Below are 56,037 nucleotides of genomic sequence, written 5' to 3' on the forward strand. Positions count from 1 at the left end.
CGGCTCTGGACCTCTCCGAATGCTTCGAGATATGGGATTACGGTTTCCGCTTCGGCCTGACGTACGGCAACCGCAAAAACCCGTTCGCGGGCGGCGGGCGCCTGGTCCTCACGCGTCAGGACGTCCTGAACGGCACCCATGATGATCTGCGCGGCAATAAACAGCAGAGCAAGCGTCAGGAACGCCAGAAAGATACCGACAAGACTCTGCCGTAGAAATCGCATCAAACAGTTACCCCGGTTGCACCAAGCTGCCGTCCACAACATGTAGCCGGATCACGAATTATGCCAAGCCACAAAGCGGTTATACGGAATTGAACGTACGACCAGTCTACTTCCGTCGCAGATGTTCGTCCAATCTGGGCATTATTTCCACAAAATTGCAGGGGCGATGCCGGTAATCGAACTGTTTTTCCAATATCCAATCCCACGCATCCTTGCAGGCCCCCGGGCTGCCGGGCAATGCAAAAAGGTATGTTCCCCCCGCAACCCCCCCGGTTGCACGGGACTGCACCGCCGAAGTGCCGATTTTCTCCATCGAAATCATGGTAAAGACAGTACCGAATGCGTCGATCTCTTTTTCGTACACGTCCCGATGCGCCTCGACCGTCACGTCCCGCCCGGTCAGACCCGTTCCACCGGTCGAGATCACGACATCGATCTGCTCATCCGCCACCCATGCCCGCAACTGGTCGGCGATCTGGTCGCGCTCATCCCGGATGATCTGGCGATCCGCAACCACATGGCCCGCTTTTTCGATCCGGTCCACCAATGTCTGCCCCGAGCGATCTTCGTCCAACGATCGGGTGTCCGAAACGGTCAGAACGGCAATTCTGACGGGGATGAACTGCTTGGTTTCGTCAATGCGCGACATCTTGCGTCAGGCCCTTTCCATCATGACAAGCCGGATCGCGAGGGCGGAAAAAATACCCCCTGTGACCCAACCAATAATACGCGAGGCGCGCGGGTTGCCGATCAGCACCTTGCCTGCCCCGCCGGCAAAAATTCCGACCAGCCCGTTCACCAAGAACCCGCCAAACGCGATGATCAGCCCAAAGATCAGAAACTGCACCAGAACCGATCCCGCGGTCGGGTCGACGAATTGCGGTATGAACGCCAGCACGAACAGAATGACCTTGGGATTGGTCAGGTTGACCAACATCCCATCCCGAAAGGCCATGCGCGTCGACCGCATAGGCGCATCCCCTGTCGAAGCGCCGTTCCGGACCGCTCCCCAAGCCAGATACATCAGGTAAGCGGCACCCATCCAGCGGATCACTTCGAAAAGCCAGGGCAGCGCCGACACCGCAGCGCCCAGCCCAAGCCCTGCCAGCAGCACGTGAATCATCGAACCCACGGACACGCCGGCGCTTGCCGATACCGAAGGCCACGCCCCGGATCGCAGCCCTTGGCCAAAGCAGAACATCATATCAGCACCGGGCGTCAGGTTCAGTGCCAGTGCCGCTGGAACAAAGACCAGCAAAGTCTGGAATTCGATCACGCATCCACCTCAAACCAACTTGGCATCGGGCCCAGATTGGCCAAATGCGTTCGCCCCAAGGACCCGCGATAGCCCCAGCTTTCATGCACATGACCGAAGAACGCAAATCCCGGCTGAAGGCGTTCCACCGCATCCCGTATGGCAGTCGATCCGACCGAAAGGCCTTGCGATGTCTGATCCCCATACCCTTTGGGCGGAGAATGAACGATCAGGAGATCAGCCGTTTCACACCGGTCGAGCATCTCGGTCGCCTCACCTTCCGTGAGGTCACAGGACCAGTCTCCGAACGGAGTAGGTGGTACGCCGTAGCCAAGACCAAACAAGCGCAAGCCGTCTATGGTCATGCCAGACCCATGCAGGACATGAACACCGTCCGGGGCCGCATTGCCCAGCTCTTCTGCACTTTCCGCGTTTCCCGGGATCAGGACCAGCGGGGCCGAAATGCCGGACAGCATCTGCATCGCCTCGTCCAGCCCCTGACGCGAATTGCAATAATCACCGGCACCGATGACAAGATCAGCCTCGGTGCTGGCGGCAACAAGATCGGCTGCCCGGTTGCGCGCCATGTGCAGATCAGAGAATGCCAGAACTTTCATGTTGCACCTCGCAGCCGCGCTTTCAGTTCCAGCAGATCCGCCCAGGCCTGCCGTTTCATCTGCGGTTGTCGCAGCAGGTAAGCCGGGTGGAACATCGGGATCACCGGCAGATCCATTGCCTGATCCCATTTGCCGCGCAGGCGGGTGATGCCGCGTTTGCCCAGCACCGCCTGACAGCTGATATTGCCCATCACAACCAGAACCTCGGGTCTGGCCAGGGCCACATGGCGTTCCAGAAACGGCTTCATCATCCCGATCTCTTCGGGTTTGGGGTCGCGGTTCTGCGGGGGGCGCCATGGCAGCACATTGGTGATATAGACGTTCTCGCGACGATCCAGATCAATTGCCGCCAGCATCCGGTCCAGCAACTGACCCGCTCGGCCGACAAAGGGTTTGCCCTCGCGGTCCTCATCGCGACCCGGCGCCTCGCCGATGATCATCACGCGCGCGCCGGGGGTCCCGTCGGCAAAGACCAACTGCCGCGCTCCGCGCTTGAGCTCGCAATGCTCGAACGCGTCCATCGCTGCGCGCAGCTGATCCAGCGATCCCGCGCCCAGTGCTGCGGATCCTGCGATTGCTACCGGGTCCAAATCGCTGGGCTTAGCCGGGGCGGCGGGGGGCGTTTCCGGTTTCCTGGGTTTGGCCGTGGTGTCGGGCAACGCGTACCGGTCAACCGGCGCATCACCGATTGCCTCGGTCACACCCAGTTCGATCTGCCATTCCAGCAGCGCCCGCGCAGAGTAATAGTCCAAGCCCGATTCCATAGGGATAACTTACCCGCCTGAGGGCTGAGGGAAAGCGAATAGGGCTTGATCGGTCGCTCTGTCGCGCCGACCATCGGCATGCGATGCTCAGATTTCTGCGATTCCTCATCATTGGATTAGTGCTGGTTGTCACCGATGATCCGGCATGGGCCACATTTCATGACAAACACGGGCAGTGCCGTGCGGGTCAGTTCAAATGTGGCAGCACATGTTGTTCAGGCGGGCAAAGATGCAGTTTTGATGGCCATTGCATTCCACTGGGCGGCACCTATTGCGGCGGCGGGCGCAGTTGCGGTCCGTTCGAACGCTGCGTTGCCGGTGGACTCAGATGTGCGCCCGCAGGCCTGAACAAATGCGCATCACGGCTGGATTGTCCGGGCGACAGTTTCTGCAATGGCCGTGGCGAGTGTGAACGAAGCGCACCGGAACTGGATACGACGCCACCGACCACATGCGCTGATGGCAGAACCTGCGCGCGCGGTTCGGCCTGCCTGCCCGGCGGGGGCTGCTCGCGTCCGGGGTGGTTCCTGTGCGAGGAAACCGGATCACAATGCCGCCCCGGTTTCAAATGCTCGGCGCATCAAGGCTGCGTACCGATCAAGGCCATCGACTGCGGTTATGGCAAATGGTGCAAGCCGGGCGAGCAATGCCTGCCCGACGGCGGCTGCGAAAAACTGCCTGAGGGTACGGAACCTTAGGTTGCCTTGCGCCGCCCGGCTTCCTATAAGCGGCGCGATTGTCAGACAGGAGCCCGCCCATGCGTTTCGCCCATCGTCACCTTCTTGGCATCGAGCATCTGTCGCAATCCGATATCACCGACATTCTGGATCTGGCCGAGACCTATGTCGACATGAACCGCCAGTCGACCAAGCATTCCGACGTTCTGTCGGGGCTGACCCAGATCAACATGTTCTTCGAAAACTCGACCCGCACGCAGGCCAGTTTCGAACTGGCGGGCAAGCGTCTGGGTGCGGATGTGATGAACATGGCGATGCAGGCCAGCTCGATCAAAAAGGGCGAGACCCTGATCGACACCGCGATGACGCTGAACGCGATGCACCCGGATCTTCTGGTGGTGCGGCACCCGCATTCCGGCGCAGTCGATCTGCTGGCGCAAAAGGTCAATTGCGCCGTTCTGAACGCCGGTGACGGCAAGCATGAACACCCCACGCAAGCCCTGCTGGACGCCCTGACCATCCGTCGCGCCAAGGGCCGCCTGCACCGGCTGAACATTGCCATTTGCGGCGATGTCGCCCATTCCCGCGTCGCGCGATCGAACCTGATCCTGCTGGGCAAGATGGAAAACCGCATCCGCCTGATTGGCCCGCCGACGCTGGTGCCCGCGCAATTCGCCGAGTTCGGGGCCGAGATCTATGACGACATGAACGAGGGCCTCAAGGACGTTGACGTCGTCATGATGCTGCGCCTTCAGAAAGAGAGGATGGATGGCGGGTTCATCCCCTCGGAACGCGAATATTACCACCGCTACGGGCTGGACGCCGCAAAGCTGGCGCAGGCCAAGTCGGACGCGATCGTGATGCATCCCGGCCCGATGAACCGCGGGGTCGAGATCGACGGCACGTTGGCGGACGACATCAACCGATCCGTCATTCAGGAACAGGTGGAAATGGGCGTCGCCGTCCGCATGGCCGCGATGGATCTGCTGGCCCGCAACCTGCGCGAGGCCGTATGAGCGATCTGACCGTCGCCCCCCACGAACGCGGCGTTCTGCGCCTGTTCACGCTGGACATGCGCCCGGAAGAGGCGAAGTTCCTGCGCGAACCGGGTGCCGCCGATCAGGTGCTTGGGGTCGACGGGCTGGACCCCAGCCATATCGATATTTTCCCGGTCTCCGACCTCGAAGAGCTCGGCCTGTACGGCTACCTGACCGAGGGCTGCGGCGTGTCTTCGGATCAGCTGGACCGGAACGCTTTGGCCTCTGTCGACGGTTGGGTCATGGTCCTGCGCAGCGCGGCTTTCAACGGACACCCGGCGACGCTGAACCCCGATCCGCGCCTGCGCCTGATCGGCCTGTTCACGGAAGAGGCCACGAACTGGACTGGGGGGATCATCGAAACCAAAAGCGCCAAACCCTTTTCCGCCCCGCAAACCGTCACAGCGGGTGACACCCCCCGCCGCGTCGGATCGGCCATTCTGGCACTGGTCGCGCTTTTGGTCATCGGAGGCATCTTATGGTTGATCCTGTGATCTTCGCCCCGGACAAAGGGGCCTATATCCGCACAAATGCATGGCTGGCTGCTGTTGCCATGGCCGGTGCAATGGCCGTGCTGTGGCTGATCGGCAATCCTTACGTCTGGACCGGAGCCCCAGCTGGCCTGGCCGCCATCGGCATACGCGCGTGGTATCTGGCCTCGGAAGAACTGGACTCGAATTGGCAATTGTCAGACACCGCGCTGACCGGTCCCGGCGGACGCAGCGTGCCGCTGAACCAGATCACCGCCGTGAATATCATGGGCAGCTTCGTCCAGGTCGTCACCAAAAGCGGCGACAAGCATCTGATCAAATACCAGTCGGACCCGGCCGCCACCAAAGCCGCGATTGAAAGGGCCATTCCATGACCACCCTGATCTTCACCAACGCCCTCCTGATCGACCCTGAAACCGGCACGGACAGTCCCGGCTGGTTGCACATTGCCGACGGCCTCATTCACGGCAAGGGCAACGGCGACGCGCCCGTTGCTGACGCCCAGGTCATCGACTGCGGGGGCAAGTGCCTCGCCCCAGGCATCGTCGATATCGGCGTCAAGGTGTGTGAGCCGGGCGAACGGCACAAGGAAAGCTACAAATCCGCAGGCCTCGCTGCCGCAGCCGGTGGTGTCACCACCATTGTCACCCGCCCGGATACACTGCCCGCGGTCGATACGCCAGAAACGCTGGAATTCGCGACCCGGCGCGCGCAGGCGGATGCGCCGGTCAACGTGCTGCCGATGGCCGCGCTGACCAAGGGGCGCGAAGGGCGTGAGATGACGGAAATCGGATTCTTGCAGGACGCAGGCGCCGTGGCCTTTACCGATTGCGATCACGTCATCACCAATACCAAGGTGTTTTCCCGCGCACTGACCTATGCAAAATCCTGCGGCGCGCTGGTGATTGCCCACCCGCAAGATCCGGGCCTGAGCCATGGCGCCGCGGCCACCAGCGGCAAATTCGCCGCCCTGCGCGGATTGTCTGCGGTCTCGCCCATGGCCGAGCGCATGGGGCTGGACCGTGACATCGCGCTGTTGGAAATGACGGGCGCGGCCTATCACGCCGACCAGATCACCACCGCCCGCGCCCTGCCCGCGCTGGAACGGGCCAAGCGCAACGGGCTGGACATCACTGCCGGCACCTCGATCCATCATCTGACGTTGAACGAGTTGGACGTGGCCGACTATCGCACCTTTTTCAAGGTCAAGCCTCCGCTGCGGTCCGAAGATGACCGGCAGACGGTGATCGAGGCGGTGCGCACCGGCCTGATCGACACGATCAGTTCGATGCACACGCCGCAGGACGAAGAAAGCAAACGCCTGCCGTTTGAAGAGGCCGCCTCGGGCGCGGTGGCGCTGGAAACGCTCTTGCCGGCGGCATTGCGCCTGTATCATGCCGACCAGTTGGACCTGCCGACCCTGTTCCGGGCGATGGCATTGAACCCGGCCAAACGGCTTGGTCTGGAAAGCGGCCGATTGTCGGAAGGCGCACCGGCGGATCTGGTTCTGTTCGACCCGGATGTGCCTTTTGTGCTTGATCGCTTTGCCTTAAAATCCAAATCTCAGAACACGCCATTTGACGGCCAGCGGATGCAAGGTAAGGTCATTTCGACCTATGTTGCAGGTAAAGAAGTGTTCCGGAGTTCCTGATGCCCCCGATCGACAACTCGACCAGCGAACTGCTCCAATGGGCGGTGGTTGGATATCTCTTGGGCTCCATTCCCTTCGGCCTGCTGCTTGCAAAGGTCATGGGGCTGGGAAATCTGCGCGAAATCGGATCCGGAAATATCGGCGCAACCAATGTCCTGCGCACCGGCAACAAAGCCGCCGCGGCGCTGACCTTGCTGTTCGACGCGGCCAAGGGCGCGGCGGCGGTTCTGATTGCCCGTGCTTATGCCGGAGAAGACGCCGCGCAGATCGCAGCCCTTTTTGCCTTTCTGGGTCATTGCTTTCCCATCTGGCTGGGTTTCAAGGGCGGAAAAGGCGTGGCGACCTTTCTGGGACTCTGGCTGGCGCTGGACTGGCGCGTCGGAGTTGCGTGCTGTCTCAGCTGGCTGGTGGCGGCGGCGATCTGGCGGATATCCTCGGTCGGCGCACTGGCCGCGGCCGCGCTTTCAACGACCTGGGTGCTGGTTCTGACAAACGGACAATCCTTTATCCTTGGGATTATCCTGACCCTTCTGATCTATTGGCGTCACAGCACCAACGTCGCACGGATCAAGGCCGGGACTGAACCGAAAATCGGAAAATCGTGACACCGCCGGACGCTTTCGTTTCCGCGTTTTTCGCACTGCCCGAGGGCAGGTTTGCCGGTACATCGCGGGAACCGGCGCTATGTCGTCGTGCGCCAACAGTTGGCAGAGGGGAAATCCCACAAGCTGGTTGCGCACGAACTGGGCGGCACCGACTATATCAGCATGAACCTGTATCAAACACGCATCAGCGGCGCGCTGCTGAGACCTTGTGAAATGGCGGCCAGCAAAGTCATCGCGTTTGTTCTGGATTTTGAACCGGACGCGTAATGTCAGGCCTGCATTTTTGAACAGACGTTCCTCTCTGACGCACAATCACGATTCATTGTTTTGAACGTGATCCGCCTGCTTCCCAGATCGCTGTCGTGACGGTCAATTACGGGCCACACAGGACAACAATCCGGGGCCTTCGATCCGCACACAGACGAGGCTCCTTTCACGAAAGGTGGAACAATGAACAAGTTTAAATCTCTGATCGGTGGCGTCGCTCTGTCCGTTGCACTGGCAACATCCGCTCTGGCCGCTGGAGTGGACATCAACGCAAGCTCGACCGGTCTGGCCATGCAGGGTTATGACCCGGTTGCCTATTTCACCGTCGGTGAAGCGACCAAAGGCGACTATCGCATCACCGCGCTGCACGACGATGCGCTGTACCGTTTCTCGTCCGAGGAAAACAAAGCCGCCTTTGAAGCCAACCCGGAAGCTTACCTGCCTGCCTATGGCGGCTATTGTGCCTTTGGTACAGCCATGGGCTTCAAGTTCGACGGTGACCCGAACCACTGGAAAATCGTCGACAACAAACTGTACCTGAACTTGTCGGAAGACATCCAGGAACGCTGGGAAGGCGACATCCCGGGCTTTATCGAAAGCGCAAGTGCAAACTGGGAAAACATCGCGGACAAGACCCCTGCTGAATTGCAAAAGCAATAATCCGCCTAAATCTTCAGATGTGTCGGCGGCGGAATGTTCCGCCGCCGCATATCGTTTGAAGACCTCTCATCTCTACCTATCTCATCCGTATCAGAAGTGCCCGATTTCAAAGGCCCCCGGCGTGTCTTTTCACGTTTCAGAGGTGAAATTCGGGCAGCGGTTCGTAGGTATCACTGATCCGATGACGTTGGCGGATCGTAATCGTCTGCATAGGTGAACAGAATTTCACTGGAGCAGAGTGACAATCGAAAGGAAATGAGATGACTTTGAAATTGGCTCTCATCACTACTGTCGCAACCGTGGTCGCGGGATCGGCAATGGCACAATCCTCGGGCAACTGGACCGGGTTTTATGGCGGTCTGCAACTGGGTTATGCCGATGTAGACACCAGCCTGTCCGGTGTCGATGGCGATGGCGTGATCGGTGGTATCATCCTGGGCTACGACTATGATCTGGGCGACTGGGTCGTTGGCGGCGGATTTGACTATGACTGGACTGACGTGGGCCTGTCCGGCGCCGCAACTGTCGAAGATGTCTGGCGGCTGAAAGCGCGCGCCGGCTACAAGGTAAACCCGCAAGGTCTGCTGTACGGCACGGCAGGCTACGCCGAAGCGGGCACCGACACCCTAGGCAGTGATGACGGGTGGTTCATCGGCGCAGGCTATGAACAGATCGTGGCCCCAAATGTCAGCATTGGCGGAGAGCTGCTGTACCACGAATTCAATAACTTCAACGGAAGCAATGTGGATGTCGACGCAACCACATTGCAGGTTCGTGTCTCTTACCGCTTCTGAACGGCACTCAGGATCAAGTTTGACCCGGCCTGACAGGCCGGGTTTCGCGTCAAAGGTCCAGAATCGTACTGCCGGTCGTCTGCCGCGCTTCCAACGCGCCATGTGCGTCGGCCACCTGATCCAGCGCAAAGCGCTGATCGATGTGGATCTTGACCTCTCTGCCCTCGACCTTGCCGAACAAGCGGCGCGCCATTGCCTGACAGACGGAGTGGTCCGCAATATGGGTGAACAAAGTGGGGCGGGTGATCTTGAGCGATCCTTTCTGGCCCAGAACAGCGATATCGAATGGCGGCACCGGCCCTGAGGCGTTGCCGAAGGAAATCATCATTCCCAAGGGTTTCAGGCAGTTCAACGATCCTTCGAACGTGTCCGCCCCCACGGAATCCATGACCACATCCACACCCTTGCCTTTGGTGATCTCGGCCACCCGTTCGGCGAAATTCTCAGAGCGGTAGTTGATGCAATGCGCGGCCCCGTTGAACCGGGCGAGGCTGCATTTCTCGTCGGTTCCCGCCGTGCCAATCAGAGTGATCCCTTCTGACTTCGCCCATTGGCAGGCGATCAGTCCGACCCCACCCGCCGCTGCGTGGAACAGCACCGTATCCCCGCGTTTCAGCGGAGTGGTTCGGTGAAACAGGTATTCAACCGTCAAACCCTTCAACATCATTGCCGCAGCAGCTTCGAAAGAGATGCCATCCGGCAAAGGGCACACCTGTGCCGCAGGCATTACTCGGGCCTCGCAATACGCGCCGGGTGGGGCTGCGGCATACGCGGCCCGTTGACCGGGTTTCAGGTGCGTTACCCCTTCCCCGACGGCCTCGACGACACCCGCCGCTTCCATCCCCAAAGCATGAGGGAGCTCCAGGGGGTACAATCCAGTGCGTTGATAAACATCGATAAAGTTTAGACCGCAGGCATGATGACGGATACGTATTTCACCCGGTCCGGGGTCGCCCAATGGCCTGTCTTCGATCCGCAGAACCTCGGGCCCGCCGAATTCGTGCAATACCACCGTTTTCGCTGTTGTCTGCATCCTGACCTCCTCTTGCCTGACATCAAGCTAACATGACTGCGATGCGGAGCAATCGTCAGATATCAGAGTGTTGATCAGGATTCCGCCAAACTGTGCTATACTGCGATCAGGCGTTGTCGGCTGGTCCGGCCACGGACAACTTAATGCCGGATCCATTCCGCGGCGCAAATCTCGCCAGGAAAGGGGATGAAAATGGCTAAAACAATCGGAAATCCGATCAGTTGGGCAGCCCAGAATCTGGGGGCGGCCAGTGATCATGTCTCGGACAGCGTTTCAAAACTCGGAAGCGCAGATACCACGCATTTGCCGATGGTGCAGACATTGACGATGCAAGATCTGCGCGCCTGTCTGAAGGCGGGGTATCACGACTTTGTCGAAACACGGGCGGATGCCATATTCATTGTGCTGATCTACCCGATTGCGGGGCTTTTGATGTTCGGCTTTGCCCTGAACGTCAACATGGTGCCACTTCTGGCGCCTCTGGTCGCCGGTTTTGCCTTGATCGGTCCAGTCGCAGCTGTGGGGCTGTATGAGATCAGCCGCAAACGAGAACAAGGCAGCACGGTGCATTGGTTGGATGCGTTCGGTGTATTCCGCTCTCCGGCTTTCGGCGCAATTCTGGTTTTGGGCTTCTATCTGGTGATGCTTCTGCTGATCTGGCTGATGGTGGCGCAGAGCATTTACACGCATACAATGGGGCCAGAAGCCCCCGCGTCACTTGGCACTTTTGCCAAGCAGGCCGTCACTACGGTTGCCGGCTGGACCATGATGGTAGTCGGACTCGCCGTTGGGTTCGTGTTCGCTCTTTGCGCTCTGGCGATCAGCGTTGTCAGCTTTCCGTTGCTTCTGGACCGGCAAGTCGGATTGCCGGTGGCGGTCGTGACATCGTTTCGCGTGTTGCGTCACAACCCCGGCGTCATCTTGACCTGGGGGTTCATCGTGGCGGCCCTTCTGTTTCTGGGCGCCCTGCCGATGCTGTTGGGCCTGATCATAGTGATGCCGGTTCTGGGCCATGCCACATGGCACCTGTACCGCCGCGCGGTTGCGTGAACGCGCGGGTCTGCCCCGCGCGCGCGGAGTTCAGCCCGCCACGTTCAGGACGATCTTGCCAATATGGCCCGAGCTTTCCATGCGTGCATGGGCGGCCGCAGCCTCGGCCAGATCAAATTCGCTGTCCATGACAGGCGCAACCTTGCCAGCCTCAAGCAGAGGCCAGACAGCTTCGCGCAGGTCCTGTGCAATCCGGGCCTTGGCCAGATCGCTTTGCGGGCGCAGGGTGCTGCCGGTCAGGGTCAGGCGCTTGACCATCATCAGGGCAAAGTTCAGCTCGACCACCGGGCCTTGCAGAAACGCGATCTGGACCAGCCGCCCATCCTCGGCCAGAGCTTTGACGTTGCGCGGGATATAGTCGCCTCCGACCATGTCGAGGATCAGGTTTGCCCCGCCTTCGGCCCGTATGACGGCCACAAAATCCTCATCGCGGTAGTTGATCGCCCTTTCCGCACCCAGCTTGACGCAAGCCTGACATTTTTCATCCGACCCTGCGGTGGCAAAAACGCGGGCGCCAAAGGCATTGGCCAACTGGATGGCCGTCGTGCCAATCCCGCTCGAGCCGCCATGGACCAGAAATCGTTCACCGGCCTTCAGCCCGCCCCGCGTAAATACATTGGACCACACGGTGAAAAAGGTCTCGGGCAGGCAGGCCGCCTCTTTCATTCCCATGCCGGCAGGAACCGGTAGGCAATGGGCCGCAGGGGTGGCGACATATTCGGCATAGCCGCCGCCCGGCAGCAACGCGCAGACCTGATCCCCAACGGACAGTCCTTCGACCCCGGCCCCGACCGAGACCACTTCGCCCGAAGCCTCAAGCCCCGGCAGGTCGCTGGCACCGGGCGGCGGATCGTAAGCGCCCGCACGCTGCAACGCGTCCGGCCGGTTCACCCCGGCATAGGCCACTTTCAGAACGACCTGCCCCGCACCCGGTTCAGGAATCGGTCGCTCGGTCAGTTGCAAAACATCGGGACCACCCGGTTCGGTGATCTCAACAGCGCGCATCATCTGGGTCATAGGCACCTCCTTTGCCCAATGCCTAGCAGGCATCAGGGCCAAGGCCCAGCATCAAGACGCGCTACTTTCGGGGGTTCAGCATTCCCGGAAGATCGGCCCGCATTTTGACCGGAGCCTTCACCTGACCCGCCAGCCAGTTCGGAACCGCCAGAAACGGTTTCAACACCGGGTTGTCGCGCAACTGCGCCTTGAGCTTTTCAAACTCCATGACATTTGCGATCCGGCGATCCAGAAACTCCCACGTGTTCTGATGATCCGGGCTGTCATCACCCAGCCAGAACAGCAGGGTCGAGGAATAGACACCCGACAAAGTGGCCCGCTTCGTGTACCAGTTCACATCATCCGAGCTGTCGCCCAGCGCATCCCAGATCAGATCGCAGGTCTGCCAAACCGCCTTGGCACCGTCGGCCGCATGGGTTGGCAGGGAAAACAGCGTCATGCCCCGGCGCACCAGTTCTTTGTCCTCGACGGCCTGCAACCGGAACCGAACCGCTGCGGCAATCCTGTCGCGGAATTTCAGTTCGCTCAGGTCCTCGGACCTGATGCGGTCCAGCATCGCCTGATCCCCGCGCGCGTGGTAGGCCAGCGCCAAATCCACCGCGCCGCGCGGACAAATCGCGCGCGCCAGACCGTCATCCAGACCACAGTCGGAAATGGAGGCGCGGAAACTGGATTCCGACCACCCATCGAAGGGAACATGGATCAGCATCGCATCCAAAAGCTGCTGTTTTGCATCTTCATATGTGGTCGTCATGGCGGTTCTCCGGTTGTCGGACCCAGTACTAGACAAGTTAGAGCGGCTTTGCTATACGGCCAACTCCTGCAATTTCCTTGCAACTCTATCTAGAAAGGTGGTGACAACCACATGCAGGTTAGTGTTCGCGACAACAACGTCGATCAGGCGCTTCGTGCCCTGAAGAAAAAGCTGCAGCGCGAAGGCGTGTTCCGTGAAATGAAGCTGAAGCAACATTTCGAGAAACCGTCCGAGAAGAAAGCGCGCGAGAAGGCTGAAGCGATCCGTCGTGCCCGTAAACTGGCACGTAAGAAAGCACAGCGCGAAGGTCTGCTCTAAGACTTTCCTCGTCCAGCTTTGGATGACACTATTTGACGACCCCCGAGGCATCGCCCGGGGGTTTGTCGTTTCGGCGATCGGTTTCAATCCGCCGACTCGTGGTGCCGGCTGTGCGACAAGCCGCCATTTCCTCACCAGCAACATTTTGCCCGGCATTTTGCAGCGCAGCGAATCCCGCATCGGTAGCATCGCGTTGCCAAAACTCGCCTGAAGTGAACCGCCCCCTACCACCGTCGATATCCCGACCTCTAAGTGAGCCCGTCCGGAAGGGCACAAACACAAACGGAGGCAAAAATGTCGACTGCAAGTACATTCGAACGCGAGATGCTGGAGCTGATCAACCAGGAACGCACATCCCGCGGGCTCAACCCGCTTCAGCTTGAGACGCAGCTGAACGATTCATCCGAAGATCACAGCACCTGGATGCTGGATACAGACACGTTCAGCCACACCGGCTCGGGCGGTTCCAGTGCCACCCAGCGGATGCAAAACGCCGGGTTCGATCTTGAGGGCAACTGGCGGACCGGCGAAAACATCGCATGGCAGTCCGAACGCGGGCAGCCCGGCATCAGCGATGACGTGGCTCAGTTGCACCAGAACCTGATGAACAGCCCGGGCCACCGCGCCAATATTCTGAACCCGGATTTCAAATATATCGGAATCGGGATCGAAACCGGCGATATGCAGGGTTTTGATGCGGTGATGGTCACCCAGAACTTTGCCGCAACCGACGCGGCAGTCATGCTGGACAACGGCAATACGAACACACCGCCCGTTCCGCCAACCACGCCGGACGAAGTTGCTGTTCCGGAAGAGCCGGAGCCCGAAACACCGGATACTGACGTCACCGAGACCGAGGAACCGGAACCCGAAACGCCCGACACCGACGTCACCGAGACCGAGGAACCAGAACCCGAAGCACCCGATACCGACGTCACCGAAACCGAAGAACCAGAACCCGAAACACCTGACACCGACGTCACCGAAACCGAAGAGCCGGAACCCGAAACACCCGACACCGACGTCACCGAAACCGAAGAGCCGGAACCCGAAACGCCCGATACCGACGTCACCGAGACCGAGGAACCGGAACCCGAAACGCCGGACGTGGACGTGGTTGACGGGGGTGAGGCCGAGACGTTCTGCTTTGACGTTCAGGCCTTCCTGGATGAAATCGCCAGTTTCCTCGAAAACCTGCAAGCGCAGTTTGACGAGTTCAACTGGGGTGACGATATGAACGGCGACACGGACGTGGCAGACACCGATGATATCGACATGATGCCGACCGCCGACGTCACGCCGGAAACGGAATCCGAGCCTGCGGGCACCGAAACAGCCGACGTCGATGACTGTGACATCACAATGGTCAACTTCTTCCACTTTGACTGCATGATGGATGCAGCCTGATCATTTGACCCTGTGCGAGGCCGGCCGTGTCGGCCTCGCATAATCCGGCTCAGAGCCTGGTTTTGCTTCAATAGATCTTTGGTACGTAAAGCTCATCCGGCAAAACGCGGCGTTCATATTCCGGGTTGTACTTGCGGTCGGGCAGATTGACCTTTTCCTGAGGCACGTCCTCGTAGGGGATTTTTGTCAAAAGATGCTCGATACAGTTTAGCCTTTCGCGTTTTTTGTCATTGCCTTCGACGATGTACCACGGGGCCTCGGGGATATTCGTTCGGAAAAGCATATCCTCTTTGGCCTTTGTGTAGGATTCCCAGCGGATGCGGGATTCAAGATCCATCGGTGACAGCTTCCATTGCTTCATCGGATCGTGAATACGCATGAGGAATCGCAACTGCTGTTCCTCGTCCGTGATCGAGAACCAGTATTTCAGCAGAATGATCCCTGACCGCACTAGCATCCGTTCGAACTCCGGAACGTCCTGAAAGAATTGTTCAACCTGGTCCTCGGACGCAAAACCCATCACCCGCTCGACTCCGGCCCGGTTGTACCAGGAGCGGTCGAACAGAACGATTTCACCCGCCGCCGGCAGATGCGGTACGTAGCGCTGGAAATACCACTGGCTTTGCTCTCGGCGGCTGGGTGCCGGCAATGCCACCACGCGCGCGACACGCGGGTTCAGACGCTGGGTGATCCGCTTGATCACGCCCCCTTTACCGGCACTGTCACGGCCTTCAAACAGGATACAGACCTTGGCCCCGGTATGCTGTACCCAGTCCTGAACCTTGATCAGTTCGGCTTGCAAGCGCAGCAGGTTGCGGAAGTAAACCTTGCGATCCAACATATCCGGATGCTGTTCCCGATAGATTTTTCGGACTTCCATCGACAGCATCGGCTCACTGAATTCTATCTCGAAATCTTCGTCCAGCGTGTCCTCCAGCTCGGCTTCCAGCCAGTCTTTGGGGGCGCCAGTGTTTTCATTGTCCAAGGTCAGCTCCTTCTCGGTCTTCGGGTTCGGACCATATCGAGCCCGTGTAACAACCTGATGCCACCAGATAAATTGATGCTAGGGTCACGAGTCCTGCGGCCGTTGTCGTGCCTGCAAATCAGGTCCAGCGCGAGAATATGATCTTTCACCTGAATTTGTACATCTGTCCCGCGGGATACAAGCGTCTGAATTGACGCAATGCGTTGCGCTTGGCCACGGATGCTTGCATTGCCTCGTTTTGGTGCGGCATCACGGTGCGCATGACAAAGACGAGGCGATTGTGACATTCCTTCTTTCCGTGATGCCCATTATCTGGCCCTGGCTTGTTCTGATATCAGCGCAATTGATGGTGCTGGCCCGGCGGACAGGCATCGGCTTGTCGTTGCTGGTTTTGTTCATCAGCATTGCCTCGGCGACAGGATTGATGTCACCCATGGCGATCGCCGCGGTGGCCATTGGTCTGGTCGGAGCTTCGTTGCTGCCCCATCTGAAAGGATGGCCTGCTGTCGCCGGACACCTGTTGTTGATCCTGTGGTGTCTGGTGATGGGTGCACATCTGCTGCCGGGATTCGAAAATTTGAAAATTCTGGATCAGGTACAGGCGGGTACGGGAAGCGCCAGTTTCACCCTGCATCTGAACCTGGACAAACCGATGGTCTTCTTTGCCGTTCTTCTGGCCTGGCCCCGGATGCTGCGCGGCAAAACGCAGATCAAACGCACGGCTTTGCTGGCAGGGTTGCTGCTCCTGCCGGGGCTGTTTCTGTTGGGGCTTTCCTTCGGCGCGGTACAGCCGGAATTTACTGTCCCGCCTTGGTGGCTGGTATTTGCCCTGTCCAACCTGTTTCTGACCTGCCTGACGGAAGAAGCCTTCTTTCGAGGCTATCTGCAATCGGCCATCGCCCCGCGCCTGGGGGACGTTGGCAGTGTAATAGCAGCCAGTCTGCTGTTCGGGCTGGCCCATGTCGCCGGGGGTCCGGCGCTGGTGGTTTTTGCTTCCATTCTCGGGCTGGCCTGCGGATTGGGATACTATGCAACCAGACGCCTGTGGGTGCCTGTGATGATGCATTTTGGGTTCAACCTGACCCACCTTTTTCTGTTCACCTATCCCGGACCTTTATGACAATTAGACGGGCAAGGCTGTGGTCTTGAACACGGTACGCAAGGCAAACGAGCTTTGCATTTGCGCCACCCCGGGCAGGCGCGACAGGTATTGCCGATGGATGCGGGCGAAATCTTCGGTGTTTTCCGCCACAACTTTCAGAATGTAATCCGCCGTACCGGCCATCAGATGGCATTCCAGCACATCCGGTATCCGGGCCACCGCCTTTTCAAACGCATCCAGAACCTCTTCGGCCTGACCCTGTAGCGTGATTTCGACAAAGACCGTTGTCGGCACGTTCATCTTCCGCGCATCCAGCAGCGCCACGTAGTTGCGAATGTAGCCTTCAACCTCCAGCCGCTGAACACGCCGGTGGCAAGCCGACGGAGACAAGTTGACCTGTTCAGACAATTCCGAATTCGACATCCTACCGTTTTTTTGCAATGCCGCCAGAATCTTGCGATCAGTCGTATCCAAGCTCATTTATGCAATTCCTTTGCAAGGTTTTTGTATATTACGCGATATTCTTCCAAAGAAAAATGTACTGACACGTTTTCTTTCACAGAAATTGCACTGCGAAATGCACATAATTTAAGCAGTTTATGTACGGAGAACCCCATGAAAATCGGTTGCCCCAAGGAAATCAAACCCCAGGAATTCCGCGTCGGGATGACGCCCAATGCTGCTCAGGAAGCAGTTGCACGTGGTCACGAAGTTCTGATCGAATCCGGCGCAGGCATCGGCGCTGGATTTGACAACGACGCCTATGTCGCGGCTGGCGCACGTATCATCGACACTGCGGAAGAGGTGTTTGCTACCGCCGACATGATCGTCAAGGTCAAGGAACCCCAGGCCGTGGAACGCAAGATGCTGCGTGAAGGGCAGTTGCTGTTCACCTATCTGCACCTGGCTCCGGACCCGGACCAGACGCATGACCTGCTGGAATCGGGTTGCACCGCAATCGCCTATGAGACTGTGACCGATGCGAACGGCGGCCTGCCCCTGCTGGCACCGATGTCCGAAGTCGCCGGTCGTCTGGCCCCTCAGGTCGGGTCGTGGACGCTGCAAAAGGCCAATGGCGGGCGCGGCGTTCTGATGGGTGGCGTACCCGGTGTCGGCCCTGCCAAAGTGGTCGTAATTGGCGGCGGCGTCGTTGGGACCCATGCGGCGAAGATCGCTGCCGGAATGGGCGCGGATGTCACCGTTCTGGATCGCTCCTTGCCGCGGCTGCGTTATCTGGACGACGTCTTTGGCGGAACCTTCAAAAACCAGTATTCGACGGCGGGTGCCACGGCCGAGCTGATCCAGGATGCCGATATGGTCATCGGTGCCGTTCTGATCCCCGGCGCTGCGGCCCCAAAACTTGTCTCGCGCGCCCAGTTGTCGACGATGAAACCCGGTGCCGTACTTGTCGATGTTGCCATCGATCAGGGCGGGTGCTTCGAGACGTCGAAAGCCACCACCCATGCCGACCCGATCTACGACGTCGACGGCATCATGCATTACTGCGTTGCCAACATGCCGGGCGCAGTGGCGCGCACCTCGACCATCGCCCTGGGCAACGCCACGATGCCGTTCATGCTGTCTCTGGCGGACAAAGGCTGGAAACAGGCGTGTCAGGACGATCCGCATCTGCTGGAAGGTCTGAACATCCACGCTGGCAAGCTGACCTACTATGCGGTCGGCAAGGCCCTTGGTATCGACGTCGTCTCGCCCAACGTGATCGTCAAGTCGTAACCGCTCCCGCCCCTGAAATCGCTTTTGAAAAGCGATCTCCAGCGTTGGGCATAGCGCCACGCCACAGGCGTGGCGCGGTCGGACCCAAAGCGATGGTTTGAACAAAGAAAAGGGCACCGCGCCCTTGCGCGGTACCCGGCCTAACGGGAGGAGGGCATTTTCGAATGCCCGATCGACGGGCGGGAGCCGTCACCCCTGTTTCTGGATTTCCACCGAATGAGGGTAAGGGATCGAAATACCCTTGTCGTCAAAGGCTTCCTTGATCGTTTTCGTCAGCTCGAATTTGACATCCCAATAGTCTGGCGCCGAGCACCACAGCCGTGCCGTCAGATCCACCGAGCTGTCACCCAGGTTCGTAACCCGAACCCAGGGTTCCGGGTCGCTGTGAATGCGACTATCCGCTTTGGCCACATCCAGAATGATCTGCATGGCTTTGTCCGCGCTGTCACCATAGTCGATTCCGAATACCAGATCGACACGACGCGTGTCATGGGCAGAGTAGTTCGTGATGATCGAGCCCCATGCCTGACCGTTCGGAACGATGATCTGCACGTTGTCCGGCGTCACCAGTTCGGTGGTGAACAGGTTCAGGTCCTTTACGGTGCCTGACGTGCCGCCGATATCAACGAATTGACCCAGCTTGTAAGGCCGGAAGACAACCAGCATCACACCGGCCGCCAGATCGCTGAGCGTGCCTTGAAGCGCCAGGCCGATAGCCAGAGACGCGGCACCCAGAATGGCGACGATGCTGGTGGCTTCAATTCCGAAGATGCCCAGAACGGCAACCAGAACCATGGCGAGAATGGCCCATTTGACCAGGCTTGCCGAAAAGTTCCCAAGCGTCGGATCAATATGCGGCGTCGAATTGATCCGGCGGCGCACCATGCCCCCGATTGCACCAGCCACGATCCAGCCCAGGATCAGAACGACAAGCGCCTTGACGGCACTCATGATCAGCGGGGCAAATGCGCCCACCTGTGTTACGACCTCATCCACGCCCATCTCCTTTCAACAGCAAGAAACCCGCGAGGTTTTCGCGGGGGTCACCAGATTGTGAGCCAAGTTTGGCCTCCGGTCTAGGTGCGAGTTTCGTTTGATTTCCCCTTTGTTCGCCAGAAAACACGGCCTGACCGGAAATGCACATCGCCAAGGGCTTATATAAATCAGGCGTGGCCCCTAGCTTTTACAGGGACAGCCAAACAGGAGCCCCCAATGCTGGACAACAAACCTCATCCGATCATGGCGCGCTGGCCCGCGCAATCCCCGGACAAGATTCAACTGTATTCCTATCCGACTCCAAACGGCGTAAAGGCATCGATTATGCTGGAGGAAACCAGCCTGCCCTATGAGCCCCATCTGGTGACGCTATCGGATGCGGATGTCAAAAGCCCCGAGTTTCTGTCGCTGAACCCAAACAACAAAATCCCAGCCATCATCGATCCCAACGGGCCGGACGACAAGCCGCTGGCCCTGTTCGAAAGCGGGGCAATCCTGCTGTATCTGGCCGAGAAATCAGGCAAGTTGCTGGGACAAAGCGCAGCAGACAAGCATCGCATTACACAATGGCTGATGTTCCAAATGGGGGGCGTAGGGCCGATGTTCGGCCAGCTTGGCTTCTTCTACAAATTCGCGGGCAGCGAAATCGAAGACCCCCGACCGCGCGAACGCTATGTCAACGAGGCCAAACGCCTTTTGAACGTGGTCAACACGCAACTGGAAGGGAAAGACTGGATCGCCGGCGATTACTCCATCGCGGATATCGCGCTTGCCCCCTGGTTGAATGCTTTGGACTTCTACGGCGCGAAAGAGGTTGTTGGCTGGGACGGCTACGCCAATGTCGTCGCCTATGTCGACCGTTTCATGCAACGCCCGGCGGTGCAGCGCGGCAAGGCCATACCCGCACGCGCTTGATCTGTTTCGCGATTGACAGGGTGCCGAAACCGGCACCCGCATTGAAAAACTCAGCCCGGCAGTGCACCCGTCAGCACATACCGCAGGATTTCGACAACCTGCGCGGGCTTTTCCGCCACGGCCAGCGCGGCTGCATCCACTTCTTTCAACGCGTGCTGATGCTCGGGGCCGTGCAACACGATGATGGATTTGCCCAGCGCTGCGGCATAGCCCGCATCAAAAGCCGCGTTCCACTGTTTGTACTTGTCGCCAAACCGGACAACCACAACGTCAGCATCCGAAATGCCCTTGCGGGTCCGGATCGCGTTGACCATCGCACCCTTATGGTCATGCCAGTACTTGTTCGGCTCTTCCCCCAGAATGGCAACGCCGCAATCGTCGCTTGCCGCGTGGTCCGTCACCGGGCTGTTGAATGTGATGTCCAACCCCTGCGCGCCGTCGATGATCTGTTCGCGCCAATCGGTGTGGATTTCGCCAGAGAGGTACACGTTCAGCATCTTTCGTCCTCCGTAAACACGGAAAGGGCGCCACCGCCCCTTCATCTTTTCTGAAATACTCCCGCCAGAGGCGGCCCTGCATCAGCCCCGCAGAACACCGCCGGTCGCCTTGGAGACTTTGGCGATGATCTTTTCGGCCACCGCTTCGATGTCCTTTTCCTTCAGCGTCTGCTCTGTTGGCTGCAAACGTACCGTTATGGCCAACGATTTTTTACCTTCACCCAGGCTGCCACCGATGAATTCGTCAAAGACACGCACATCTTCGATCAGCGCTTTGTCGGCACCTGCCGCCGCGTTCACCAATGTCAGCGCCTCGACGTTTTCATCAACGACAAAGGCAAAGTCACGTTCAACCGCTTGCAAGTCACGCAATTCCAATGCGGCACGTGTGGCACCGGACTTGCGGGGCAAGGGAACCTCGTCGGGCCAGATCGTAAAGGCCATTGCCGGACCCTTGATATCCATCACCTGCAACACGCGCGGGTGCAGCTCACCAAAAACACCCAGCACCTTTTTGGGACCCAGACAAATCTTGCCGTGACGACCCGGATGCCACCAGGCATCGCCGTCGCGCAGAACCTGTACCTTGGCCGGTGCTCCGATCGCCGCAAGAACGGCCTCGGCATCCGCCTTGGCATCAAAGACATCCACCGGGCGCGAGGCCCCGTGCACATCTTTGGGGCCGTTGCGGCCAACCAGCAGGCCGGCGATCTGGGTTTTCTGGTCGCCGGGTTCGCCATCGTGGAAAACAGGGCCAACTTCGAACAGGGCGACGTCGGCATATCCGCGTGCCTGATTGCGCGCCGCGGCTTGCAACAACCCGGGCAGCAGATCCGGGCGCATGTGGCTCATCTCGGACGAGATCGGATTTTCAAGCATGGTCGCGTCATCCCCGCCACCGAACAAAGCAGCCGAAGCCTGATCGATGAACGTATAGGTGACGCATTCGTTGTAACCCAGCGCGGCGCAGGTGCGGCGCGCCATGGACTGGCGGCGCTGAGTCGGTGTCATCACCGGCTTGGGAATACCATCGGTGACACGCGGCAAGGGCTTGCCCTGCAACTTGGTCAACGAGGCGATCCGTGCGACCTCTTCCACCAGATCGGCCTCACCCATGATATCGGGGCGCCAGCTTGGCACGTGGGCCATTTCGCCTTCCAGACGGAAACCCAGACGGGTCAGCGTCTGACGCTGCTCGCTTTCGGGAATGTCCATCCCGACCAGAGACTGCACCCGTTCGGCATCCAGCTTGTACGCACGCGCGTGGTTCGGCGCTTTGCCCGCCTCGACCACTTTGGACGCTTCGCCGCCGCAGATGTCCAGAATCAACTGGGTTGCGTGCTCGAGCCCTTCCAGCGTGTATTCAGGGTCCACGCCGCGTTCGAACCGGTACCGCGCGTCTGAATTGATTTTCAGCGCCCGACCCGTCAGCGCGATCTGCACATGATCCCAGAACGCGCTTTCCAGGAACACATTCACCGTATCCTCGGTGCAGCCGGTTTCCTGACCGCCCATGATGCCTGCGATGGATTCCGGGCCTTTGTCATCTGAAATAACCATCATGCCGGGCTGAATGGTGTATTCCTTCTCGTCCAGCGCCACCAGGGTTTCACCGCCTTTGGCGCGATGAACGCGAAGGTTGCCCTGCACCTTGTCCGCGTCAAACACATGCAGCGGGCGGTTATGGTCAAAGGTCATATAGTTGGTGATATCCACCAGCGCCGAAATCGGACGCAGCCCGATCGCCTTCAACTGATCCTGCAACCACTGCGGGCTGGGGCCGTTCTTGACGCCCTTGATAAGGCGGCCCGTGAAATGCGGGCAGCCATCCAGCGTGTCCTCGTCAATCGATACTTTGATCGGGCTTTCGAAATCACCGGGCACCGGCACGTAGTCGCGCTGTTTCAGAGTGCCGATCCCACGCGCCGCCAGATCACGCGCGATGCCTTCCACGCCCAGCGCATCGGGCCGGTTCGGAGTGATCGCGATCTCGATCACGGGATCGACTTTCGATGGGTCATTCTCGGCAAGCCAATCAACGAACCTGTCACCGACCTCGCCCGAGGGCAATTCGATGATGCCGTCATGTTCGTCCGACAATTCCAGCTCGCGCTCGGACGCCATCATGCCAAAGCTTTCGACGCCGCGGATCTTGCCGACGCTGATCGTCAGGTCCAGACCGGGGATATACATGCCCGGCTTGCAGACGACGACAGTGATCCCTTCGCGGGCGTTGGGCGCGCCGCAGATGATCTGCAACTCGCCTTCATCCGTGTCCACCTTGCAGACACGCAGCTTGTCGGCGTCAGGGTGTTTTTCCGCGTGTTTCACATAGCCCAGCGTAAAGTCCTTGAGCTTGTCAGCCGGGTTGATGACCTCCTCGACCTCAAGGCCAAGGTCGGTCAGCGCCTCAGTGATCTCATCAACCGACGCATCGGTGTCGAGGTGGTCTTTCAGCCAGGACAGAGTGAATTTCATTGCTCGGGGCCTTTTTTGGCAAACATCCAGTCGGCACAGGCAATGACAAAGAATGCGCCAAGGTGCAAGCGCTGCAGGTCACGGATAAGTGGGGGTGCGGCCCAAAAGCTCGTCCAATTGCCACCCGATCCAGCCATGCGGGATGAAATGCCCGCCCGGATGGGTGTCCAGCACCACCTGCCCCTGCGCACAATCGGCCCATTCCACCCGGCTGAGCGTCAGGAACGGTCTCACGCTCCAATCCGCGCGCGGGGTGGCACCGTTGCAGTTGTATTTCTCGCGCCACAGCGCCACCGGATAGGTCGTGTCGCCGCCCGGCCCAAAGGGGAAATCCATCACCGTGTCGTCCAGCCCGTGCACATGGCGCACCTCGCGCGGGGCTTCGGGGCAATCTTCGGTCTGGCGGATGCTGCCCGCAACGGCCAGCAGGGCGGCAATGTCATTGCCCGACTGGCAGACATAGCGCCACGCCATCGCGCCGCCGAAGGAATATCCCGAGACATAGATGCGGTCCGGATCAACCGGATAGCGCTTGGCGACGTCTTCCAGCACCGCATCGGCAAAGGGCACATCGCCGGTCTCGGACGTCCAGAAATCCCAGCTTTTGCCCAGCCCGTTCGGCGCCACCAGCAACACACCCCGCAGCTTGGTCGCGCCCGCGATACGCTCATGGTTCACCACCACGTCGCCCTGCCGCGCCCAGCCGTGGAAATGCAGCAACACAGGCAGAGGCGTTTCGCCGTCCCATCCATCGGGTTCCAGCACATGGTACGAGCGGTCGCCGACCTCACAGGCAATATCACCGTGGCATATGTCCACGGCAGCGGCTTGGGTAGCGGTCAGCAGCAGAAGGCAGAGCAGTCGATACATCATGCGCCCGACCCTAACGAGACTTTCCCCGCTGTCACATAACATATCGGTGTAGGCCAAGCGTAGGCCGGGCTTCAGCCCGGCACTCATCCGTCACGCAAGGCGGGTTGAAACCCGCCCTACGCCCTACATCCAACCAAACCCCCAAGCCGCGCCATCGCAAGACCGCATCGGAACCTTATTGGAAACTCTGGGCTTTAGAAGGCACCGCCTATCCGAGGTCAAGCTTTACACCGTAGTGACCTTCGCTGATGCCGTCGTCCCACCCGCCTACAATTACAGCATCCAGTTCCACTTCTGGCAAGTAGCCCAGCCTTTTCTTTAGCATTCGTCGCCAAGAAACCGCGTCATCGCGCGATAAGTGACCTACTTTTTTGCCATTAATCGTAACAGCAACCGCGTTTTCATCATGCGGATTGTCGGATTCGCAGATTAGGACAGCGACACAAAGAAACTCTTTTTCATCCTCAGCCTTAGGTCCCGCGATCTGCTCCAGGGCGCTCTGATAAAATGACTCGCCCACGATCTCTTGGCTGTATGAACCGTCGCCATCTAGCTTTATTCGGCGCGTCGATTGCCGACCACCATCGCCTTTTTTCCCAAACAGCCAGCCAAGCATCTACTGACTAAGTCCCCCATGCAGGTTCGGCATATCCAGCGCCGCAAACCCGTAGTGCCTCAACCACCGCAGATCGCTGTCAAAGAAGGCCCGCAGATCGGGAATGCCGTATTTCAGCATCGCCAGACGGTCGATACCGATGCCGAAGGCAAAGCCCTGATAGACCTCGGGGTCGATGCCACCGGCGGCGATCACCTTGGGGTGGACCATGCCCGAGCCCAGAATCTCCATCCAGTCGTCGCCCTCACCGATCTTCAGCTGACCGTTATCCCACGAACAGCGGATATCGACCTCGGCCGACGGCTCGGTGAAGGGGAAGTGCGAGGCGCGGAAGCGCAGTTCGACATCGTCGACCTCAAAGAACGCCTTCACGAACTCTTCCAGAACCCATTTCAGGTTCGCCATCGAGATGTCCTTGTCGATGGCCAGCCCTTCGACCTGATGGAACATCGGCGTGTGCGTCTGATCATAGTCGGCGCGATAGACGCCGCCCGGACAGATCACGCGGATCGGCGCGCCCTGTTTCTCCATCGAGCGGATCTGCACCGGAGACGTATGGGTCCGCAGCACATGCGGCGGACGGTTATCGCCCTCGGCGCGGTGCATATAGAACGTGTCCATCTCGGCCCGCGCTGGGTGGTGGCCGGGGATGTTCAGCGCGTCGAAATTGTACCAGTCATCCTCGATCCGCGGCCCTTCGGCCACCGAAAAGCCCAGTTCGGCAAAGATCGCGGTCAGTTCCTCGGTCGCCTGGCTGACCGGGTGGATCGAGCCCTGACGGCGCGGGCGGGTCGGCAGGGTGACGTCCAGCCATTCGGTGCGCAGACGCTCATCCAGCGCGGCGTCGGCCAAAGCGGCCTTTTTGGCGGACAGGGCCGCGTTGATCTCATCCTTCAGGGCATTCAGCGCTGGGCCTGCCACCTGGCGTTCCTCGGGCGTCATTTTACCCAACTCGCGCATCTTCAGCGCGACCTCGCCTTTTTTGCCCACGGCGGCGACACGGATCGCCTCAAGCGCGTTCTCGTCGCCTGCCTCGGCGATTTGGCCCAGATATTTTGCCTTAAGATCGTCCATGACGCCCTCTGAATTTGGTCGCCAACCTGCTATCGGGCCAGCCCCGCGAATGCAAGCGGGACCGGGCGGATCAATAGCTGTATTCGGGGAAAATCCGGGTCAGATCACCGTTCCAGTCGCCGTTGTAGTGTTCCAGCAACTCATCCGCAGGCACTTTCCCGCTTTGGATGCTGTCCTTGAGCGCGTTGAGGAAATGGGTCTCGTCCGGCACCAGGCCACCGGCACCGGGATAGGCGCGGGCTTTCAAGCCGGCTTCGGAGATCGCCACAACCTCACGCGCCAGATCGTGCATGTTGATGGTGCCGACTTTCGCTTGCAGACCGTCTTTGGCAGCCGCGACACGCAGCGCCTCGCGGGTCTCGGTGTCCCAGCCTTTGACCAGATCCCAGGCCGCGTCCAGGGCCGGCTGATCGTAAGTCAGGCCAACCCAGAAGGCGGGCAAGGCACACAGGCGCCGCCATGGGCCGCCATCGGCCCCGCGCATTTCCATGAATTTCTTGATCCGCGCCTCGGGGAAGGCGGTGGTCAGGTGGTCGGCCCAATCGCTGAGCGTGGGCGTTTCCCCCGGCAGGGCGGGCAGTTCGCCTTTCAGGAAGTCGCGGAAAGACATGCCCAGCGCATTGATATACTGGCCGTCGCGATAGACAAAATACATCGGCACATCGAGCGCATATTGCACATAGCGCTCGAACCCAAAGCCGTCTTCGAACACGAAAGGCAGCATGCCCGTACGCGCATCGTCCAGATGCCGCCAGATGTAACTGCGCCAGCTTTTCTGGCCATTTACCTTGCCTTCGAAAAAGGGCGAGTTCGCAAACAACGCCGTTGCCACCGGCTGCAAGGCCAGCGCCACGCGCAGTTTCTGCACCATGTCGGCCTCGGACCCGAAATCAATGTTGACCTGAACCGTGCAGGTCCGCCGCATCATGGCGCGGCCCATGGTGCCGACCTTTTCCATATAGTCGTTCATCAGCCGGTAACGCCCCTTGGGCATCAACGGCATTTCCTCATGTGTCCAGGTCGGTGCCGCGCCCAGACCGATGAAACCCACGCCGATCTCATCTGCGATGTCCTTCACCTCACGCAGGTGGGTGTTCACCTCATCGCAGGTTTCGTGGATGGTCTCGAGCGGAGCACCCGACAGCTCCAGCGCGCCGCCCGGCTCCAGGCTGACATTGGCGCCGTCCTTTTCCAGACCAATCAGATGACCCGCTTCGCGGACTTCGGCCCAACCGTGCCGGTCACGCAGGCCCTCCAACACCGCCACAATCGAACGGGTGCCCTCGAAGGGCAACGGTTTCAGCGTGTCCTTGCAGTAGCCGAATTTCTCATGCTCGGTGCCGATGCGCCAGTCTGCCTTGGGCTTGCAGCCCGACTCCAGATATTCGGCCAATTGCTCGTGGCGTTCGATTGGTCCGCCGCCGGACTGGGGGATGGACATGAGACCCGTGCTCCGATCCTGATGTGTCTGTCTTTTGGCCAGTCGTGGGGGCAAACCGCGCCGGTGTCAATGCAGCCGAAGGTGTGGAGGGCGCGAGGGCGTACGCTCCCAAATCACGACCGGATGGGCCGATCCACCGTTCAGTTCGGCCAGCATATGCTCGGTTTTCAGGCCCGGAAGCGCCGAGAAGACATCGAACAGCGCCTCGGCCCCTTCCGCATTCACAGGAATGTGAAGCACCGCCTGACCCGGTTGTTCCAACACCCAATGCGCCGGCGTCGAGGTCGGATCGAGCGCCAGCCGCTCAATCTCGCGCGTGGCGATGATGCCGCCATCCAGTGGGCCGAAATAGGTGATCTGACCTTCATCGACGGTCACGACACCCTGTCCGCCAGTGCCGGTTCTGAACCGCGCGCGCTGCACCCCGATCACCGCTAGGGCTATTGCGACAGCGACAAGCAGCCAGCCGATCCACCCCAGCAGACCACCGGGCCCGTTGATCCAGCTGAGACCGAGGATCAGGACAAACCCGGCTACCAGCACTTCGCGCCAGCGCCACAGGGCGAGTTTGGCCTCGGGTCGGATGAAACTCATGACAGCACCTTTTGTGGTGTTTGCAACAGGGCGATCCGATACCAGCCGATCTGCTGGAACCCCATCGTCTCATAGGCTCGCGCGGCAGGTGGATTGTTGGCGAACAGGATGGCCGTGTTCGCGCCCTCGGTCCTCGCCTTTTGCAGCACAGCCGTTGTGACCTTGCGCCCGAGTCCACAGTTTCTGTTCTCGCGCGGCACAAATACACCGCCGACCTGAACCTGATCCCGGACTGATGCATTGATGGCGGCCATGGCTACGGGGGCGTCGTCTTCCAGCATGACAATCGCCCTGCCTGATTGAATATCGGTGGTGATCCGATCGGAGGCCATTTCACGTGCCTCGTGCCCTTTGGCCTGGTCGGTATCCTCGAAGTAATCCGCAAACCAACGCGTCAGTAACGGCCGGTCTGCTTCGGACAGGGCGCGAAATGGAATCAGTGCCTCTGGGATTTCGCCCAGATCCAGGCGGTACAGGGGTTCATCATGATGCAGGCGATAACCGGTCTGTCCAAGCCCTAGCGCGTCCAATATCATCTCAACCTGTTGTGCAGCCCCTGTCATGCCCAGTACGGTCTGACCTGCGATCCGGCCCGCAAATGCCTGAGCGGCCTCTGGCGAACAATCGGGCAGTTGCGCCATCAGGTAGCCCTTTTTGGTCAGGCCGAATACGCCTTGGATGCGATCCTGCCCCCAAATGAAGAACCGGGTAGAGTGGTCATCGTCTCCAAATCCAATCCCGTGCGCCAACAGGTTGCTGCGCAGAAACATGGAAGTATCGGGATGTTTGGCCAAAAACGCCTCAATGGCCGGGGCATCAGACGGCGAGGCTTCTTGGATCACGCCCAATCCCCCAGCGTCTGCTGCCACATGGTCAATGCAGCCACCGCTGCCGTGTCGGCCCGCAGGATACGAGGGCCAAGGCTGACCACATGCGCGAATGGCAACCCTGTCAGACGCGCGCGTTCCTGGTCCGAAAACCCGCCTTCCGGGCCGATGAGAATCGCCCAGGGCCGTCCTTTTTCATTGGCGGCCAGTCGCAGGGCCGATCCAACCTCGGCTTCGTTGCAGAACATCAGTTGACGATCTTCAGGCCATGCATCCAGCAGCCGATCCAACCGCTGCAAATCGGCAACCTCGGGCACGAAGGTTCCGCCGCACTGCTCGGTCGCCTCGACCGCATGGGCCTGCAGGCGGTCCTGACGAATGCGTTCGGAATTGGTGAACTCGGTCTGAACAGGAAGGATACGCGCCGCGCCCATTTCGGCGGCTTTTTCCACGATGAAATCGGTGCGGGCCTTTTTTATGGGCGCGAACAGGAACCACAGATCCGGTGGCAACTGCAACGGTTTCGTCTGTTCGATACAGGTCAGCTTCCCGCCGCGTTTTCCCGCCTCGGAGACTTCGGCCAACCACTCTCCGTCCCGCCCGTTGAACAGGGCGACCTGCCCTTTGACCGCAAGGCGCATGACACCAAAGAGGTAGTGCGCCTGGTCGCGCGTCAAAGGAACCGATTGCCCCTGACCCAAGGGCTGCTCTACATACAGTCTGATCTTCGCACTCATGAGACCCTACATATGCAAGGCAATGCCCCAACACCAGATGGTCAAGTCGCCGATGCCGTCAGCGGCAACTGGGTCGACACCCGTGCCCCGGCCTTTGCCCGCCCCTATCTGCGCCTCAGCCGCGCGGACCGACCCATCGGGACATGGCTGCTGCTGATTCCCTGTTGGTGGGGGCTGGCTCTGGCGATCCTGCATGATGGGCAGCCGCGTTGGGAAGATCTGTGGATCGCCATGGGATGCGCATTTGGGGCCTTCCTGATGCGGGGCGCCGGTTGCACGTGGAATGACATTACGGATCGGGAATTCGACGGGCAGGTCGAACGCACACGCTCGCGCCCGATTCCTTCGGGTCAGGTCAGTGTCCGGCAGGCCGCGGTCTGGATGGTCCTGCAATGCATTCTGGCGCTTGGCATCCTTCTCAGCTTCAATCAGGCGGCGATCGCAATGGGTGTTCTGTCCCTGCTGCCCGTGACGATCTATCCGTTTGCCAAACGGTTTACCTGGTGGCCTCAGGTGTTTCTGGGGCTGGCCTTCAACTGGGGCGCCCTTCTGGCCTGGGCGGCGCATAGCGGTTCCGTGGGATGGCCTGCGGTGACGCTTTACCTGTCTGGAATCGCGTGGACCCTGTTCTACGATACAATCTATGCGCATCAGGATGCCGAGGATGACGAACTGATCGGCATCAAATCAACCGCTCGTCTGTTCGGAGCTGATACAGCGCGGTGGCTGAAGTACTTTTTGGTGGCGACCGTGTCGCTGATGGGGCTGGCCATCGTCGATGCAGGGGTGCCGGATGCCTCGATGCTGGCATTGGGCGTTGCGCTCTGTGGGCCTTGGGCAATGGGCTGGCACATGATGTGGCAACTCCGCGCGCTGGACATCGAAGACAATGCCAGGCTGTTGCAATTGTTCAGGCTCAACCGCGACACTGGCTTGATTCCGCTGATCTTCCTCTGCGTCGCCCTGTTGCTCTGATTGCACCTGCTGAACGCGGCCTGTAAAGATCGGCCCAACCGCCTGAGGAGTGTCAAACCCAAACATGCGTCTGCCGTATTTTATCGTTGTTTCCCTGATCTTTCTTGTGTCAGCCGGGCTGTCGCTTTTGGCAGCCAGCTATGCCGTCACAAAGATCGAAGAAACATCGGAATTCGCCGTGCGCCGGGCGCTTGATCTCAAAGGACACGACTGGGCCGAGGTCGAGTCAGACGGCTTGCGCGTGGTCCTGACCGGGATTGCACCCGATGAGGCGACACGATTCAACGCACTGACCGCAGCCGGAACCGAGGTCGATGCGTCCCGTGTAATCGATGAAATGGAGGTCGAAGCGACCTCTGCCCTGGCGCCGCCGCGCTTTTCGGCGGAAATTCTGCGCAACGATCGCGGCATATCTATCATCGGCTTGATCCCCGCCAGCGAAGACAGAGATGACCTGATCAGAAGGCTGGGCAACCTCGACCCCAACATCGCGGTTTCGGACCTGATGGAAACCGCGGATTACCCCAAGCCCGATGGTTGGGATGCCGCGATATCATATGCCATCGAGGCGCTGGCGAGCCTGCCGCGTGCCAAAATTTCCGCAAACGCCGATTTGGTCAAAATCACCGCCATTGCGGACAGCCAACAGGAAAAACAACGTCTCGAACGCGATCTGACCCGCGCCGCGCCGCCCAGCCTGCGGATCGGGCTGGCGATCTCGGCACCTCGTCCCGTCATAACGCCCTTTACGCTGCGTTTTCTGATCAACGAAGACGGTGGGCAATTTGACGCCTGTTCGGCACAGGATGCAAAGGCACGCGACCGGATCGTGACCGCTGCGCGCGATGCCGGCTTGTCGGGAACATATTCCTGCACCATCGGTCTGGGCGAGCCCTCGCCACGCTGGCCCGAAGCCGCCGAGAAGAGCATTCAGGCACTGGCCAGAATCGGCAAAGGCTCGGTCACGATGTCGGATGCGGACATCACCCTGGTTGCGGCGCAAGGCACGGATCCAGCCTTGTTCGACCGGGTTGTAGGTGAACTTGAAACAGCGTTGCCTCAGGTCTTTGCCCTGCATGCTGTGCTGCCGGAACCTGAAACCAGCGAACAGACCGGACCCGTCGAGTTCTCGGCGACCCGCAGCCCCGAAGGGCTTGTGCAACTGCGAGGGCGCCTGGGGGATGAAACGTTGCGGGACATGGTCGACAGCTATGCCCGCGCGGCCTTCGGCTCGGATCAGGTCTATACCGCGACCCGCATCGCGCCGGGGCTTCCGGCAGATTGGCCGGTGCGTGTTCTGGCCGGCCTCGAGGCGTTGGCCCAGCTTCACAACGGGGCCTTGACCGTAACACCAGGCTCGGTCGAACTGACCGGCCTCAGCCATGAAGAGGATGCCAAAGCCCGTATCGCAGGTCAGTTGTCGGACAAGCTGGGCGAAGGGCAGGAATTCACTCTGACGATCACCTATCAGCCTCCGCCAGAGCCCGAAGACGCGCTGCCCGATCCTGAAGTCTGCGAAGCGCAGATCGCCGAAATTCAATCCGTCAGCAAAATTGCGTTCGAACCCGGATCAGCGACGATCGCATCCGACTCGCGCGATACGGTGAACCAGATCGCCGACATCCTGCGTGACTGCGGGCCGATCCGGCTGGAGATCCAGGGCCATACGGACAGCCAGGGCCGCGAAGAGATGAACCAGCAGCTCAGCCAGGCACGGGCGCAATCGATTCTGAACGAGCTGCGCGGGCGGCGCATTCCCACCAGCAGCTACACTGCCGTTGGATACGGTGAAACACAGCCTATCGCGGACAACGACACCGAAGAAGGCCGCGAAGCAAACCGGCGGATCGAGTTCCGGCTGATTCGTCCCGAGCCGGTCGAAGCCTCCGAAACAGGCCTCGAAGCGCTCGAGGGTGAGGCCGAGGTTGGGGCTGAGGCCGACGCGCCTGAAACGGATCAGACCGAATCGACCGCACCAGACACGGACGCAGAGGACCAGTAAGTTGAACAGAACCGAATTCATCATCGCCACAGCCGTCATTCTGTTTGCGGCCTTCTGCATGGGCTGGTTTGCCAACTGGCTGGCACACCGCCTGTCCCGCGTCCGCCAAAGCGACGTTGCCGATCTGGATCGCATGAGCCAGGAACTGCACGAAGCGGAAGAAACCCGCGATCAGGCCATAACCTATCTTCAGCAACGTGAAGCCGAGTTGACCAATCAGCTGACCCAGACAGAGGCAGAGCTGGCCGCAGCCATGGACGGTCTGCGCGCCGCGCGGCAAGAGGCCGAGGAAATGCGCGGTAGGATCAACAACGCCGACTGAGAAACCGCCTTCCCGGACGGCTTACAAGACCTGCGCCAAGTCTGCGATCAGGTCTTCGGGGTCTTCCAGACCAACCGACAGCCTGAACACGCCGTCGCCTGCGAAATCCCGGTAACTTGCCAATTGCGCCCCTTCCAATCGGAAGGACGATTGCATCAAAGCTTCGGTTCCCATCCAGAATATCAGACTGCGATGGTGGCCAAGCGACACGGCATAGTGAACGATCCGGAGTTTATCGATCATCTGCTGGGCCAGTGCCTCGCCTGTTGCATGATCACCCACCTGAAAAGCGATCATGCCGGATGTGTTGCGCATCTGCTGTTGGGCCAGCTCATATTGGGGATGCGACTTCAGCCCCGGATAGATCACTCTGGTCACACGCGCGCGTGTCTCAAGCCAATCGGCAACGACGGTGGCACCCGCCTGATGCGCTGTCATCCGCAGCGGCAGAGTGGCCATGCCCCGCGCGATCATCCACGCGTTGAAGGGGGACATGATGCTGCCGTGGTGGATCGCGGATTCGGTGCGGATTTTCGCGATCAGGTCCTTTCGCCCGGCCACCGCACCACCGATGGCATCACCGTGCCCGCCGATATACTTGGTCACCGAATGCATGATCAGATCAACGCCCAGCTCTTTGCTTGGCTGACCAAGCGGAGACGCAAAAGTCGCATCGCAGGACAGCAACGCCCCCGCGCTTTTGGCAATTGTTGAAACCGATGCTAGGTCGGTCAGTCGACCGATCGGGTTCACGGGTGTTTCCGTGTGGATGAGACGCGTGTTCGGCCTGATGGCTGCTGATACCGCCGAAAGATCGGACATGTTGACCGTGCTGACATGGATCCCCAGACGCGGCAGCGTGTCCCGCGCCAGCTCTGCCACACCCGCGTAAGAGACGTCGGAAACGATCACATGATCCCCGGCAGACAGGAACGTCAGGAAGATAGCGGTGGCCGCCGCCATACCGGACGCCAGACACAGGCAATCTTCGGTGCCTTCCAACATGCTGATCTTGGCTTCCAGCGTCCTGACGTTGGGATTGGCCCAGCGCCCGTAAAGATAAGGGGCTTCTTCCTCCAGATCGTGGGCCGAAAACCCCGCCACCTGATCCGTGACGAATGTCGAAGACATATGCAGGGCCGGCGCAGACGCACCGCTGGTTGCGTCCGGGGCTTCGCCCGCATGGATTGCCCGTGTCGCTAAGCCCTTGTTTCTCAGCCCGTCATGCATGCCGCCATCCTCTTGATCCTCTTGCGCAGATTTAGCGCAGGCTCGTGAACCGGCGTCCAGAGAAGAATTGAAACCGCTCGGATTCCAGAACCCCGGGGTGGTCGCGCGACGCTACCAGCGGGTCAGAGCATCTTCGTCCTGATCTTTGGCCGCAACCCATTCGGCGCCGGAACGGGTAATTTCCTTTTTCCAGAATGGCGCGCGGGATTTCAGGTAATCCATCAGATACTCGGCCGCCTCGAACGCGTCCTTGCGATGCGGGGCCGCCGTGGCCACCATCATGATGCGATCCCCCGGAACCAAGCGTCCAAAACGGTGTATGACCAGCACGTCACCCAATGCCCAACGCGCCTGCGCCTCTTCGGCGATCTTGGTCAGGGCGCGTTCGGTCATACCGGGATAGTGCTCGATCTCCATCACATCCAGATCACCGCTCGACAGGTCACGCACAACGCCGGTGAAGGTGACGATGGCGCCGTTGGAATCATCCCCGGCGGCAAAGGCATTGGCCTCGGCCCCCAGATCAAATGCCTCTTCCTGAACCGCGATCCGCATCGGTCAACCACCCGTCATCGGCGGGAAAAACGCAACTTCCCGAACACCTGCCAGCGGAGCATCGAAATCCGACAGCTCCTGATCCAACGCAACGCGCAGCGCGGACAGATCGGCAAATGCCGCGGCATAGCGCTCTTCCCGAGCGCTCAGTTCAGTCACCAATTCGCTGACCGTGGCCGCTTGCGTTTCGACCTTTTCCTTTGGCAAGCCGATGCGTTCGCGCACCCAGGCGAAATACAGAACATCCATCGGTTAGCTCTCCTTCAGATGAGGCATGGCTTTACGTAGGTAGTCATAGCCGGTGATCAATGTAAGCGTTGCCGCAATCCACAACAGCCACAGCCCGACCTGACCCGCCCAATACATGCCATCGACATTCAGGCGCAGGTGGTTCACGTCGTCGACCTGACCCGCAATGATCTGCTCGACCAGCTCGGCATCCATGCCAAAACTCGCCATCACGGCATAGTGCTCGAAGATACCCTGCGAAAACAGAACCGCGATGGCGACCATCTGGGCCGTGGTCTTCCATTTGGCCAGTTTGGTGACTTTGAGCGTTCCGGCCACATCGCCCAGATATTCCCGCAGGCCCGAGACAAAAACTTCGCGAAACAGGATCACGGTTGCGGGAAGGACTAGCCACGGCGTCCAGTGCTCGGTCGAATAGCCCACAAGGATCATAAGCGCGATCACCACCATGGCCTTGTCGGCGATCGGATCCAGCATCGCTCCGATCTTGGTCTCCTGCTTCCATGCGCGGGCCAGATACCCATCGAACCAATCGGTAATCGCCGCCGACAGGAACAGGATCAGTGCAAACCAGTCCGCATAGGGACGGGTGAAATACAGAAACATGACTGCCAGCCCAGGCGCGGCCAGCAGGCGCAGGACGGTCAGGAGATTAGGCAAATTCCACTTCATGGCTTGGACCCTATATCGCCGGTCCGGGACAGAAAAGCCAATCAGACAAAAAACTGTATCATTCAAAAGCGCTTGGTCAAAGCGCCGCAGGCCCGACGTCTCAGAACAGTACCTCTTGGCCTTTCCCGGCTTTACGGTCAGATTGCCGCGCAAGCCCAGCCGGAAAGAACCAGATGACAGCGCATATTCAAACCGACACACGGTCAAACATGATCGGCAGCCTCTGGATGGTCGCCGCAATGGCCGGTTTTGCGCTGGAGGATGCGATGCTGAAGGCAGCTTCAGCCGCGCTGCCGATCTGGCAGGTCCTGGTTCTTTTCGGCGCGGGCGGGTCGGTGATTTTCGCTGCGGTGGCCCGGGCCCGTGGGCAGCGGCTGTTGCAACCTGACGTTCTGTCCCTCCCGATGAAAATTCGGGTGCTGTTCGAGGTCTTTGGTCGGTTGTTCTATGTTCTGGCCATCGCACTGACGCCGTTGTCCTCGGCCACGGTGATCCTGCAAGCCACGCCTCTGGTCGTTGTTGCAGGCGCCGCGTTGTTCTTTGGCGAGACAGTCGGTTGGCGGCGTTGGAGCGCTATCTTTGTCGGCATGATCGGCGTTGTCGTCATCCTGCAACCCACCGGAGACAGCTTTTCGTTGCTGTCGATACTGGCGGTGCTGGGAATGCTGGGATTTGCCGGACGTGATCTGGCCAGCCGCGCAGCACCTGCCACGCTTGGAACCGAAGTCCTGGGGTTTTACGGCTTCCTCAGCATCATCGTGGCCGGGGTGGCCTATCGGTTCTGGGAGGGCGCGCCGATTGCACCGGTTGGCCTTCACACCAGCCTGCATCTGATCGGTGCGGTGCTGATGGGCGTAATGGCCTATGCGTCGCTGATGAAGGCGATGCGCACCGGCGAAGTGTCCGCCGTGACCCCGTTCAGATACACCCGGCTGTTGTTCGGCATTGGGCTTGGCGTAGCCATGTTTGGTGAGAGGCTGGATCCCAACATGTGGATCGGCAGCGCGCTGATCGTCGCGTCGGGCCTATATATCCTGTGGCGGGGCCGGCAAGCCTAGCCCTTGTCGTGAAAGAAATCGTAAACCTTCTGCGCCAACCCGGCCGAAATCCCTTCGACCGCTTTCAAATCGGCCAGATTGGCCCGGCTGACGGCTTTGGCGCTGCCGAAATGGGTCAACAGAGCACGCTTGCGCGCAGCCCCTACCCCTGGGATTTCATCCAACGGCGTTGCACCCACGGCTTTGGCGCGTTTTGCACGATGGGTGCCGATGGCGAACCGGTGCGCTTCGTCTCTGAGGCGTTGAATGAAATACAACACAGGGTCGTTGCGTTTCAGCGCAAAGGGGCGCTGGCCGATCCGGTGAAACTCTTCCTTGCCGTGGTCGCGGTCGACCCCCTTGGCGACGCCGACCATGGGAATGTCTTCGACCCCATGTTCGACCATGATCTGATGCACCGCGCTTACCTGCCCGGCACCGCCATCGATCAGCAACAGATCGGGCCACAGCCCTTTGTCGCGGTCCGGGTCTTCCTTTTGCAGTCTGGTGAAGCGGCGGTTCAGCACCTCTTTCATCATGCCGAAATCGTCACCCGGTGTCAGGTCATCACCGCGAATGTTGAACTTGCGGTAAGCGTTCTTCATGAACCCCTCGGGGCCGGCCACGATCATGCCGCCGACAGCATTGGTGCCCTGAATATGAGAGTTGTCATAGACTTCGATCCGTCCCGGCGGACCATCCAGATCGAACGCCTCGGCCAGCCCGCGCAGCAACTTGGCCTGCGTGGCACTTTCCGACATGCGGCGGGCCAAAGCCTCGCGCGCGTTGCGCAAGGCACCGGCAACAAGTTCCTGTTTTTCGCCACGCTGCGGCACAAGGATTTCGACCTTGCGCCCGGCTTTCTCAGACAGCGCGTCCTGCATCAGATCCACGTTTTCGATTCCGTCCGACAGGATCAGCTGACGCGGCGGTTCCTTGTTGTCGTAGAACTGGCCCAGAAAGGCCTCCATCACCTCGGCAGGTGAAACATCCGGGCCGACGCGGGGATAGAAATCCTTGTTGCCCCAGTTCTGGTTCGCACGGATAAAAAACACCTGCACGCAGGCCTGACCGCTGTCCATATACAGGCCGATCACGTCCGCCTCGGCCACACCGCGCGGGTTGATACCCTGAGAGGTCTGCACCTGCGTCAGAGCCCGGATGCGGTCACGCAGACCTGCGGCGCGTTCGAACTCCATCGCCTCAGATGCGGCCATCATCTGCTCGGCCAATTCCTCTTGCACCTTTGTCGAGCGGCCCGACAGGAAGCGTTCGGCGTCCTTCACGCTTTCACGGTAATCCTGCTCTGAGATCAGGCCGACACACGGCCCGGAACACCGCTTGATCTGATATAGAAGGCATGGCCGCGTTCGGCTGTCGAACATCGAATCCGAGCAGTTGCGCAGCAGGAACGCTTTTTGCAACTGGTTCAGCGTCCGGTTCACCGCACCGGCACTGGCGAAGGGGCCGAAATAGGCACCTTTTTCCTTCTTCGCCCCTCGGTGTTTCTTGATCTGCGGAAAGTCATGATCCTTGGCGACCAGTATGTTCGGAAAGCTTTTGTCATCCCGCAACAGTACATTGTACTTGGGTTTGAGCTGCTTGATCAGGTTCTGCTCAAGCAGCAGGGCCTCGGTCTCGGTTCGCGTGGTCAGGAACATCATCGAGGCCGTCGCGGCGATCATCTTTTCGATCCGCCCCGAATGACCCGGCCGTGTGTAATTCGACACCCGTGCCCTGAGATTTCGGGCTTTGCCGACATACAGAACCCGGCTGTCTGCATCGAGCATGCGGTAAACGCCCGGAGAACTGTCCAGCGTTTTTACATAGCGCTGAATGCAGGCATAGCCGGTGGGGGGTGATTCGCTGTCGGTGGTCATGATCCTGAGATATGATTCTCTGGCAATGGCTGCAATCTCACGCCTTCCAGATCAAGAGAAAACAAATCCACGGTTTCTGTGGATAAGTGTGAAGATAAAATTCCGGAAGATCGGAAATCCCCTTGTTTCCTTGCCTATTCCTTTACTTGCACAAAAAATAGGCAACTTATCAAGTGCTTGTTTTTAAATGTTATTTTTTTGCATACTTAGCAAGTGTATGAAAAAAAAGACATTTTTGTAACGCGCGTGTAACATAATTGAGAGCGGTGCAAAACTTGCAGCAGAATTACTTATTCAACACCCAGAACATCCGGAGTTTTCCAACCCAGATGCTGACCGCCGTCCACACATAAAAGCTGTCCGGTGACCGCGTGAGCATCCAGAAAATACCCAAGCGCTGCGGTTATGTCAGACGGGTTGGATCCCCGCTCCAGAACGGTATTTGAACGCTGTGTCTGGAAATGCTCTTCGCTTTGCCGGTGGCCCTGCATCGTGGGGCCCGGCCCGATCGCATTGACACGGATCGTCGGAGACAACGCCTGCGCCGCCGTTCGGGTCAGTGCCCACAAACCCATTTTTGCGATGGTGTATGACATGAACTCGGGCGTCAGTTTACGCACGCGCATGTCCACCATGTTGACGATGAGGCCGGTTGCAAGCGGCTCGCCCTTTTCATCTGTTCCAGCACTCAGCCCCTGACCTGCCATGGCCTGCGTCAGCACAAAGGGCGCGCGCAGGTTGCTGTCGAGATGTCGATCCCAGCTTTGCCGGGTTGCCGTGCGGATGTTGTCGTATTCGAAGATCGATGCGTTGTTCACCAGACACGTAATTGGCCCGCCCAGCGCCTCGGCCGCTTTGGGCAGCAGCGCCTGAACCTGAGCTTCGTCCAGCAGATCGGCCTTCAGGGTCACGGATTTTCGGCCCAGGGTCTGTACCTCTGCCGCCGTCTCCTGCGCCGGACCTTCGGATGAGGCGTAATGCACGGCCACATCGAAACCTCGATCTGCCAGATACAGTGCCATGGCCCGGCCCAGACGAATACCGGCGCCGGTGACTAGGGCTCGGGTCATGCTTCACCTCGTTTTGTCAGATCACACCAGCAATACGGTGACATAAAGCACATAAAGGAAAGTCAACACCAACCCCCAGATGCGCGAGATATCTTGTTTGAAAAATACAAACGGTATCAGCAGCAGCGATGCGCCCAGCATGACCCAAAGATCGAATTGCAGGAACTCGGGATCAACCGGGATACGACCAAACCAGGTTGCGATCCCGATGATGGCCAAAAGGTTGAACATGTTCGAACCGATCACGTTACCCAGCGCAACGTCGGCCTGTCTGCGCAAAGCGGCCATAACTGTTGTCGCCAATTCGGGCAAAGACGTTCCAACTGCGATCAACGTCAAACCAATGACCGTCTCACTGACCCCGTAGGTCCGCGCGATGATCGTTGCGTTATCTACCAAAAGATGCGCACCCATTGGCAGACCAATCAGCCCGAGGATCAGATACACCGACACCTTCCAATAAGGCATGTCAGGATCAGCTTCTTCCAGCCCCTCAAGCTCTTCGTCCACACAGGCTTCACCGCAGGCTTTGCGATGGGCTTTTGCCTCGCGGAAGGCGTTCAGAAGAACAAGACCCAACGCCGCCAGCAAGATCAGGCCGCTGAAGAACGTGAACGTTCCCAAGAATGCCAAACCAATGAACAGAACCGTCGCCATCAGCATGAAGACATAGTTCCGGCGGCTGTTGCATTCACTGGTGTGTAGAGTCGCCAGAAGCGCGGGAAGGCCCAGAACCAGCAAAATATTCGCCGTGTTTGATCCGACCACATTGCCCAGTGCGATACCGGGGGCGTTCTCTTTCAAAGCGCTGATGGCAATCAAAAGCTCAGGCGCGGACGTTCCGAATGCCACAATCGTCAGGCTGACGATCAACGCCGGAACACCCAGACGCAGGCTCAGGTTTACAGCACCGCGCACAAGCGCATCGCCTGCAAGCAGCAGGATCAACAGCCCAAGACCAGACAGCAGCCAAGTGGTGATCAAGTCCGACCTCCTTTTTCGCAGGCGCAGGGGCCTTTGCCTATGCGAAACCGTCCGCAGCGCGGACACTTGGCGGAACTCAGTTTCTTCTGCCCCGGAAAGCGCAGTTTGCCGAACATCGCCAGGACACCCATGCCAATCAGAAAAAGTGTGACAGCCTTGATGATCACGTCACAAACCAAAACGCGCGTAGGCCGCACGCTCCTCCAGGCCAGCAATGGCATCCTGTGCGAAGCTGGCCCCAAAACGCGTCCAGATCGGTTTGCGCACACCGTAGCGGCGGAACTTGACCTTGTCGCCAAAGCGTTCCTGCATCTTGGGCTTGAGATGAGCGATGCCATCAATCAGGCCCAATTCTTGCGCGCGGCGCGCCAGCCAAACCTCACCGGTGAACAAATCTGCAATTTGATCCAGCTTGTCCCCACGTCGCGCTTTGACATGATCAATGAAGTTTTCGTGGATATCCCCCAGCAAACCTTGCAGGCGGGCCACATCCTCTTTCTTTTCCGGCGCAAACGGGTCCAGCATGGATTTCGACTGGCCCGCCGTATGCACGCGCCGCTCAAACCCTTGCCGCGCCAGAAAGACATGCGCGCCAAACCCGGCCGAGATTACACCGATTGACCCAAGAACCGAACTATCATCGGCCCAGATCTCGTCCGCTGCGGCAGCCAGCCAATAGCCGCCGGAGGCCGCAACATCCTCGACAAAGGCAATCACCGGCACATCCAGCTCTTCCGACAAACGCCGGATGCGGGCACCGATCAGCGAACTTTGCACAGGGGACCCGCCCGGGGAATTAAGCTCAATCGCCACGGCGGCTGGTTTTCCCTTGCGAAACGCTTTTTCCAGAACAGGCGCCAGGGTTGTGTCGTTCAACGCCCCACGCCCCGCCATTCCAATGGAACCGGACAAACGGACAACGGCCACGCAAGGGTGCTTTTTTACGAACGGCAGGCTGAGCTTCATGGGTGCCGATGTAGAGTGCCCCCAACCCGTAAACAAGGGACTCTGCTGGCGTTAAACGCGACGTGAACCAAATTCACACACCCGATGGGCAAAAATGCAACGCCTTGGCGAGGGTCAGCTGCGAATGCGCCAGCCGGTTTTGAATATCCAGCCGATAACCGCCAGGCACAGAGCCGTAAAAGCGACAATGGCAAGAAGGCTGAAAACGATCGGCACATCTGCCAGCCCGTAAAAGGACCAGCGGAAACCCGAAATCAGATAGACCACGGGATTGAACAGCGTGATGGTCTGCCACAATGGCGGCAGCATCGAGATCGAATAGAACGTACCCCCCAGAAAGATTAGTGGCGTCACCACCAACTGCGGCACCAGCGACATCTGCTCGAAGTTGCTGGCCCAGATGCCGATGATGAATCCCAGCAACGAAAAGCTGAGACAGGACAGGATCAGAAACGCGGCCATGGCGAATGGATGCTCGATCCGAATATCGACGAAAAACGTCGCGGTGACCAAAATCACCAACCCCACGAACAACGCCTTGGTTGCGGCGGCACCGACATATCCGATCACGATCTCGATGAAATTGACCGGAGCGGACAACAGCTCGTAGATGGTGCCCAGAAACTTGGGGAAGTAAATTCCGAACGACGCGTTCGAAATCGACAGCATCACCACCGACAACATGATCAGCCCCGGCACGATGAATGCACCGTATGAAACGCCCTCGACCTCTTGGATACGGCTGCCGATGGCGGTGCCAAACACCACGAAATAAAGCGACGTCGACAGAACCGGCGACAGAAAACTCTGTGCCAGAGTTCGAAAGAAACGGGTCATTTCGAACCGGTAGATGGCAGCGATCGCGGTCCAGTTCATGCGGCCTCTCCCGATACCAGATTGACAAAAATCTCTTCCAGGCTTGATTGCCTGGTCTGTACGTCGCGCAACACCAACCCGGCCTCGGACACGTCATTCAGCAAGGTCGTTATGCCGGTACGATCCGCATTGGTATCGTAGGTATAGATCAGACAATCACCTGCGCCGTTGAGGGCCAGATTGTGGCTGACCAGACTATCGGGAATTCGGTCGATGGGTTCGGTCAGCATGACTTCGATCTGCTTTTTTCCCATCTGCGACATGAGTGTGTCTTTGTCCTGCACCAGCAAAAGCTCACCCTTGTCGATGACGCCGACACGATCCGCAATCGCTTCTGCTTCTTCAATGTAATGGGTGGTCAGAATGATGGTGACACCGTCCCGTTTCAGTTCCGCCACAAGCTCCCACATGTCCTTGCGCAACTCGACATCCACTCCGGCAGTCGGCTCGTCCAGAAAAAGCACACGGGGTTCATGGGCCAGGGCCTTGGCGATCAGCACCCTCCGCTTCATGCCGCCGGACAATTCCTTGATCGCGTTGTTGCGCTTGTCCCACAGGGACAGCTTGCGCAAAATCTCTTCGATCCGCGCGCTGTCTTTGCCAAGCCCGAACAGCCCACGCGACAACCGGACCGTGTTCCAGACCTTTTCAAACGGTTCCAGCGCGATCTCTTGCGGTACAAGCCCTATCATCCTGCGCGCTGCGCGATAATCGGACTGGGTGTCATGTCCGCCAACCGTGACCACCCCCGAGGTCGGAGTCGTTATTCCACAAATCGTCGAAATCAGGGTTGTCTTTCCGGCGCCATTTGGTCCCAGAAGCGCAAGTATCTCACCCTCTTCAATATTCAGAGACACACCTTTCAGCGCCTCGAACCCATCCGCGTAAGACTTGCGAAGGTTTTTGATGGACAAAATGGTCGTCATATCCGTTCCCCGTTCCGACCGAGACCCTATCGCGCGGAACCAGCCTGTAACAGGTCAATTTCGCACAACGTGCTGCTCATTCTGTAATGGTTGTCAGAACCATGCTCAATTCCAACTTGCAATCCGTCAACCCACCCGCAAACTCTGCCACAACGGAGGGCGCCGATGCTGAATGGAATACGCATAGTCGAAATCGAAGGGCTGGGCCCCGGCCCGTTTGCCGCCATGCAGCTAGCTGATCTGGGCGCCGACGTCATCACGATCCACCGCAAAGGCCAGGCAGTAACACCGGGCATGCCGGACAACTCGCTTCTGGACCGCGGCAAACGATCGATCGCGCTTGATCTGAAGGATCCCGAAGATTTGGCGACCGCCCGTCGCCTGATTGACACGGCAGACGCACTGATCGAAGGCTTTCGCCCCGGCGTGATGGAGAAGCTGGGACTTGGCCCGGATCTTTGCCTGACCCGCAACCCAAAACTGATATATGGCCGCATGACAGGCTGGGGTCAGGATGGTCCGCTGGCCGATACGGCTGGGCATGACCTGAACTACATCGCCTTGTCCGGTGCGCTCTGGTACGCCTCTCTCCCGGATCAGCCGCCTCAAACCCCTGCAACCCTGGTCGGCGATATCGGCGGAGGCGCCATGTACCTTGTCGCGGGCATCCTGGCAGGTTTGATCAACGCGCAAAGAACCGGGAAAGGCACCGTGGTCGACGCCGCCATCTACGACGGCTCGGCCCATATGATGAACCTTCTGATGACTATGCGCCAAACCGGAAACCTGTCTGAAACCCGCGGCCAAAGCCTGTTGGACGGCCCGCATTGGAGCCGAACCTACACCTGCGCGGACGGCGGATTTGTTTCGGTCCAATGCCTCGAGCCAAAATTCTACGCCCGATTGCTTGAAATCCTGGGCCTGTCCCGGGACCCGGCATTCCAACAACAGTACACCCGCAAGCTCTGGCCCAACCTGACCCGGCGCCTGACCGAAATCTTCTCGTCCAGGCCGCGCGACCACTGGGCCAAACTGTTCGACGGTTCAGACGCCTGCGTCGCCCCGGTACTCAGCCCCGACGAGGCCACAGCCCATCCGATGAATGCGGCCCGTCAATCCTGGCGCCAGACTGACGGCACCCTACAGGCCGCAGCCGCCCCACGCTTCTCCACACACCAGTGGCAACCAAAGCCCAGCCCGGCCCGCGGCGAGCACACAGCCGAGATCCTGAACGAACTCCAAGCCCCGGAAAGCACCTGACACACTCTTCATCTGGCCAGAAATATCCCGGGGGTGAATTGGCCAGCGGCCAAGAGGGGGCTGGCCCCCTCCCACGCGTTCTACCCGCCGCGCACCGTGTCGATCATCAGCTGAACGTTGTCCGGGTCGGCATCCGGAGTGATACCATGGCCGAGGTTGAAAATATGCGGCCCTGTGGAAAACGCCTCAACGATGCGCCGGGTCTCATCCACCAGCGCCTGCCCGCCGGTAACCATGTGCGACGACGCCAGATTGCCTTGCACACAGCCATCAATCTGCACTTTCTCAGCCGCCCATTCGGGCGACACGGAATTGTCCAGCGCCACGCAATCCACGCCGGTCAAGCTTGCAAACCCGATATACCCGTCGCCTGCTTCCCGCGGAAATCCAATCACGGGGATGCCGGGGTGACGTTCCTTGATGGCCTGCGTGATCACCCGGCACGGCTCGACCGCGTATTTTCGGAAAGCTTCGCCCTTCAAAGACCCCGCCCAACTGTCAAATATCTTGACCACCTCGGCACCAGCGTCGATCTGAGCGGACAGATATTCAATCGTCGCCGCGGTGATGCGGTCCAACAGTGCCTCGAACAAAGCGGTATCACCTTCGCGCAGCGCATGCGCGGGACCCTGATCCGGCGTGCCGCGCCCTGCAATCATGTACGTGGCAACAGTCCACGGCGCACCTGCGAATCCGATCAAGGTGGTTTCCGACGGCAATTCCCGCGAAAGAATGCGCACCGTCTCGTAAACCGGTGACAATGTCTCGTGAATCGCGTCAACAGGCTTCAACGCATCAAACTCGGCCTGCTGCGTGATGGTGGACAAACGCGGGCCTTCACCTGTCACGAACCAAAGATCAGCCCCCAGCGCCTGTGGCACCAGAAGGATGTCGGCAAACAGGATCGCCGCATCGAACCCATATCGCCGAATTGGCTGCAAGGTAACTTCTGCTGCCAGTTCAGGATTGTAGCACAGTGACAGGAAATCCCCGGCCTGAGCACGTGTGGCCCGGTATTCCGGCAAATACCGACCCGCCTGACGCATCATCCAGATCGGCGGCACATCCTGTACTTCGCCCGCCAGCGCCCGCAGCAGCTTCTTTGTCTCGGCCATGTTTGTCCCCAGCATTCAGGTTTTGGCAACGGGTCGTCCTTCGGCGGCAATTTGTCAAGCTCAGCCCCCATTGTCAGGGCAATGTGACGCGACTAAAGCTGTACACATGACTTTGACCCTGCCCACCCCCGCATCGCCCCTCAGAATCGGCACTCGTGGCTCGCCGCTGGCTCTGGCTCAGGCCTATGAAACGCGCCAACGTCTGAGCGATGCCTTCGATCTGCCACAGGATGCGTTCGAAATCGTGGTGATCAAGACGACCGGTGACAATCGCGCCATGATCGACGCGGATCGACCGCTGAAGGAAATCGGCAACAAGGGCTTGTTCACCAAGGAAATCGAAGAGGCGATGCTGCGCGCCGAGATCGACATCGCCGTGCATTCAACAAAGGACATGCCCGTTGAACAACCCGAAGGGCTGGTCCTGGATACGTTCCTGCCGCGCGAGGATGTGCGCGACGCCTTCATCTCACCGCGGTTGGGCTCGATCCACGATCTGCCCGAAGGCGCCGTTGTGGGCACCTCGTCCTTGCGGCGGCGGGCGCAGCTGCTGAACAGGAGGCCGGATCTGAAAGTGGTCGAGTTTCGCGGAAACGTGCAGACACGGCTGAAAAAGCTCGAAGACGGGGTTGCTGATTGCACGTTTCTGGCAATGGCAGGCATTCGCCGTTTGGGAATGGATGAGGTTCCGGCCAGCGCCATTTCCCCTGACGACATGCTGCCAGCGATCGCGCAGGGCACCATCGGCATCGAGCGGCGCAGCGACGACATGCGCGCGGCCGAAATGCTGGACGCGATTCATCACACCGAAACGGGATGGCGTCTGGCGGCTGAACGCACATTGCTGGCCGCGCTGGACGGGTCCTGCGAAACCCCGATCGCCGGCCTTGCCGAACTTGACGGCGACACCCTAAGGTTGCGGGGCGAAGTGCTACGCCCGGACGGAACGGAAACCGCCAGCAGAGATATGACCGGCCCCGTCGAGGATGGGCCTGAGATGGCCCGCGCGATGGCGGCTGAACTGCTTGAACAGGCGGGGCCTGATCTATTCGATTGGAAAAATTCAAAATAAATTTGTTTAGTGTGAACTTGATCACTGTAGCAGGCGGCGCGATCAGGCATTACTGTGACATACCGAAGAGGAAGTCGGGTCAGTCTCGAAAGTATCGAAAAGTTTTCAGATTGCCGGTGTTTTAATCAGTATTCGAGGGGGCGAGGCTGACCCCCGGCTTCCAAAGGTAGCGGGTCGCTGTTGAGTTCAACAGCGACCCGTTTACGTTGTGCCAGATTGCGTTGTGCCAGACCCGCGTTCAGGAAATCGCTTCGACGGCGTGACGAACGGCCTCTCTGGTCTGTTCCAGATCCGCTTCGGTAACCGCCAGCGACGGGTACAGTTTGCCCGGAGCCTTGAAGACCCCATGCGCCCGCAACGTTGCATTGTAAGTGGCATTGCGCTGCGGATCATCATGGTTTGCGCTGCGATAATCCCGACATTCGGCCTTGGTGAAATAAATGTCGAACAAGGTCTCGTCACCGCAGATGCGATGGGCGATGCCCGCCTCATTCAAAGCGTCCGATTGCATCTGCTGCAACTGCCTCCCAATCGAGCGCAGGTGTTCATAGGTGCCGTCGCGCCGCAAAACCTCCATCGTCTTCAGCCCCGCCGCTGAGGCTATGGGGTTGCCGGACAAAGTGCCCAACTGCATCAGCCAGCCCTGTTCTCCGACTTTCGATTTGTCGAAATGCTTCATGATCTCGGTGCTGGCACCCAATGCTGCCAGAGGGAAACCACCACCGGTGATCTTGCCAAGCGTACAGATATCCGGGGTCACGCCATATCGCTCTTGTGCGCCGCCATAAGCCAGACGGAACCCGGTGACGATCTCATCAAAAATCAGCAGCACACCAAATTTGTCGCACAAGGTCCGCAAGCCCTGCAAAAACCCCGGCTCGGGCGGGATGATCCGCTGCAAGGGTTCGACCATGATCGCAGCGACATCATCATGTTCGTCCAGCAGCGCCGCCACCGCGTCAAGATCATTGAAAGGCGCGATCAGCATCTGCTCGGCCACGCTTTGGGGGATACCGGCGCTGTCGGGAACGGCCTGCGGGAAATTGACCCGGCGGCTGGGGGCCAGGCTCATCTGCGCCTCGGCGCTCATTCCGTGATACCCCCCTTCGAACTTGAGGATCTTGTCGCGCCCGGTATAGGCACGCGCCAGCCGCATGGCGTACATGTCTGCTTCGCCCCCAGAGGCAACAAAACGCACCTGCTCGCAACAGGGGGCGGCTTCGATGATGGCCTCGGCCAGTTCGATGCCCTTGCTGTTGTTGGCGAAGAAGGTCATGCCTTTGGGCAATTGCTCCAGCACCGCTTCCATCACCTCGGGGTGGCCATGGCCCAGCAGCATCGGGCCGGACCCGATCAGATAGTCGATATATTCGTTCCCGTCCTCGTCCCAGACATGGCTGCCCTCGCCACGGGCGATGATGATGCCCGGATCGAAGTTGCCGAAACCGCCAGCTGGCAGAACCTCTTTTGCGCGTGCTATCCACTCAGACTGTGTCTGGATCTTCAGCATCTCAATCAATCTCCAAAATCGGGGCGCCAAGAATTTCGAGGTTAGGTGTCACACCTAAACCCGGGCCTTCGGGCGATGCAATCCGGCCGTTTTCACGGTTTGGTGCGTCAGGACACAGGCGCGGAGCAACGTAAGAGGACAAGTCGCAAGTGTTCATCAGCGATCCATGCGGAGTCGAAGCCGCAAAATGCAGCGAAGCCGCCGTTACGATATCCGATCCCCAGGTGCATTCTGCACAAATCTCGGCACCCAGCTGCACGGTCAGATCGCGTGCGCGGCGCATTGCCGAAAGACCACCGAACTTCGACAGTTTCAGCGCCACCGCGTCCATGCAACCCAGCTCATGCGCCCGCATCAGCGATGCAAGATCAAAGGCGTTTTCGTCGATCTTCATGGGCAGACCCGTCGACTGACGAACAGCGGCGCAGTCTTCCAGTGTTTTACAGGGCTGTTCCAGCATCACATCCAGATGCGCCACCGCGCGCCCGGTTCGCGTTGCCTGAAGGCGCGATGCGCCGCAGTTCCAGTCGCCATACACAAGCGGTCCGGTTCCGACGGCTTCGCACACTTTGATCAGCCGCTCGGCATCGGCTTGCCAATCACCCTCGACACCCAGCTTGAGCTGGAATTGCCGAATGCCCGTCTGAAAGGCTGCCTTGGCGATGCGCGCCATTTCGTCCGGCGCGATACATGTGATCGAATGATAAAGCGGCATATCCGCCCGAGTCCGCCCGCCCAGCAACGCGTAAACCGGCACCCCCGCCGCGCGACCGAACAGATCCCACAGCGCAATGTCGACGATCGATTTCGCGTAGCTGTGGCCTTGCAGAAACCCGTCCAGCTTTCGCATCGGTGCGTCGACCCCAATTGGCGAAATCCCGAGAATCTCGGGCCCCATTTCAGCGATGGCCCCCGGTACTCCATTTGCATAGGCGGGCAGATAATGCGGGATCGGGCAGACCTCGCCCCAACCTGTCAGACCTGTATCCGTCTCAAGGCGCAGGATATGAGACGTCACGGTCGCGCAGGTCTTGCCGCCAGCCATGTGATAGGTTTCATGGCTGGTCAGATCGACGGACCAGAGTGTAATCTTGTCAATTCTCAAGCATATTCTCCTACTGGATCACCCAATGCGGCTTCGTCCGGATGCACGCCCAGCCCCGGCGCTTCGGGCAGATGCAGATGGCCATCGACGTTGCGGGGCCCTCGACCACCTGCAACATCAACCGTGATCATGTCCTGACAGGCCCAAACCGCGTGGCAATGGTCATCCGGGATCGTGGCGGCCAGATGCAGCGCTTCGGTATCGGCCAGAACCGTTCCACCGGTGGCCATCACGAACATGTCTATTCCATGGGCCAGCGCGATATCGCGCATCCGCGCGGCCTTGGTCAAACCGCCCACGCGATTCAGCTTGATCCCGAATATCTGGGCCAGACCATCGTGGGCAATCCGGACGGCATCCTGCAAGGTCACAAGGGACTCGTCCACAGACACAGGGGACGCATGAAGCCCCGAGATCGCCGCGATATCATCCAGTGTTTCGCAGGGTTGCTCGAACATCACGTTCAGGTCTTCGCAGGTGCTCATCACCCGCAAGGCCTGCTGGCGCGTCCAGCCACGGTTGACATCATACAGAACAATCTCTCCGGGCTGCCGGATGCTTTCCACATCCCGCACACGGGCAATGTCCCGCTCGACATCACCGCCGATCTTCACCGAATGCGCGACATAGCCGCGCTTGCGATACCGCTCCATGACCTCGCGCGTTTCCTCGACGGTTTTTGCCCCGACCGAGGACGCAATCGGGCGCGGATTCCGCGATCCGCCGCCCATCAGATCGGCAATCGGCAAGCCCGCCGCCTGACCGGCAATATCCCAGCAGGCCATGTCTATGGGGCTTTTGGCATAGAGATGTCCGGGCAAGGCTAGATCCATGGCCCGTTCCACGTCCAGCACGCGACGCGGATCAAGGCCCAGGATGAAAGGGGCCATCGTTTCGATCCCGGCCCGGATGCCCGGCCCGTGCGCGGGTACATAGGTGTGCCCCCAGGGCGTACCCTCGCCCCAGCCAACCAGACCGGTATCGGTTTCGAGCCTGACCAGCGTCGCATCAAGCGTTTCGAACTTCAGGCGCCCCCCGGAAAGCCAATAGGGATGCTCGAGCGGCAAATCGACCTGAAAAACGGTAATGGTTTCAATCTTCATAAAGCATACTCCGCCACGGGTGCGCCGAGGCTTTCAAAATCGGGGGTTGCACCCAATCCCGGCGAATTGGTTGCATATAGCTTTCCGTCTTTCACGACAGGACCGCCGACGCCCGTAGATCGCGTGTTGTAGTTCATCAGATCCGTGGTGTTCTGCAGGTATTCAGGCGGGGTCGACGCCGCAAAATGGGCGACAACCGAAGACGTGATCTCTCCTCCCCAGGTGTCTTCGCTGACCACAGGGATGCGGTTGTCGATCAGGTAATCCCGTACCCGCCGGGCTTTGCTGATTCCGCCAAGGTTCGAGATCTTGAGACAACAAATCTCTGCCCCCCGGTCTGCGACGATACGCTGGGCCATATGGATCCCGGTCACGCATTCATCCAGCTTCAATGGCTGCTCGGCAATCCGGCGCACTTGCTGGCATTCCTCATACGTGCGGCAAGGTTGTTCGAGAATGAAATCCAGATCCCGGGTCTCGCGTGCAACGCGGATCGCATCGTCCACGCGCCAGCCCTGATTGGCATCGGCCATGGCTTTCTCGCCGGGTTTCAGCAACGGTACAGTGGTGCGTATCCGGTCAATGTCACTGGCCCAGTCGCTGCCCACTTTGATCTGAAACTGCCGATAACCCTGTTCCCGGCACCGGTCCATCTCGGCCACGGTTTCCTCGACCGCTTTCTGCGGAGCGACCCGGTACATTGGCGCGCCATCCGTCAGCTTGCCGCCCAACAGCATCCAGACCGGCTGATCACACGCCTGACCCAGGATATCCCAGCATGCCGCATCGAACGGAGCCTTGGCATAGCCATGCCCCTGTACCAGATGGTCCATCAAGTGCTCGATCCGCCCCACCTGACGCGGATCCTCGCCCAGCAGTTTGCCGGCGACAAGACGCGCCAGCGCAGTCACACCTTCGGAATGGGCCACCATGTAGTTTTCGCCACAGGGCGTGAACTCACCGCAGCCCTGCAAACCCGCGTCAGTGTCGATTACCACCACCGATGCGATGGCCGTTTCAATTGCGTTTCCCGCACCCCAGGCATAGGTGCCGCCGACATAGGGAAGCCCGGTCTGGTAAATTCGGATGCGGGTGATTTTCATGCGGCGTCCATTCTGGGCAGGTCGCCCATCCCTTCGCCTCGCCACAGGACAAAGGTCAGGATCGGTTGGTCCGTCGTTATCATGGCGTGGCTTTGCCAGCTTTTGTGCTGTCGTGTCTGGTTCGGGCCGACGAAGGTTTCATCCTCGTCGCTTCTAAAAACTGCTCCGCCCGCAAGGGTCAGATACAGCTCTTCCGCCTGATGGCTATGCCAGTCATAATCCAGACCCGCGCCCCAATATCCCGCGTAGCCGCGCAATTGGGTCGAGTGGAAATGCCCGGTCGGTCCGAACAGTTCGTAATACCCGTACCGATTCAGGAAATCCGCACCGACTTCCTCTTCGGTATATGTATGTTTCCATTGCGCCAGATGCGCGCTGGCCTTGATCGCCGCGACCAGATCACGGGTTGGCGCCACGCCATCAAGGCCAAAATCGCCCACCAAATCGGTCGCCGGTATGTGAGCAGGCTGCAAACCCGTCGGTGTCAGATCGTCCGGCCATGATGCAAACGCGGCAAGGTCAGGATGCGCCTGATGCAATTGACGGGCCGCCTCGAGAACATCATCCAGCGTCATGGCACCACCACGATATTGCCGGTGTGCTGTTTGGCGATGAACGCAGCTTGAGCTTCCCGCAACTCCTCCAAAGGATAGGTTGCGGCCAGAGCCGGCTTGATTTCGCCGGCTTCAATATATGCCACGAGGTTCTTCATGACCTCGGGTCCGATCACGGTCGAACCGGTGAAGGTCAGATCGCGCAGATAGAACGTCCGAAGGTCAAGTTCGACCATCGGACCTGCAATGGCCCCCGAACAGGTGTAGCGCCCGCCGCGCTCCAGTACGTCGATCAGGTTCGGCCAGTAAGGGCCACCTACCACATCGGCGACCACGGTGATCTTATCGTCGCCCAGCGCCGACCGCAGATCTTCAGGTGTTCGGGGCAATATCACATCAGGGCCAAGATCGGCCACGTCGGCGTGTTTGGATTCGGATGCCATCGCAATCACACGCGCGCCACGGCGTTTGGCCAATTGAACCAAAGCGCCACCCACCCCGCCAGAGGCACCGGGTACAAGAACGGTGTCTTTTTCTGTCACGTTGGCACGGGACAGCATCCCTTCGGCGGTAGAATAGGAACAGGAGAATGTGGCCAGTTCGGCATCCGACAGTTCCGAAGTGATCGGCACCGCATTGACCGCCAGAGTCGTGGTGTATTCAGCGAACCCGCCATCGCGTTCCGAACCAAAATACCCTGTCTTGTTCATGTTGCCGGGATCAGCCGGATCTCGCAGCCAGCCATCCGTGATGACACGCTCGCCTATACGGGCGCTGTCCACGCCCTCGCCAACGGCAACAATACGGCCGCAGACATCTGCGCCCTGAATGCGCGGGAAGGTGATCGGGTTGCCGCCCCATGTCGGGTCTTCTTCACCGACTTCCTCGAATGCGCCACCGGTGGTCGCATCCGTTACGGTCTTGGAATACCAGCCGGACCGCGTATTGACGTCGGTATTGTTCAGGCCGCAGGCTGCGACCCTGATCAGAACTTCACCGGCCGCGGGTTCGGGGCGCGGCCAGTCTTCCTGCATCACCATCTGTTCCAGACCACCATGGCCCATTGTGACCATGGCTCTCATCGTTTCGGGCAGGCTCATCAAGCGGTCTCCAGTATGGCGTCACTGCGGGGCAGCAAACTGTCGGGGTCGTAAGCAGGTTTGTCCAGAACACGGGCGGCACGGGGTTGGCCATGGATCACGACCTCCAGCTGTGTCCCGGCCTTGGCCGCTTCGGGTTTGAGGTATGCAAAGGCCAGAATCTTGCCGACGGTGTGGCCATAAGCGACCGACGCCGTGGACCCGACGACGCGCCCGTCCAGCAGTACCGCCTCTCCGCCATGCCCATCAATCTCTCCATCCGGTTCAATTGAAAGATAAGCACAGATCCAGGGCAGATCGGTGTTGAGCGTCTTGTCCTTGCCCAGATAATCCTTGTCGGTGCGCGCAAAACGCAGCACGTCGGCCTCGGCCAGAGTAACCTCGTTGGTCAACTCGCCCGCGCCTTTGAAGCCCTTCTCCATTCGCATCACGTTCATGGCAAAGCTGCCGTAGTCGGTGATGCCATACGCCTCACCTGCCGCCCAAAGCGCGTTGTAGACGTCGAGGCAGGCGGCGTTGGGCATGTGCAGTTCCCAGCCCAGTTCACCGGCATAGGACATGCGGAAGGCCCAGACCTTGTGACCGGCGATGGTGATTTCCTGCGCGGAAAGCCAGCGGAACCCGGCATTGGTCAGATCGGCATCGGTACAGCGCGCCAGCACATCCCGCGATCGAGGACCGTTCAGCGACAGGGCCGACCAGTCTGCGGACAGGGCATTTACCTGCACATCCTCTTCCGCGCGCTGCTGCGCCAGATGATCCAGCAGGCGCTGTTCGAAGAAGGCCGCACAGACCAGATAGAAGCGGTCCTCGGCCATGCGGACAATCGTGGTCTCCAATTCGATACGGCCGCGGCGGTTCAGCATATGGGTCAGCGTGATCGAACCAATCTTCTGCGGCATCCGGTTTGCGGTCAGCCGGTCAAGCAAGGTATAAGCCCCCGGCCCCGAAACCTCGACCTTGGTGAAGGCGGTGACGTCCATGATGCCGACGCTTTCGCGCACCGCTTTGACCTCAGCCGCGACCATGTCGTCAGCGGGGGTGCGGCGGAAGGAATAGTGGTCGCGCTGCTCCACACCGTCCCGCGCGAACCAGCGGGGGCGCTCAAAACCATAGACCTCTTCATGCACCGCACCCTTGGATTTCAGCAGTTCATACAGCGGCGACGGCTTGATGGGTCGCCCCTCCAAACGGTTGAAATGCGGAAAGGGGATTTCATGGCGCAAGCAGTAATCTTCCTCGGCCTTGATCACCTGCCAATCCTTGGTCGCATAGCTGCCGAACCGGCGCGGGTCGTATTCGCGCATCGAGATGTCAGCTGCGCCATGCACCATCCAGCGCGCCAGTTCGCGGGTCAGACCCGGCCCCCAGCCGATGCCGATCTGCGTCCCGCAGCAGCACCAATAGTTCCGAACCCCCGGCGCTGGTCCGATTAAAGGGTTGCCATCCGGCGGGTGCGAGATCGCCCCGTGCACGTCGCGCTGAATGCCCAGTTCGGCAAAGATCGGCATCCGGTTCAGGCTTTCCTCAAGCCACGGCATCACCCGGTCGTAATCCGCGTCGAACAACCAGTTTTCGTATTCCCACGGGCAGTGATCATGCCAGACCGAGTTCGGGTTCTCTTTTTCGTAAATCCCGATCAGACCGCGCTGCTGCTCCATCCGGATATAGCCCGAGACCTTGCGGTCATCACGGATCACCGGAAGTTCGGCGTCCAGATTCTGGAATTCAGGCACCGGTTCGGTCACGAAGTAATGGTGCGTCATCGAGGTCATCGGCAGTTGCAGCCCCGACCACTCGCCCATTTGCCTTGCATAGGTGCCGCCTGCATTCACCACATGCTCGCAGGTGATGGTGCCTTGCTCGGTCTCAACCACCCATTCGCCATTCTCGGCTTGCGTGATGTTGGTGGCGCGGCAGCTGCGAAAGATGTGAACGCCTTTTTGCCGTGCTCCAGCGGCCATGGCCATGGTCACATTGGTCGGGTCCACATGCCCGTCATCCGGCGTATGCAGCGCGCCCAGAACGCCTTCGAGATTGTAGAACGGATGCAGTTCAGCCACCTTTTCGGGGCCGACAAGCTCGATATTGAAGCCCAGAGACCGACCAACCGACAAGGTGTGGCGCAGCCAGTCCATCTCATCCTCGGTATAGGCCAGACGGAACGAACCGCAGCCATGCCATGTGACGGGCTGGCCGGTTTCGGCCTCCAACTGACCAGAGTACAGGCCAATGTTGTAATCCACGCATTTCCCCAGCCCAAAGCTGGACGTCGAATGCGTGATCTGCCCTGCTGCATGCCAGGTGCTGCCGCTGGTCAGCTCGGCCTTTTCCAGCAGGACGGTGTCAGCGCCCCACCCTTCATGCGCCAGATGATAGGCCAGACCGACCCCCATGACACCTCCGCCCACGATGACCACGCGGGCATGTGACGGCAGATTCTTCTCGGACATGATTTTTCCTCTTCCCGAGTCGCGTTTCTGCTCGACAGGCTAATTCCACAAATGTACCATCGTCAATCATGAATGACACAAATGTATCATCAACCGTCCTCGACCGCCTGAGCCGGGAATGGGACGCCCTCACCCCCGAGGCACAGAAAGCCGCGCGCTACGTGTTGGAGAACCCAACGGATGTTGGGGTCTCGACCGTGCGCGAGATTGCCGAGGCGGCCAAGGTCAAACCCAATACTTTCGTGCGTATGGCCCGGCAGGTGGGCTTCGAAGGGTACGAAGATTTCCGGGCCCCGTTCCGCGAAGCGATTCGACGGGGCAACGTGTCGTTTCCCGACCGCGCGCGCTGGTTGCAGGACATTGGCAAGTCAGGGGAACTGGGGGGGCTTTATGCCGATATGGTGGGTGCGGCGATCCGAAATATCGAA

At 59.5% G+C, this 56,037-nt stretch carries 61 protein-coding genes (2 of these 61 only partly in view); 23 read left to right on the forward strand and 38 right to left on the reverse strand.

What is annotated here, in order from left to right; translation table 11 throughout:
* The 5 genes from GS614_RS16615 to GS614_RS16635 form a co-directional block, all read right to left on the reverse strand.
* Positions 1 to 224, reverse strand: the 5' end (the start) of a protein-coding gene (locus GS614_RS16615; protein WP_152456777.1) for an efflux RND transporter periplasmic adaptor subunit. 1,225 nt of this gene lie to the left of the window's left edge; the window shows 224 of its 1,449 coding nt (coding positions 1-224); the start codon lies at positions 222 to 224; its stop codon lies off the left edge, out of view.
* A 106-nt stretch (positions 225 to 330) separates the two neighbouring features.
* Positions 331 to 873, reverse strand: a complete 543-nt coding sequence (gene moaB / locus GS614_RS16620) for a molybdenum cofactor biosynthesis protein B (RefSeq protein WP_171726828.1) — start codon at positions 871 to 873, stop codon at positions 331 to 333.
* Positions 874 to 879: 6 nt separating this feature from the next.
* The gene (locus GS614_RS16625; protein ID WP_171331394.1) at positions 880 to 1,500 is read right to left on the reverse strand and encodes a LysE family transporter; all 621 of its coding nucleotides are present in this window, start codon (positions 1,498 to 1,500) and stop codon (positions 880 to 882) included.
* Positions 1,497 to 2,096 (reverse strand): metallophosphoesterase, encoded by a 600-nt coding sequence (locus GS614_RS16630; protein ID WP_171331395.1) that lies wholly within the window; start codon positions 2,094 to 2,096, stop codon positions 1,497 to 1,499. The genes GS614_RS16625 and GS614_RS16630 overlap by 4 nt, the downstream gene beginning before the upstream one ends.
* The gene (locus tag GS614_RS16635) at positions 2,093 to 2,860 is read right to left on the reverse strand and encodes a uracil-DNA glycosylase family protein (protein ID WP_171726829.1); all 768 of its coding nucleotides are present in this window, start codon (positions 2,858 to 2,860) and stop codon (positions 2,093 to 2,095) included. The genes GS614_RS16630 and GS614_RS16635 overlap by 4 nt, the downstream gene beginning before the upstream one ends.
* Positions 2,861 to 2,943: 83 nt before the next feature.
* Here GS614_RS16635 and GS614_RS16640 point away from each other — a divergent pair, with 83 nt between their 5' ends.
* The 9 genes from GS614_RS16640 (at position 2,944) to GS614_RS16680 (ending at position 9,042) form a co-directional block, all read left to right on the forward strand.
* A complete protein-coding gene (locus GS614_RS16640; protein WP_171171233.1) occupies positions 2,944 to 3,558 on the forward strand; it encodes a scavenger receptor class F, member 2 in 615 nt (204 codons plus the stop codon).
* Positions 3,559 to 3,617: 59 nt separating this feature from the next.
* Positions 3,618 to 4,553, forward strand: coding sequence for an aspartate carbamoyltransferase catalytic subunit (locus GS614_RS16645; protein WP_171119750.1), 936 nt, complete (start codon positions 3,618 to 3,620; stop codon positions 4,551 to 4,553).
* Positions 4,550 to 5,068, forward strand: a complete 519-nt coding sequence (locus GS614_RS16650; RefSeq protein ID WP_171726830.1) for a hypothetical protein — start codon at positions 4,550 to 4,552, stop codon at positions 5,066 to 5,068. The genes GS614_RS16645 and GS614_RS16650 overlap by 4 nt, the downstream gene beginning before the upstream one ends.
* Positions 5,053 to 5,439, forward strand: a complete 387-nt coding sequence (locus GS614_RS16655; protein ID WP_171726831.1) for a hypothetical protein — start codon at positions 5,053 to 5,055, stop codon at positions 5,437 to 5,439. Before GS614_RS16650 ends, GS614_RS16655 begins: the two co-directional genes overlap by 16 nt.
* A complete protein-coding gene (gene pyrC / locus GS614_RS16660; RefSeq protein WP_171726832.1) occupies positions 5,436 to 6,716 on the forward strand; it encodes a dihydroorotase in 1,281 nt (426 codons plus the stop codon). Before GS614_RS16655 ends, pyrC begins: the two co-directional genes overlap by 4 nt.
* Entirely contained in the window at positions 6,716 to 7,321 is a 606-nt protein-coding gene (gene plsY / locus GS614_RS16665) for a glycerol-3-phosphate 1-O-acyltransferase PlsY (protein WP_171206089.1), read from the forward strand. Before pyrC ends, plsY begins: the two co-directional genes overlap by 1 nt.
* A 51-nt stretch (positions 7,322 to 7,372) precedes the next feature.
* Positions 7,373 to 7,588, forward strand: a complete 216-nt coding sequence (locus GS614_RS16670) for a hypothetical protein (protein ID WP_371809410.1) — start codon at positions 7,373 to 7,375, stop codon at positions 7,586 to 7,588.
* Between the two features lie 183 nt (positions 7,589 to 7,771).
* Positions 7,772 to 8,248, forward strand: coding sequence for a YHS domain-containing (seleno)protein (locus GS614_RS16675; RefSeq protein ID WP_171119757.1), 477 nt, complete (start codon positions 7,772 to 7,774; stop codon positions 8,246 to 8,248).
* Between the two features lie 260 nt (positions 8,249 to 8,508).
* A complete protein-coding gene (locus GS614_RS16680; RefSeq protein ID WP_171171245.1) occupies positions 8,509 to 9,042 on the forward strand; it encodes an outer membrane protein in 534 nt (177 codons plus the stop codon).
* A gap of 49 nt (positions 9,043 to 9,091) precedes the next feature.
* Here GS614_RS16680 and GS614_RS16685 read toward each other — a convergent pair whose 3' ends face one another.
* Positions 9,092 to 10,075 carry a quinone oxidoreductase gene (locus GS614_RS16685; RefSeq protein ID WP_171726833.1) on the reverse strand — a complete coding sequence of 328 codons (984 nt, stop codon included), beginning with the start codon at positions 10,073 to 10,075 and terminating at the stop codon, positions 9,092 to 9,094.
* 192 nt (positions 10,076 to 10,267) lie between these two features.
* On the opposite strand from GS614_RS16685, the gene GS614_RS16690 reads away from it, so the two are divergent.
* Positions 10,268 to 11,125, forward strand: a complete 858-nt coding sequence (locus GS614_RS16690) for a DUF2189 domain-containing protein (RefSeq protein WP_171206093.1) — start codon at positions 10,268 to 10,270, stop codon at positions 11,123 to 11,125.
* A gap of 30 nt (positions 11,126 to 11,155) precedes the next feature.
* On the opposite strand, the gene GS614_RS16695 is transcribed toward GS614_RS16690, so the two are convergent.
* The gene (locus tag GS614_RS16695) at positions 11,156 to 12,142 is read right to left on the reverse strand and encodes an NAD(P)H-quinone oxidoreductase (RefSeq protein ID WP_171119761.1); all 987 of its coding nucleotides are present in this window, start codon (positions 12,140 to 12,142) and stop codon (positions 11,156 to 11,158) included.
* 61 nt (positions 12,143 to 12,203) lie between these two features.
* Positions 12,204 to 12,896 (reverse strand): COQ9 family protein, encoded by a 693-nt coding sequence (locus GS614_RS16700; RefSeq protein WP_171206094.1) that lies wholly within the window; start codon positions 12,894 to 12,896, stop codon positions 12,204 to 12,206.
* A gap of 111 nt (positions 12,897 to 13,007) precedes the next feature.
* Between GS614_RS16700 and rpsU the strand changes: the two genes are divergently transcribed.
* The 3 genes from rpsU (at position 13,008) to GS614_RS16715 (ending at position 14,621) form a co-directional block, all read left to right on the forward strand.
* A complete protein-coding gene (gene rpsU, locus GS614_RS16705) occupies positions 13,008 to 13,214 on the forward strand; it encodes a 30S ribosomal protein S21 (RefSeq protein WP_005614280.1) in 207 nt (68 codons plus the stop codon).
* A gap of 22 nt (positions 13,215 to 13,236) precedes the next feature.
* The gene (locus GS614_RS16710) at positions 13,237 to 13,425 is read left to right on the forward strand and encodes a hypothetical protein (protein WP_171726834.1); all 189 of its coding nucleotides are present in this window, start codon (positions 13,237 to 13,239) and stop codon (positions 13,423 to 13,425) included.
* An 83-nt stretch (positions 13,426 to 13,508) separates the two neighbouring features.
* Entirely contained in the window at positions 13,509 to 14,621 is a 1,113-nt protein-coding gene (locus GS614_RS16715) for a CAP domain-containing protein (RefSeq protein ID WP_253285407.1), read from the forward strand.
* Positions 14,622 to 14,688: 67 nt separating this feature from the next.
* On the opposite strand, the gene ppk2 is transcribed toward GS614_RS16715, so the two are convergent.
* Entirely contained in the window at positions 14,689 to 15,606 is a 918-nt protein-coding gene (gene ppk2, locus GS614_RS16720; protein WP_371419726.1) for a polyphosphate kinase 2, read from the reverse strand.
* Positions 15,607 to 15,886: 280 nt separating this feature from the next.
* Between ppk2 and GS614_RS22460 the strand changes: the two genes are divergently transcribed.
* Positions 15,887 to 16,726 carry a CPBP family intramembrane glutamic endopeptidase gene (locus GS614_RS22460; protein ID WP_171363527.1) on the forward strand — a complete coding sequence of 280 codons (840 nt, stop codon included), beginning with the start codon at positions 15,887 to 15,889 and terminating at the stop codon, positions 16,724 to 16,726.
* 3 nt (positions 16,727 to 16,729) lie between these two features.
* Here GS614_RS22460 and GS614_RS16730 read toward each other — a convergent pair whose 3' ends face one another.
* Entirely contained in the window at positions 16,730 to 17,188 is a 459-nt protein-coding gene (locus tag GS614_RS16730) for an Lrp/AsnC family transcriptional regulator (RefSeq protein ID WP_152456756.1), read from the reverse strand.
* A gap of 135 nt (positions 17,189 to 17,323) precedes the next feature.
* Between GS614_RS16730 and ald the strand changes: the two genes are divergently transcribed.
* The gene (ald, locus tag GS614_RS16735) at positions 17,324 to 18,442 is read left to right on the forward strand and encodes an alanine dehydrogenase (protein ID WP_171726835.1); all 1,119 of its coding nucleotides are present in this window, start codon (positions 17,324 to 17,326) and stop codon (positions 18,440 to 18,442) included.
* A 189-nt stretch (positions 18,443 to 18,631) separates the two neighbouring features.
* Here the strand turns inward: ald and GS614_RS16740 are convergent, their stop codons facing one another.
* The gene (locus tag GS614_RS16740) at positions 18,632 to 19,393 is read right to left on the reverse strand and encodes a mechanosensitive ion channel family protein (RefSeq protein WP_253283973.1); all 762 of its coding nucleotides are present in this window, start codon (positions 19,391 to 19,393) and stop codon (positions 18,632 to 18,634) included.
* A 261-nt stretch (positions 19,394 to 19,654) separates the two neighbouring features.
* Between GS614_RS16740 and GS614_RS16745 the strand changes: the two genes are divergently transcribed.
* Positions 19,655 to 20,353, forward strand: a complete 699-nt coding sequence (locus tag GS614_RS16745) for a glutathione S-transferase family protein (RefSeq protein WP_171726836.1) — start codon at positions 19,655 to 19,657, stop codon at positions 20,351 to 20,353.
* A 50-nt stretch (positions 20,354 to 20,403) separates the two neighbouring features.
* Here the strand turns inward: GS614_RS16745 and GS614_RS16750 are convergent, their stop codons facing one another.
* The 9 genes from GS614_RS16750 to GS614_RS16790 all read right to left on the reverse strand — a co-directional run bounded on the left by GS614_RS16750 (position 20,404) and on the right by GS614_RS16790 (position 29,490).
* Entirely contained in the window at positions 20,404 to 20,850 is a 447-nt protein-coding gene (locus GS614_RS16750) for a YtoQ family protein (protein ID WP_171119768.1), read from the reverse strand.
* Positions 20,851 to 20,931: 81 nt separating this feature from the next.
* Positions 20,932 to 23,328, reverse strand: a complete 2,397-nt coding sequence (pheT, locus tag GS614_RS16755; protein ID WP_171726837.1) for a phenylalanine--tRNA ligase subunit beta — start codon at positions 23,326 to 23,328, stop codon at positions 20,932 to 20,934.
* A 78-nt stretch (positions 23,329 to 23,406) separates the two neighbouring features.
* The gene (locus tag GS614_RS16760; RefSeq protein ID WP_171726838.1) at positions 23,407 to 24,201 is read right to left on the reverse strand and encodes a PHB depolymerase family esterase; all 795 of its coding nucleotides are present in this window, start codon (positions 24,199 to 24,201) and stop codon (positions 23,407 to 23,409) included.
* Between the two features lie 208 nt (positions 24,202 to 24,409).
* Positions 24,410 to 24,817 (reverse strand): hypothetical protein, encoded by a 408-nt coding sequence (locus GS614_RS16765; RefSeq protein WP_171726839.1) that lies wholly within the window; start codon positions 24,815 to 24,817, stop codon positions 24,410 to 24,412.
* Positions 24,818 to 25,891: a phenylalanine--tRNA ligase subunit alpha gene (gene pheS / locus GS614_RS16770; RefSeq protein ID WP_171726840.1), complete on the reverse strand. Its 1,074-nt coding sequence runs from the start codon at positions 25,889 to 25,891 to the stop codon at positions 24,818 to 24,820.
* 70 nt (positions 25,892 to 25,961) lie between these two features.
* Positions 25,962 to 27,332, reverse strand: a complete 1,371-nt coding sequence (locus tag GS614_RS16775) for a glutamate--cysteine ligase (RefSeq protein WP_171726841.1) — start codon at positions 27,330 to 27,332, stop codon at positions 25,962 to 25,964.
* A 66-nt stretch (positions 27,333 to 27,398) separates the two neighbouring features.
* Entirely contained in the window at positions 27,399 to 27,926 is a 528-nt protein-coding gene (locus GS614_RS16780; protein ID WP_171119774.1) for a hypothetical protein, read from the reverse strand.
* On the reverse strand, positions 27,923 to 28,768 hold the full coding sequence (locus tag GS614_RS22465) for a GNAT family N-acetyltransferase (protein WP_171171280.1): 846 nt from the start codon (positions 28,766 to 28,768) through the stop codon (positions 27,923 to 27,925). The genes GS614_RS16780 and GS614_RS22465 overlap by 4 nt, the downstream gene beginning before the upstream one ends.
* On the reverse strand, positions 28,765 to 29,490 hold the full coding sequence (locus GS614_RS16790) for a 16S rRNA (uracil(1498)-N(3))-methyltransferase (protein ID WP_171726842.1): 726 nt from the start codon (positions 29,488 to 29,490) through the stop codon (positions 28,765 to 28,767). The genes GS614_RS22465 and GS614_RS16790 overlap by 4 nt, the downstream gene beginning before the upstream one ends.
* Positions 29,491 to 29,502: 12 nt before the next feature.
* On the opposite strand from GS614_RS16790, the gene ubiA reads away from it, so the two are divergent.
* The 3 genes from ubiA (at position 29,503) to GS614_RS16805 (ending at position 32,789) form a co-directional block, all read left to right on the forward strand.
* Entirely contained in the window at positions 29,503 to 30,465 is a 963-nt protein-coding gene (ubiA, locus tag GS614_RS16795) for a 4-hydroxybenzoate octaprenyltransferase (protein ID WP_171171284.1), read from the forward strand.
* Between the two features lie 64 nt (positions 30,466 to 30,529).
* Complete coding sequence (locus GS614_RS16800; RefSeq protein ID WP_171726843.1) at positions 30,530 to 32,467, forward strand: OmpA family protein; 1,938 nt, start codon at positions 30,530 to 30,532, stop codon at positions 32,465 to 32,467.
* Between the two features lies 1 nt (position 32,468).
* Positions 32,469 to 32,789 (forward strand): hypothetical protein, encoded by a 321-nt coding sequence (locus tag GS614_RS16805; protein WP_117870533.1) that lies wholly within the window; start codon positions 32,469 to 32,471, stop codon positions 32,787 to 32,789.
* A 21-nt stretch (positions 32,790 to 32,810) separates the two neighbouring features.
* Here GS614_RS16805 and GS614_RS16810 read toward each other — a convergent pair whose 3' ends face one another.
* From GS614_RS16810 to pgsA, 4 genes are all read right to left on the reverse strand, one after another.
* Positions 32,811 to 34,019 carry a PLP-dependent aspartate aminotransferase family protein gene (locus tag GS614_RS16810; RefSeq protein WP_171726844.1) on the reverse strand — a complete coding sequence of 403 codons (1,209 nt, stop codon included), beginning with the start codon at positions 34,017 to 34,019 and terminating at the stop codon, positions 32,811 to 32,813.
* Positions 34,020 to 34,130: 111 nt separating this feature from the next.
* A complete protein-coding gene (locus tag GS614_RS16815; RefSeq protein ID WP_171363515.1) occupies positions 34,131 to 34,574 on the reverse strand; it encodes a molybdenum cofactor biosynthesis protein MoaE in 444 nt (147 codons plus the stop codon).
* A 3-nt stretch (positions 34,575 to 34,577) separates the two neighbouring features.
* Positions 34,578 to 34,823, reverse strand: a complete 246-nt coding sequence (gene moaD, locus GS614_RS16820; RefSeq protein ID WP_171363514.1) for a molybdopterin converting factor subunit 1 — start codon at positions 34,821 to 34,823, stop codon at positions 34,578 to 34,580.
* 3 nt (positions 34,824 to 34,826) lie between these two features.
* On the reverse strand, positions 34,827 to 35,495 hold the full coding sequence (gene pgsA, locus GS614_RS16825; RefSeq protein ID WP_152456738.1) for a CDP-diacylglycerol--glycerol-3-phosphate 3-phosphatidyltransferase: 669 nt from the start codon (positions 35,493 to 35,495) through the stop codon (positions 34,827 to 34,829).
* A gap of 173 nt (positions 35,496 to 35,668) precedes the next feature.
* On the opposite strand from pgsA, the gene GS614_RS16830 reads away from it, so the two are divergent.
* Positions 35,669 to 36,553, forward strand: coding sequence for a DMT family transporter (locus GS614_RS16830; protein ID WP_171726845.1), 885 nt, complete (start codon positions 35,669 to 35,671; stop codon positions 36,551 to 36,553).
* Here GS614_RS16830 and uvrC read toward each other — a convergent pair.
* The 6 genes from uvrC to GS614_RS16860 form a co-directional block, all read right to left on the reverse strand.
* Positions 36,550 to 38,412 carry an excinuclease ABC subunit UvrC gene (gene uvrC / locus GS614_RS16835; protein WP_171726846.1) on the reverse strand — a complete coding sequence of 621 codons (1,863 nt, stop codon included), beginning with the start codon at positions 38,410 to 38,412 and terminating at the stop codon, positions 36,550 to 36,552. The two genes, GS614_RS16830 and uvrC, sit on opposite strands and share 4 nt — an antisense overlap.
* A 290-nt stretch (positions 38,413 to 38,702) precedes the next feature.
* Positions 38,703 to 39,482, reverse strand: a complete 780-nt coding sequence (locus tag GS614_RS16840; protein ID WP_171726847.1) for an SDR family oxidoreductase — start codon at positions 39,480 to 39,482, stop codon at positions 38,703 to 38,705.
* A gap of 21 nt (positions 39,483 to 39,503) precedes the next feature.
* The gene (locus GS614_RS16845; RefSeq protein ID WP_171119832.1) at positions 39,504 to 40,463 is read right to left on the reverse strand and encodes a calcium/sodium antiporter; all 960 of its coding nucleotides are present in this window, start codon (positions 40,461 to 40,463) and stop codon (positions 39,504 to 39,506) included.
* A gap of 171 nt (positions 40,464 to 40,634) precedes the next feature.
* Entirely contained in the window at positions 40,635 to 41,432 is a 798-nt protein-coding gene (locus GS614_RS16850; protein WP_171726848.1) for a S49 family peptidase, read from the reverse strand.
* A gap of 114 nt (positions 41,433 to 41,546) precedes the next feature.
* Positions 41,547 to 42,308, reverse strand: coding sequence for an ABC transporter permease (locus GS614_RS16855; RefSeq protein WP_171119787.1), 762 nt, complete (start codon positions 42,306 to 42,308; stop codon positions 41,547 to 41,549).
* On the reverse strand, positions 42,305 to 43,234 hold the full coding sequence (locus GS614_RS16860; protein WP_171726849.1) for an ABC transporter ATP-binding protein: 930 nt from the start codon (positions 43,232 to 43,234) through the stop codon (positions 42,305 to 42,307). Before GS614_RS16860 ends, GS614_RS16855 begins: the two co-directional genes overlap by 4 nt.
* Positions 43,235 to 43,399: 165 nt before the next feature.
* On the opposite strand from GS614_RS16860, the gene GS614_RS16865 reads away from it, so the two are divergent.
* On the forward strand, positions 43,400 to 44,494 hold the full coding sequence (locus GS614_RS16865) for a CaiB/BaiF CoA-transferase family protein (protein ID WP_171726850.1): 1,095 nt from the start codon (positions 43,400 to 43,402) through the stop codon (positions 44,492 to 44,494).
* An 80-nt stretch (positions 44,495 to 44,574) separates the two neighbouring features.
* On the opposite strand, the gene hemE is transcribed toward GS614_RS16865, so the two are convergent.
* A complete protein-coding gene (gene hemE / locus GS614_RS16870) occupies positions 44,575 to 45,609 on the reverse strand; it encodes a uroporphyrinogen decarboxylase (protein WP_171726851.1) in 1,035 nt (344 codons plus the stop codon).
* A 106-nt stretch (positions 45,610 to 45,715) separates the two neighbouring features.
* Between hemE and hemC the strand changes: the two genes are divergently transcribed.
* Entirely contained in the window at positions 45,716 to 46,681 is a 966-nt protein-coding gene (gene hemC, locus GS614_RS16875) for a hydroxymethylbilane synthase (RefSeq protein ID WP_171233183.1), read from the forward strand.
* Between the two features lie 238 nt (positions 46,682 to 46,919).
* Here the strand turns inward: hemC and GS614_RS16880 are convergent, their stop codons facing one another.
* Genes GS614_RS16880 through GS614_RS16910 form a run of 7 tightly spaced genes read right to left on the reverse strand, consistent with a single transcriptional unit; the run spans position 46,920 to position 55,609 of the window.
* Positions 46,920 to 48,191: an aspartate aminotransferase family protein gene (locus GS614_RS16880; RefSeq protein WP_171726852.1), complete on the reverse strand. Its 1,272-nt coding sequence runs from the start codon at positions 48,189 to 48,191 to the stop codon at positions 46,920 to 46,922.
* Position 48,192: 1 nt separating this feature from the next.
* The gene (locus GS614_RS16885; RefSeq protein WP_171726853.1) at positions 48,193 to 49,296 is read right to left on the reverse strand and encodes a mandelate racemase/muconate lactonizing enzyme family protein; all 1,104 of its coding nucleotides are present in this window, start codon (positions 49,294 to 49,296) and stop codon (positions 48,193 to 48,195) included.
* Positions 49,293 to 50,399, reverse strand: coding sequence for a mandelate racemase/muconate lactonizing enzyme family protein (locus tag GS614_RS16890; RefSeq protein ID WP_171726854.1), 1,107 nt, complete (start codon positions 50,397 to 50,399; stop codon positions 49,293 to 49,295). The genes GS614_RS16885 and GS614_RS16890 overlap by 4 nt, the downstream gene beginning before the upstream one ends.
* A complete protein-coding gene (locus GS614_RS16895; protein ID WP_171119795.1) occupies positions 50,396 to 51,502 on the reverse strand; it encodes a mandelate racemase/muconate lactonizing enzyme family protein in 1,107 nt (368 codons plus the stop codon). The genes GS614_RS16890 and GS614_RS16895 overlap by 4 nt, the downstream gene beginning before the upstream one ends.
* Complete coding sequence (locus GS614_RS16900) at positions 51,499 to 52,077, reverse strand: dimethylsulfonioproprionate lyase family protein (protein ID WP_171726855.1); 579 nt, start codon at positions 52,075 to 52,077, stop codon at positions 51,499 to 51,501. The genes GS614_RS16895 and GS614_RS16900 overlap by 4 nt, the downstream gene beginning before the upstream one ends.
* A complete protein-coding gene (locus GS614_RS16905; protein WP_253285408.1) occupies positions 52,074 to 53,156 on the reverse strand; it encodes an alcohol dehydrogenase family protein in 1,083 nt (360 codons plus the stop codon). Before GS614_RS16905 ends, GS614_RS16900 begins: the two co-directional genes overlap by 4 nt.
* The gene (locus tag GS614_RS16910) at positions 53,156 to 55,609 is read right to left on the reverse strand and encodes an FAD-dependent oxidoreductase (protein ID WP_171726856.1); all 2,454 of its coding nucleotides are present in this window, start codon (positions 55,607 to 55,609) and stop codon (positions 53,156 to 53,158) included. Before GS614_RS16910 ends, GS614_RS16905 begins: the two co-directional genes overlap by 1 nt.
* Positions 55,610 to 55,677: 68 nt before the next feature.
* On the opposite strand from GS614_RS16910, the gene GS614_RS16915 reads away from it, so the two are divergent.
* On the forward strand, positions 55,678 to 56,037 hold the 5' portion of the coding sequence (locus GS614_RS16915) for a MurR/RpiR family transcriptional regulator (RefSeq protein ID WP_171726857.1). Its footprint extends 528 nt past the window's final position; the window shows 360 of its 888 coding nt (coding positions 1-360); it begins with the start codon at positions 55,678 to 55,680; its stop codon lies beyond the right edge, outside the window.

This window comes from Ruegeria sp. HKCCD6604, from assembly GCF_013110635.1.
Classification (GTDB): Bacteria; Pseudomonadota; Alphaproteobacteria; order Rhodobacterales; family Rhodobacteraceae; genus Ruegeria.

Coding starts and splice junctions, on each gene's coding strand:
- GS614_RS16635 (WP_171726829.1), bottom strand. CDS start 2,860: ATGGAATCGGGCTTGGACTATTACTCTGCGCGGGCGCTGCTGGAATGG.
- GS614_RS16695 (WP_171119761.1), bottom strand. CDS start 12,142: ATGACCCAGATGATGCGCGCTGTTGAGATCACCGAACCGGGTGGTCCC.
- GS614_RS16890 (WP_171726854.1), bottom strand. CDS start 50,399: ATGAAGATTGAAACCATTACCGTTTTTCAGGTCGATTTGCCGCTCGAG.
- GS614_RS16675 (WP_171119757.1), top strand. CDS start 7,772: ATGAACAAGTTTAAATCTCTGATCGGTGGCGTCGCTCTGTCCGTTGCA.
- GS614_RS16715 (WP_253285407.1), top strand. CDS start 13,509: ATGTCGACTGCAAGTACATTCGAACGCGAGATGCTGGAGCTGATCAAC.
- GS614_RS16640 (WP_171171233.1), top strand. CDS start 2,944: ATGCTCAGATTTCTGCGATTCCTCATCATTGGATTAGTGCTGGTTGTC.
- GS614_RS16855 (WP_171119787.1), bottom strand. CDS start 42,308: ATGAACTGGACCGCGATCGCTGCCATCTACCGGTTCGAAATGACCCGT.
- GS614_RS16780 (WP_171119774.1), bottom strand. CDS start 27,926: ATGAGTTTCATCCGACCCGAGGCCAAACTCGCCCTGTGGCGCTGGCGC.
- GS614_RS16760 (WP_171726838.1), bottom strand. CDS start 24,201: ATGATGTATCGACTGCTCTGCCTTCTGCTGCTGACCGCTACCCAAGCC.
- GS614_RS16680 (WP_171171245.1), top strand. CDS start 8,509: ATGACTTTGAAATTGGCTCTCATCACTACTGTCGCAACCGTGGTCGCG.
- GS614_RS16905 (WP_253285408.1), bottom strand. CDS start 53,156: ATGAGCCTGCCCGAAACGATGAGAGCCATGGTCACAATGGGCCATGGT.
- GS614_RS16880 (WP_171726852.1), bottom strand. CDS start 48,191: ATGCTGAAGATCCAGACACAGTCTGAGTGGATAGCACGCGCAAAAGAG.
- GS614_RS16655 (WP_171726831.1), top strand. CDS start 5,053: ATGGTTGATCCTGTGATCTTCGCCCCGGACAAAGGGGCCTATATCCGC.
- GS614_RS16745 (WP_171726836.1), top strand. CDS start 19,655: ATGCTGGACAACAAACCTCATCCGATCATGGCGCGCTGGCCCGCGCAA.
- ald (WP_171726835.1), top strand. CDS start 17,324: ATGAAAATCGGTTGCCCCAAGGAAATCAAACCCCAGGAATTCCGCGTC.
- GS614_RS16730 (WP_152456756.1), bottom strand. CDS start 17,188: ATGAGCTTGGATACGACTGATCGCAAGATTCTGGCGGCATTGCAAAAA.
- plsY (WP_171206089.1), top strand. CDS start 6,716: ATGCCCCCGATCGACAACTCGACCAGCGAACTGCTCCAATGGGCGGTG.
- pheT (WP_171726837.1), bottom strand. CDS start 23,328: ATGAAATTCACTCTGTCCTGGCTGAAAGACCACCTCGACACCGATGCG.
- GS614_RS16810 (WP_171726844.1), bottom strand. CDS start 34,019: ATGCATGACGGGCTGAGAAACAAGGGCTTAGCGACACGGGCAATCCAT.
- GS614_RS16750 (WP_171119768.1), bottom strand. CDS start 20,850: ATGCTGAACGTGTACCTCTCTGGCGAAATCCACACCGATTGGCGCGAA.
- GS614_RS16800 (WP_171726843.1), top strand. CDS start 30,530: ATGCGTCTGCCGTATTTTATCGTTGTTTCCCTGATCTTTCTTGTGTCA.
- GS614_RS16910 (WP_171726856.1), bottom strand. CDS start 55,609: ATGTCCGAGAAGAATCTGCCGTCACATGCCCGCGTGGTCATCGTGGGC.
- GS614_RS16865 (WP_171726850.1), top strand. CDS start 43,400: ATGCTGAATGGAATACGCATAGTCGAAATCGAAGGGCTGGGCCCCGGC.
- GS614_RS16690 (WP_171206093.1), top strand. CDS start 10,268: ATGGCTAAAACAATCGGAAATCCGATCAGTTGGGCAGCCCAGAATCTG.
- moaD (WP_171363514.1), bottom strand. CDS start 34,823: ATGGATGTTCTGTATTTCGCCTGGGTGCGCGAACGCATCGGCTTGCCA.
- GS614_RS16710 (WP_171726834.1), top strand. CDS start 13,237: ATGACACTATTTGACGACCCCCGAGGCATCGCCCGGGGGTTTGTCGTT.
- uvrC (WP_171726846.1), bottom strand. CDS start 38,412: ATGACCACCGACAGCGAATCACCCCCCACCGGCTATGCCTGCATTCAG.
- GS614_RS16830 (WP_171726845.1), top strand. CDS start 35,669: ATGACAGCGCATATTCAAACCGACACACGGTCAAACATGATCGGCAGC.
- GS614_RS16700 (WP_171206094.1), bottom strand. CDS start 12,896: ATGACGACCACATATGAAGATGCAAAACAGCAGCTTTTGGATGCGATG.
- GS614_RS16685 (WP_171726833.1), bottom strand. CDS start 10,075: ATGCAGACAACAGCGAAAACGGTGGTATTGCACGAATTCGGCGGGCCC.
- GS614_RS16895 (WP_171119795.1), bottom strand. CDS start 51,502: ATGAAAATCACCCGCATCCGAATTTACCAGACCGGGCTTCCCTATGTC.
- hemE (WP_171726851.1), bottom strand. CDS start 45,609: ATGGCCGAGACAAAGAAGCTGCTGCGGGCGCTGGCGGGCGAAGTACAG.
- GS614_RS16850 (WP_171726848.1), bottom strand. CDS start 41,432: ATGAAGCTCAGCCTGCCGTTCGTAAAAAAGCACCCTTGCGTGGCCGTT.
- pyrC (WP_171726832.1), top strand. CDS start 5,436: ATGACCACCCTGATCTTCACCAACGCCCTCCTGATCGACCCTGAAACC.
- pheS (WP_171726840.1), bottom strand. CDS start 25,891: ATGGACGATCTTAAGGCAAAATATCTGGGCCAAATCGCCGAGGCAGGC.
- rpsU (WP_005614280.1), top strand. CDS start 13,008: ATGCAGGTTAGTGTTCGCGACAACAACGTCGATCAGGCGCTTCGTGCC.
- GS614_RS16790 (WP_171726842.1), bottom strand. CDS start 29,490: ATGAGTGCGAAGATCAGACTGTATGTAGAGCAGCCCTTGGGTCAGGGG.
- GS614_RS16900 (WP_171726855.1), bottom strand. CDS start 52,077: ATGACGCTGGATGATGTTCTCGAGGCGGCCCGTCAATTGCATCAGGCG.
- moaB (WP_171726828.1), bottom strand. CDS start 873: ATGTCGCGCATTGACGAAACCAAGCAGTTCATCCCCGTCAGAATTGCC.
- pgsA (WP_152456738.1), bottom strand. CDS start 35,495: ATGAAGTGGAATTTGCCTAATCTCCTGACCGTCCTGCGCCTGCTGGCC.
- GS614_RS16840 (WP_171726847.1), bottom strand. CDS start 39,482: ATGACCCGAGCCCTAGTCACCGGCGCCGGTATTCGTCTGGGCCGGGCC.
- GS614_RS16860 (WP_171726849.1), bottom strand. CDS start 43,234: ATGACGACCATTTTGTCCATCAAAAACCTTCGCAAGTCTTACGCGGAT.
- GS614_RS16775 (WP_171726841.1), bottom strand. CDS start 27,332: ATGTCCATCCCCCAGTCCGGCGGCGGACCAATCGAACGCCACGAGCAA.
- GS614_RS16765 (WP_171726839.1), bottom strand. CDS start 24,817: ATGCTTGGCTGGCTGTTTGGGAAAAAAGGCGATGGTGGTCGGCAATCG.
- GS614_RS16815 (WP_171363515.1), bottom strand. CDS start 34,574: ATGCGGATCGCGGTTCAGGAAGAGGCATTTGATCTGGGGGCCGAGGCC.
- GS614_RS16740 (WP_253283973.1), bottom strand. CDS start 19,393: ATGAGTGCCGTCAAGGCGCTTGTCGTTCTGATCCTGGGCTGGATCGTG.
- GS614_RS16630 (WP_171331395.1), bottom strand. CDS start 2,096: ATGAAAGTTCTGGCATTCTCTGATCTGCACATGGCGCGCAACCGGGCA.
- hemC (WP_171233183.1), top strand. CDS start 45,716: ATGACTTTGACCCTGCCCACCCCCGCATCGCCCCTCAGAATCGGCACT.
- ubiA (WP_171171284.1), top strand. CDS start 29,503: ATGCAAGGCAATGCCCCAACACCAGATGGTCAAGTCGCCGATGCCGTC.
- GS614_RS16645 (WP_171119750.1), top strand. CDS start 3,618: ATGCGTTTCGCCCATCGTCACCTTCTTGGCATCGAGCATCTGTCGCAA.
- GS614_RS16650 (WP_171726830.1), top strand. CDS start 4,550: ATGAGCGATCTGACCGTCGCCCCCCACGAACGCGGCGTTCTGCGCCTG.